The sequence below is a fragment of the Paenibacillus sp. BK033 genome (assembly GCF_004345425.1).
Lineage (GTDB): Bacteria > Bacillota > Bacilli > Paenibacillales > Paenibacillaceae > Pristimantibacillus.
Window position 1 is genome coordinate 1 of the sequence record NZ_SLVP01000018.1, and the last position, 40,874, is coordinate 40,874.

General features: G+C 51.5%; 38 protein-coding genes, 7 tRNA genes, 1 rRNA gene and 1 other RNA gene. 4 read left to right on the plus strand and 43 right to left on the minus strand.

Features of this window, described 5'->3' with window-relative positions:
- Window positions 1-81, minus strand: a 16S ribosomal RNA gene (locus EV294_RS29155); the annotation flags it as partial.
- A 526-nt stretch (window positions 82-607) separates the two neighbouring features.
- On the opposite strand from EV294_RS29155, the gene EV294_RS30835 reads away from it, so the two are divergent.
- Window positions 608-964: a hypothetical protein gene (locus EV294_RS30835; RefSeq protein WP_243711834.1), complete on the plus strand. Its 357-nt coding sequence runs from the start codon at window positions 608-610 to the stop codon at window positions 962-964.
- A gap of 93 nt (window positions 965-1,057) precedes the next feature.
- Here the strand turns inward: EV294_RS30835 and ssrA are convergent.
- The 11 genes from ssrA to EV294_RS29210 all read right to left on the minus strand — a co-directional run bounded on the left by ssrA (window position 1,058) and on the right by EV294_RS29210 (window position 13,457).
- Window positions 1,058-1,422: a transfer-messenger RNA gene (gene ssrA, locus EV294_RS29160) on the minus strand.
- A gap of 241 nt (window positions 1,423-1,663) precedes the next feature.
- Window positions 1,664-2,146: an SsrA-binding protein SmpB gene (gene smpB, locus EV294_RS29165; protein WP_132313370.1), complete on the minus strand. Its 483-nt coding sequence runs from the start codon at window positions 2,144-2,146 to the stop codon at window positions 1,664-1,666.
- A 173-nt stretch (window positions 2,147-2,319) separates the two neighbouring features.
- On the minus strand, window positions 2,320-2,520 hold the full coding sequence (locus EV294_RS29170) for a cold-shock protein (RefSeq protein WP_012772186.1): 201 nt from the start codon (window positions 2,518-2,520) through the stop codon (window positions 2,320-2,322).
- A gap of 294 nt (window positions 2,521-2,814) precedes the next feature.
- Window positions 2,815-5,622: a ribonuclease R gene (gene rnr, locus EV294_RS29175; RefSeq protein ID WP_132313372.1), complete on the minus strand. Its 2,808-nt coding sequence runs from the start codon at window positions 5,620-5,622 to the stop codon at window positions 2,815-2,817.
- A gap of 173 nt (window positions 5,623-5,795) precedes the next feature.
- Window positions 5,796-6,032 carry a preprotein translocase subunit SecG gene (gene secG / locus EV294_RS29180; RefSeq protein WP_041613242.1) on the minus strand — a complete coding sequence of 79 codons (237 nt, stop codon included), beginning with the start codon at window positions 6,030-6,032 and terminating at the stop codon, window positions 5,796-5,798.
- 208 nt (window positions 6,033-6,240) lie between these two features.
- Window positions 6,241-7,533 (minus strand): phosphopyruvate hydratase, encoded by a 1,293-nt coding sequence (eno, locus tag EV294_RS29185; RefSeq protein WP_132313374.1) that lies wholly within the window; start codon window positions 7,531-7,533, stop codon window positions 6,241-6,243.
- A 78-nt stretch (window positions 7,534-7,611) separates the two neighbouring features.
- The gene (gpmI, locus tag EV294_RS29190; RefSeq protein ID WP_132313376.1) at window positions 7,612-9,147 is read right to left on the minus strand and encodes a 2,3-bisphosphoglycerate-independent phosphoglycerate mutase; all 1,536 of its coding nucleotides are present in this window, start codon (window positions 9,145-9,147) and stop codon (window positions 7,612-7,614) included.
- 1 nt (window position 9,148) lies between these two features.
- Window positions 9,149-9,904, minus strand: a complete 756-nt coding sequence (gene tpiA / locus EV294_RS29195) for a triose-phosphate isomerase (protein ID WP_132313378.1) — start codon at window positions 9,902-9,904, stop codon at window positions 9,149-9,151.
- 43 nt (window positions 9,905-9,947) lie between these two features.
- On the minus strand, window positions 9,948-11,129 hold the full coding sequence (locus tag EV294_RS29200) for a phosphoglycerate kinase (protein WP_127498588.1): 1,182 nt from the start codon (window positions 11,127-11,129) through the stop codon (window positions 9,948-9,950).
- Window positions 11,130-11,328: 199 nt separating this feature from the next.
- Window positions 11,329-12,333: a type I glyceraldehyde-3-phosphate dehydrogenase gene (gene gap, locus EV294_RS29205; RefSeq protein WP_132313380.1), complete on the minus strand. Its 1,005-nt coding sequence runs from the start codon at window positions 12,331-12,333 to the stop codon at window positions 11,329-11,331.
- A 77-nt stretch (window positions 12,334-12,410) separates the two neighbouring features.
- Entirely contained in the window at window positions 12,411-13,457 is a 1,047-nt protein-coding gene (locus EV294_RS29210; RefSeq protein ID WP_132313382.1) for a sugar-binding transcriptional regulator, read from the minus strand.
- 247 nt (window positions 13,458-13,704) lie between these two features.
- On the opposite strand from EV294_RS29210, the gene EV294_RS29215 reads away from it, so the two are divergent.
- Window positions 13,705-13,779, plus strand: a tRNA-Arg gene (locus EV294_RS29215).
- A gap of 177 nt (window positions 13,780-13,956) precedes the next feature.
- Window positions 13,957-14,538 carry an ATP-dependent Clp endopeptidase proteolytic subunit ClpP gene (clpP, locus tag EV294_RS29220; RefSeq protein WP_207918210.1) on the plus strand — a complete coding sequence of 194 codons (582 nt, stop codon included), beginning with the start codon at window positions 13,957-13,959 and terminating at the stop codon, window positions 14,536-14,538.
- A gap of 137 nt (window positions 14,539-14,675) precedes the next feature.
- On the opposite strand, the gene EV294_RS29225 is transcribed toward clpP, so the two are convergent.
- The 25 genes from EV294_RS29225 to EV294_RS29345 form a co-directional block, all read right to left on the minus strand.
- Window positions 14,676-14,945 carry an HPr family phosphocarrier protein gene (locus tag EV294_RS29225; protein ID WP_012772176.1) on the minus strand — a complete coding sequence of 90 codons (270 nt, stop codon included), beginning with the start codon at window positions 14,943-14,945 and terminating at the stop codon, window positions 14,676-14,678.
- A 155-nt stretch (window positions 14,946-15,100) separates the two neighbouring features.
- Window positions 15,101-16,030 carry a DNA-binding protein WhiA gene (gene whiA, locus EV294_RS29230; RefSeq protein ID WP_116394254.1) on the minus strand — a complete coding sequence of 310 codons (930 nt, stop codon included), beginning with the start codon at window positions 16,028-16,030 and terminating at the stop codon, window positions 15,101-15,103.
- A gap of 7 nt (window positions 16,031-16,037) precedes the next feature.
- Window positions 16,038-17,024 (minus strand): gluconeogenesis factor YvcK family protein, encoded by a 987-nt coding sequence (locus EV294_RS29235; RefSeq protein ID WP_132313386.1) that lies wholly within the window; start codon window positions 17,022-17,024, stop codon window positions 16,038-16,040.
- Between the two features lie 12 nt (window positions 17,025-17,036).
- Window positions 17,037-17,921, minus strand: a complete 885-nt coding sequence (rapZ, locus tag EV294_RS29240) for an RNase adapter RapZ (RefSeq protein WP_207918209.1) — start codon at window positions 17,919-17,921, stop codon at window positions 17,037-17,039.
- A 41-nt stretch (window positions 17,922-17,962) separates the two neighbouring features.
- A complete protein-coding gene (locus EV294_RS29245) occupies window positions 17,963-18,913 on the minus strand; it encodes an ROK family glucokinase (RefSeq protein ID WP_132313388.1) in 951 nt (316 codons plus the stop codon).
- A 165-nt stretch (window positions 18,914-19,078) separates the two neighbouring features.
- On the minus strand, window positions 19,079-20,008 hold the full coding sequence (gene trxB / locus EV294_RS29250; protein WP_132313390.1) for a thioredoxin-disulfide reductase: 930 nt from the start codon (window positions 20,006-20,008) through the stop codon (window positions 19,079-19,081).
- Window positions 20,009-20,393: 385 nt separating this feature from the next.
- Window positions 20,394-22,139 carry a tetratricopeptide repeat protein gene (locus EV294_RS29255; RefSeq protein WP_132313392.1) on the minus strand — a complete coding sequence of 582 codons (1,746 nt, stop codon included), beginning with the start codon at window positions 22,137-22,139 and terminating at the stop codon, window positions 20,394-20,396.
- Window positions 22,140-22,275: 136 nt separating this feature from the next.
- Entirely contained in the window at window positions 22,276-23,229 is a 954-nt protein-coding gene (locus EV294_RS29260; RefSeq protein ID WP_132313394.1) for a ribose-phosphate diphosphokinase, read from the minus strand.
- A gap of 144 nt (window positions 23,230-23,373) precedes the next feature.
- On the minus strand, window positions 23,374-24,180 hold the full coding sequence (gene hisJ / locus EV294_RS29265; RefSeq protein ID WP_132313396.1) for a histidinol-phosphatase HisJ: 807 nt from the start codon (window positions 24,178-24,180) through the stop codon (window positions 23,374-23,376).
- 27 nt (window positions 24,181-24,207) lie between these two features.
- The gene (gene hisIE, locus EV294_RS29270; protein ID WP_132313398.1) at window positions 24,208-24,909 is read right to left on the minus strand and encodes a bifunctional phosphoribosyl-AMP cyclohydrolase/phosphoribosyl-ATP diphosphatase HisIE; all 702 of its coding nucleotides are present in this window, start codon (window positions 24,907-24,909) and stop codon (window positions 24,208-24,210) included.
- Window positions 24,906-25,664 (minus strand): imidazole glycerol phosphate synthase subunit HisF, encoded by a 759-nt coding sequence (hisF, locus tag EV294_RS29275; RefSeq protein ID WP_132313400.1) that lies wholly within the window; start codon window positions 25,662-25,664, stop codon window positions 24,906-24,908. Before hisF ends, hisIE begins: the two co-directional genes overlap by 4 nt.
- A gap of 49 nt (window positions 25,665-25,713) precedes the next feature.
- Complete coding sequence (gene hisH / locus EV294_RS29280; RefSeq protein WP_132313402.1) at window positions 25,714-26,337, minus strand: imidazole glycerol phosphate synthase subunit HisH; 624 nt, start codon at window positions 26,335-26,337, stop codon at window positions 25,714-25,716.
- A gap of 1 nt (window position 26,338) precedes the next feature.
- On the minus strand, window positions 26,339-26,935 hold the full coding sequence (gene hisB, locus EV294_RS29285; protein ID WP_132313404.1) for an imidazoleglycerol-phosphate dehydratase HisB: 597 nt from the start codon (window positions 26,933-26,935) through the stop codon (window positions 26,339-26,341).
- A gap of 45 nt (window positions 26,936-26,980) precedes the next feature.
- Window positions 26,981-28,267 (minus strand): histidinol dehydrogenase, encoded by a 1,287-nt coding sequence (gene hisD / locus EV294_RS29290; protein WP_132313406.1) that lies wholly within the window; start codon window positions 28,265-28,267, stop codon window positions 26,981-26,983.
- A 45-nt stretch (window positions 28,268-28,312) separates the two neighbouring features.
- Window positions 28,313-28,957, minus strand: coding sequence for an ATP phosphoribosyltransferase (hisG, locus tag EV294_RS29295; protein ID WP_012772162.1), 645 nt, complete (start codon window positions 28,955-28,957; stop codon window positions 28,313-28,315).
- The gene (locus EV294_RS29300) at window positions 28,954-30,177 is read right to left on the minus strand and encodes an ATP phosphoribosyltransferase regulatory subunit (protein ID WP_132313408.1); all 1,224 of its coding nucleotides are present in this window, start codon (window positions 30,175-30,177) and stop codon (window positions 28,954-28,956) included. The genes hisG and EV294_RS29300 overlap by 4 nt, the downstream gene beginning before the upstream one ends.
- Before the next feature lie 227 nt (window positions 30,178-30,404).
- Entirely contained in the window at window positions 30,405-30,935 is a 531-nt protein-coding gene (locus tag EV294_RS29305; RefSeq protein WP_132313410.1) for an acyltransferase, read from the minus strand.
- A gap of 4 nt (window positions 30,936-30,939) precedes the next feature.
- Window positions 30,940-31,593 carry a pyrophosphatase PpaX gene (ppaX, locus tag EV294_RS29310; RefSeq protein ID WP_132313412.1) on the minus strand — a complete coding sequence of 218 codons (654 nt, stop codon included), beginning with the start codon at window positions 31,591-31,593 and terminating at the stop codon, window positions 30,940-30,942.
- Window positions 31,594-31,623: 30 nt separating this feature from the next.
- Complete coding sequence (gene lgt, locus EV294_RS29315) at window positions 31,624-32,586, minus strand: prolipoprotein diacylglyceryl transferase (protein WP_132313414.1); 963 nt, start codon at window positions 32,584-32,586, stop codon at window positions 31,624-31,626.
- A 55-nt stretch (window positions 32,587-32,641) separates the two neighbouring features.
- Window positions 32,642-33,580 carry an HPr(Ser) kinase/phosphatase gene (hprK, locus tag EV294_RS29320; protein ID WP_132313416.1) on the minus strand — a complete coding sequence of 313 codons (939 nt, stop codon included), beginning with the start codon at window positions 33,578-33,580 and terminating at the stop codon, window positions 32,642-32,644.
- Window positions 33,581-33,705: 125 nt separating this feature from the next.
- Window positions 33,706-35,097 (minus strand): DUF4179 domain-containing protein, encoded by a 1,392-nt coding sequence (locus EV294_RS29325; RefSeq protein ID WP_132313418.1) that lies wholly within the window; start codon window positions 35,095-35,097, stop codon window positions 33,706-33,708.
- Window positions 35,084-35,626 carry a sigma-70 family RNA polymerase sigma factor gene (locus tag EV294_RS29330; RefSeq protein ID WP_132313420.1) on the minus strand — a complete coding sequence of 181 codons (543 nt, stop codon included), beginning with the start codon at window positions 35,624-35,626 and terminating at the stop codon, window positions 35,084-35,086. Before EV294_RS29330 ends, EV294_RS29325 begins: the two co-directional genes overlap by 14 nt.
- A 175-nt stretch (window positions 35,627-35,801) precedes the next feature.
- Entirely contained in the window at window positions 35,802-36,923 is a 1,122-nt protein-coding gene (locus EV294_RS29335; protein WP_132313422.1) for an ABC transporter ATP-binding protein, read from the minus strand.
- Between the two features lie 87 nt (window positions 36,924-37,010).
- On the minus strand, window positions 37,011-38,150 hold the full coding sequence (locus EV294_RS29340) for a PucR family transcriptional regulator (protein WP_132313424.1): 1,140 nt from the start codon (window positions 38,148-38,150) through the stop codon (window positions 37,011-37,013).
- Between the two features lie 76 nt (window positions 38,151-38,226).
- Entirely contained in the window at window positions 38,227-39,174 is a 948-nt protein-coding gene (locus EV294_RS29345) for an MraY family glycosyltransferase (RefSeq protein ID WP_132313426.1), read from the minus strand.
- 186 nt (window positions 39,175-39,360) lie between these two features.
- Between EV294_RS29345 and ssuE the strand changes: the two genes are divergently transcribed.
- Window positions 39,361-39,915, plus strand: a complete 555-nt coding sequence (gene ssuE, locus EV294_RS29350) for an NADPH-dependent FMN reductase (protein WP_165930845.1) — start codon at window positions 39,361-39,363, stop codon at window positions 39,913-39,915.
- Between the two features lie 111 nt (window positions 39,916-40,026).
- Here ssuE and EV294_RS29355 read toward each other — a convergent pair.
- From EV294_RS29355 to EV294_RS29380, 6 genes are all read right to left on the minus strand, one after another.
- Window positions 40,027-40,102: transfer RNA gene (locus EV294_RS29355), tRNA-Lys, on the minus strand.
- Window positions 40,103-40,116: 14 nt separating this feature from the next.
- A tRNA-Tyr gene (locus EV294_RS29360) sits at window positions 40,117-40,200 on the minus strand.
- A gap of 9 nt (window positions 40,201-40,209) precedes the next feature.
- Window positions 40,210-40,285: transfer RNA gene (locus EV294_RS29365), tRNA-Phe, on the minus strand.
- A gap of 20 nt (window positions 40,286-40,305) precedes the next feature.
- Window positions 40,306-40,382 (minus strand) — tRNA-Asp (locus tag EV294_RS29370).
- Between the two features lie 23 nt (window positions 40,383-40,405).
- Window positions 40,406-40,481 (minus strand) — tRNA-Val (locus EV294_RS29375).
- Between the two features lie 7 nt (window positions 40,482-40,488).
- Window positions 40,489-40,565, minus strand: a tRNA-Met gene (locus EV294_RS29380).
- Window positions 40,566-40,874: the final 309 nt, after the last annotated feature.

Genomic DNA, 40,874 nt, shown 5'->3' on the forward strand with positions numbered 1-40,874 from the left:
CGAAGGCAAAGTCCGCTCGACTTGCATGTATTAGGCACGCCGCCAGCGTTCGTCCTGAGCCAGGATCAAACTCTCCATGAATGGTGTTTGACTTGTTCATTACTTGTTTTATCGCTTTTCCGTTATTTCTAACGGGGCAGTTTCGCTCGTTGTTCAGTTTTCAAAGAACAATTTTTTTCAACAACGCGGTATATCATATCACGTTATCGTTTTTTGTGTCAAGCTTATTTTTCATCCATTTGCTCGATGATATTCAGCTTTTCGGTCCGAACATCTTGTCTCTCTCGGCCGGAATTAGAATATACCATAGATAAAAAGCATTTGGCAAGCATTATTTTAAAAAAACTTTTCACGCCGCGAAATCAGTCCCAAGGAAGGACTGTCCTTAAGGCGTATTGTTGCCCTATTTCCCACATCCTCTGCGAATATCGGCCGACCTAATTAACAGAGATAAAACCGGTTGAACCGCAAAAGGGAATCAGCGGTCGTTTAAAACCTACATCGCCACAGCAGCTGCTTTTTAAAAGAATATCGGTTACGCCCATTCCCTTATCTCCGCTCCTACATACAATGTTTTAGCCCATCATATAAAGGAGTGACAAACCTCATGTCATTTTTTCCGCCTTTTGGTCCCCCAGGATTCCCTGGTCAACCGGGGCCGCCAGGGCCTCCGGGACCGCCGGGAGGACCGCCGGGGCAACCAGGCCAGCCGATGGCACCTAGCTCACCTCCGCCAGGATTCATTCCTCAACAGCCTGCGGTTCAGCCGTTTGCCGTTGACCCTGGCGCGATTTCGCGTTGCATGTTCCGAAATACGTACATCTGGCTAAGGAATGGAAACCAATTCTGGTTCTTCCCCGTATTCTTAGGACGCACATCGGTTGCGGGGTTTCAGTGGAACGGAAGGTTCTGGATGTATACCGGCCTCAGCCTTCAATCCATTCAATCCTTTACATGCGTCTAACCAAAAGCGAAAAAGCTCCTTCCAACAGGAAAGGAGCTTCTTCGTGCCCGTTATAAAGCAAAAACCACATCCTCATGCGGATGCGGTTCATGATGGTGGAGGCGAGGGGATTTGAACCCCTGTCCGAAGACAACGCCACACAGGCTTCTACGGGTGTAGTTACAGTATTGATGTCACCCGAGCGTCGTCCCGTAACCGACTACGCGTTGGGTCAGCCTGATTATCTTCTTCCGTCGACCCCAGGCGGAGACCGAACGGCGTATCCCACTACTTGTTAGCCCCTAGTCTAGTCACATGGGCGATGCTAGGTAGGAGCACGCTCACAGGTTATTAAGCTGCGAAAGCGTAAGTTTGTTGTTGTTTGCCATTTAATTGGCTTTAGCGTTGATGAAGCAGACGACTCCCTGCTACCCGCAACCCATGCTCGTACTATCCCCGTCGAATCCATAAACGCCCCCGATATCGCATAAACGGTCTTTTCAACCGATTAGCTTTAAGAAAGAACGCCCGGAATGAGGTATAGCGCTTCTGCGCTAATTCATTACAAGCAAGTAATACTTCGACTCTTTATTGCAGCAGCGCTTCGTATTCCTTAGCGCTACTTTAGTATAACACGAACTTCATCGCTAGTGCTGGGATTCTTACTGCCAATGATGGCGGAAAACTGGAACACGGACCAGCAGCTGAAGCAAATGCCAATTATCTTGCGACCTTCTGCTTCTCGCGCAGCGCACGCTGGATATCCCTTTGTGCATCCCGCTTCGCGGCCGTATCGCGCTTATCGTATTGCTTCTTGCCTTTACCAAGACCAATCAGCAGCTTCGCGTAGCCGTTGCGGACATAAATCTTCAGCGGCACAATCGAATAGCCTTCCTGCTTGGACTGGCCGAGCAGCTTATGAATTTGCTGCTTGTGAAGCAGCAGCTTCCGAGCGCGCGTCGGATCTGTCGGGTTATGGCGGTTGCCCTGTTCAAAAGGACTGATGTGCATGTTATGAATAAACATCTCGCCATTCCGGATCGTCGCAAACGCATCGCTAATATTCGCCTTCCCCATGCGAAGAGCCTTGATCTCCGTGCCCATCAGCACGATTCCCGCTTCATACGTATCTTCAATGAAGTAATCATGGGAAGCCTTTTTATTTTGAGCGAGCTGTTTGCCGTCATTTTTCTTAGCACCCACAGCGGTTCACCTCATTTTCGTTTACGCATTCCAGCATGGAAAAGCGTTATTAGGAATTCATTGTAACAAACATTAAGCGCGTTTCGCAAGGGATCCCGTTCGCGAAAATACATCGCTTTCAAAATAAAGAAACCGCCCCGTTAAGGGCGGTTTCCGTTCGTTAAATTAAGCTATTACAGCTTAACAACGTTCTCAGCTTGTGGTCCGCGGTTGCCTTGAACAACGTTGAACTCAACGCGTTGGCCTTCTTCAAGAGTTTTGAAGCCTTCGCCAACGATAGCGGAGAAGTGTACGAATACGTCATTGCCGCCTTCAACTTCGATGAAGCCGAAACCTTTCTCAGCGTTGAACCATTTAACTGTACCTTGTTGCATGTGTCTTACCTCCAAAAAAATAAATTAATATGCGCCTATTTCGTATCGAAACAAAAAATTCACACATTGAATAAGGTGTCATGACGTCTACAATGATACCCTTTTCAATATGTGAATTCAGGTTCATATCATCAATTGTTTTGAGTGTACTATACCCAAAATCAAAATGCAAGCGACAAGCTTAAATATATTTTCCCAGCTTATCCACAGAAAACGGCGCTGCTTCCCTGCAGCTTGCGCTACATCTGGCAGCGCCGTTATTTCAAGTAATAGTACATCTGTCATGTTAAATATTTATTTACGTTTTTTGCGAACGAAAGCCGCGGTGGAGTTGCCTCCGCTATTTCGTTTCTTCTTCTTGTTTTTCCCTTCTTCGCCGGAATTATTCACTCCGCGCGAAGAATTTGTGCCTTGCGAGGATTTTGCATCGCCGCGTTGGCCTGCGCCGCCTCCGCTTCGGTTGCCCCGGCCGCCGCGCCTGCCGCGGCCGCCTTCAAAGACTGAGCCTTGATCCGGATCTTCGCCCGTATCGGCGTCTCTGCCGCGGCTGCCGCTAATCGGCAGCCCCCACATATCCGTGCGCGGCCTTGCTCCGCGCACCTGCCGCCCTTGCTCGAGCGGCTTCGCCGGCTCTTGCCACGGCGAGCGCTCCGCCGCGCCTTCGGCCGCGCGGCTCGCGCCCTCGGCCGCTCCGCGGTCAGCGCCTCCGCGCTTCCGCTTCGCGTTCCCTTGCGCGCCGCTATTCTCGGCGCGCTTAGCGCCGTCGCGGCCGCCCTTACCCGGGCCGCGTTCATTCCGATCGCCGCGGCCTTCTTTCCCGCCGCGACCTTCTTTCCCGCCGCGTCCAACTACGGCGCCCGCGTCCCCGCCGCGGCTGAAGCCGCCGCGCTTGCGCCCGCCGCCGCGGCCAGCCCCAAAGCCGGCGTCCGCGACGCCCCGGAAATCGCTGCGCGGCTTCATGTCCACCATCTCGAAGTCGATGGTGTAATCGTCCATGTTCACCTGCGCCACGCGGATTTTCACTTCATCGCCAATGCGGTATACCTTCGAGGTGCGCTCGCCGATCAGCACCATATGAAGCTCATGGAAGTGGTAATAATCATCCGTCAGACCGCTCAGCCGGATAAGGCCTTCCACCGTATTGTCCAATTCGACAAACATGCCGAAGCTTGTCACGCTGCTGATGATGCCATCGAATTCCTCGCCGACCTTATCCAGCATGAATTCGCATTTTTTGAGCTTATCCGTATCCCGTTCCGCATCCACCGCCACGCGTTCGCGTTCGGATGAATGCTGGGCAATGTCAGGCATGCGCGCGGCCAGCGCTTCGTTGCGCATGTCCGGCAAGGCTCCGCCGTTCTCGAGCACCTCGCGAATAATCCGGTGAATCACAAGGTCCGGATAACGCCGGATCGGCGACGTGAAGTGCGAATAGAACTCCGCCGCAAGCCCAAAGTGGCCTAGGCTCTCCGCATCGTACTTCGCCTGTTTCATGGAGCGCAGCATTACGGTGGAAATAACCGTTTCTTCCTTCGTGCCGTGGATCTCTTCAAGCAGCGTCTGCAAGGCGCGCGGATGAACCGAATTGCCTTTGCCTTTCACGACGTAACCAAAGTTCGAGGCGAACTGCATGAAGTGGAGCAGCTTCTCCTGATCCGGATCCTCATGGATCCGGTACAAGAACGGCACGCGGAGCCAGTGGAAATGCTCGGCAACCGTTTCGTTCGCCGCCAGCATGAATTCCTCGATGATCTGCTCGGCGACGGAGCGTTCGCGCTTCACGATATCAACCGCCTTGCCTTCCTCGTCCACGATAACCTTCGATTCCTGGAAATCAAAGTCGATCGCGCCGCGCTTCATCCGTTTCTTCCGCAGCTTCATCGCAAGCTCTTCCATCAGCGTGAACATGTCCAGCAGGTCCGCATAGCGTTCCTTCAGCTCGGTCTCCGGCTCCTCTTCGGTGGCCGTTAAGATCTTGCGCACATTCGTATACGTCATGCGTTCCTTCGTCTTAATCACGCTTGTAAAAATATCGTGGCGTACGCGCTTCAGCTTGGAGTCAAACTCCATTTCGCAGGAAAGCGTCAGGCGGTCCACCTGAGGATTCAGCGAGCAGATCCCGTTCGACAAACGGTGCGGCAGCATCGGAATAACCCGGTCTACCAGATAGACGCTGCAGCCGCGGCGGAAAGCTTCCTGGTCAAGCGCCGAACGTTCCTTCACGTAATAGCCGACATCGGCAATATGAACGCCAAGCAGATAATTGCCGTTCTCAAGCCGCTTTACATGGACGGCGTCATCAAGATCCTTTGCGTCTTCGCCGTCAATCGTCACAATCACTTCTCCGCGGAGATCGCGGCGGCCTTGTTCAACGATCTCTTCTTCGGTAATGGAGTCCGGAGCCGCTTCGGCTTCGGCCATCACTTCATCCGAGAAGCCCTCGGGAAGCTGATGCTTGCGGATAATGGACAAAATGTCGATGCCCGGATCGTTCTTATGTCCGAGAATTTCGATAATTTCGCCTTGCGCCGCAGACCGTCCTTCCGGATAGGAAGTAATCTTTACGACCACCTTCTGACCGGTTACCGCTCCCTGGAATTCACCCTTCGGAATAAAAATATCCCGGTTAATCCGTTTGTCATCCGGAACAACAAAGCCAAATGCCTCATGGCTTTCGAACGTGCCCACCACCTGCGTAACGGCACGCTGCACAATGCGGACGACTTCGCCTTCCATCCGGCCCCCGCCTTCGCTTTGCGAAGTAATGCGCACCAGCGCGATATCGCCGTTCATCGCGCTCTTCTGATCGTTTGCATGTATGTAAACGTCAGGATGATCCTTCTCGTCAGGCAGCAAAAATGCGAAACCCTTCGCATGCGCCTGAATTTTTCCTCTCAGCAGGTTCATTCGCTCCGGAACGCCGTAGCGTTCATTGCGCGTCCGAATGACTTTGCCCTCTTCCTCGAGCTGGTTAAGCAGCTTCAGGAATTCTTTGAATTCCGCCGCGTCGTTGATGCCGAAATGTTGTTCCAGCTCCTGATAAGTCATCGGCTTATAAGCCGTTTCCCGCATAAAATCAAGCAGTTCCTGCTCTTGCATCATAATTTTCCTTGTCACCTCATACACCGGAGGCTTTCCCTACCGCCATCCAGCTACCGGTTGATAGATTACCATATATCGTTTAGTATACACGAAATCATCCTTAAGCATCCGCTAATGCCCTGAAAAAACAAAAAAACGGAGGTCCCCCTCCGTTTCTGAGTACATTTCATCAATTAAACTTTTACAACGTATGCTACAACAAGGGCCAGGATAAAGAATCCGCTTGCCAGCCCTACCGTCAAACGCTGAAGGAACAAGTCCAGACCGCGAGCTTTCTGCTTGCCGAACAAATGCTCAGCACCGCCAGTGATCGCACCGGACAAACCAGCGCTTTTCCCTTTTTGAAGCAATACGACTGCGATCAATCCAACTGCGAAAATAACGAGCAAAATCTTCCAAAAGATTTCCATTTGATCCACCTCCAGCATAGGAGCTCCGTAAAACACATAAATTGATTTTATCATAGGCGGACAAGTAATTCAATAGTTTCAAATTCCGGCGCGTTTTCCTATATATGAGAAAAAGATCAGGACTATTCGAAGGATGCGTAAACCATTCATTCGGACGTAAAAAAGGGCATCCCCTCACCGGGATGCCCTTCTTATATCACCGAAAAACCTATTTGAAGTTTTTCAGGTTGTAGAATGCCGATTTGCCTGCGTATTGAGCAACCGAACCCAGCTCATCTTCAATACGGAGCAATTGATTGTATTTCGCTACGCGGTCCGTACGGGACGGAGCGCCGGTTTTGATTTGGCCAGCGTTTGTAGCAACCGCGATGTCAGCGATTGTGCTGTCTTCGCTTTCGCCGGAACGGTGGGAGATAACCGCTGTGTAACCAGCGCGTTTTGCCATTTCGATCGCGTCGAAGGTTTCGGTAAGCGAGCCGATTTGGTTAACTTTAACGAGAATGGAGTTGCCCACGCCTTTTTCGATACCGTCGGACAGACGCTCCGTATTTGTAACGAACAGGTCGTCGCCAACCAGCTGTACTTTGCCGCCCAGTTTGTCAGTGAGCAATTTCCAGCCTTCCCAGTCGTCTTCGGAGCAGCCGTCTTCGATTGTGATGATTGGGTACTTCTCAACCCACGAAGCAAGCAGGTCAACGAATTCAGCGGAAGTGAAGGATTTGCCTTCGCCTTCGAGGTGGTATTTGCCGTCTTTGTAGAACTCAGTGGAAGCTACGTCCATGCCGAGGAATACGTCAACGCCTGGTTTGTAGCCAGCACGCTCGATCGCGGAGATGATGGTCGTGATTGCTTCTTCGTTGGAACCAAGGTTAGGAGCGAAGCCGCCTTCGTCGCCAACCGCAGTGTTAAGGCCTTTGTCTTTCAGAACCGATTTCAGGTTGTGGAAGATTTCAGCGCCGATGCGAAGAGCTTCTTTGAAGGTTGGAGCGCCAACCGGCAGAACCATGAATTCTTGAACGTCAACGTTGTTGTCGGCATGCTCGCCGCCGTTGATGATGTTCATCATTGGAACCGGCAGCGTTTTTGCGTTGAAGCCGCCCAGGTAAGTGTACAGAGGCACGTTAAGAGCGTCTGCCGCAGCGCGTGCAACCGCCATCGAAACAGCCAGGATTGCGTTAGCGCCGAGTTTAGCCTTGTTAGGCGTACCGTCGAGCTCGATCATTTTGCGGTCGATAGCGACTTGATCAAGTGCGTCCAGACCGATGATTTCAGGCGCGATAATCGCGTTTACGTTCTCAACCGCTTTTTCAACGCCTTTGCCCAGGTAGCGGCCTTTGTCGCCGTCGCGAAGCTCAACGGCTTCGTAAGCGCCAGTGGATGCGCCGGATGGTACGATTGCGCGGCCTTTGCCGCCGGATTCCAGGGATACTTCTACTTCTACAGTCGGATTCCCGCGGGAATCCAGCACTTCGCGTGCGTAAACGTCAACGATGATAGACATTTGAGTAACACTCCTTCATTTAAGTTATTTATAGGGTTGAAGCATGGAAAACAAGCTGTATTGATTCTACCTCGAAACTTACTTCTGAATCAATGTTGTACCTGTCATTTCGGCTGGCTTAGCCAGTTCGAGCAGGTCAAGAACCGTTGGAGCCAGGTCAGCCAAGATGCCGCCTTCGCGAAGCTCTCCGCCAGCGACTGTAACGATGCAAGGAACCGGATTCGTCGTATGCGCCGTGAACGGACGGCCGTTCTCGTCGAATACCATATCCGCGTTGCCGTGGTCAGCCGTGATAATGGCTACGCCGCCTTTTGCAAGGACAGCTTCAACCACTTGGCCAAGACACTCATCTGTTGCTTCTACCGCTTTGATAGTTGGTTCCAGCATGCCGGAGTGACCAACCATGTCAGGGTTAGCAAAGTTCAAGATGATGGCATCATGCTTGTCAGCTTCTATCTCTCTTACTGCGGCTGCAGCAACTTCATAAGCGCTCATCTCAGGCTGCAAGTCATAAGTTGCAACTTTAGGCGAATTGATCAGTACGCGAGTCTCACCCGGAAGTTCGACGTCGCGGCCGCCGCTGAAGAAGAAGGTAACATGCGGATATTTCTCGGTTTCCGCAATACGAAGCTGCTTCTTGTTGTTTTGAACAAGCACTTCGCCAAGGGTATTATCCAAATTCTTAGGAGAGTAGGCCACATAACCGTCAATGGATTCACTGAACAGCGTCAGGCAAACAAAGTACAGGTTTTTAGGGCATTTCTCGCCACGGTCGAAACCGCGGAAATCCGCATTGGTAAACACTTGGCCAAGCTGGATGGCACGGTCAGGACGGAAGTTGAAGAAGACGATGGAATCTTCCGATTCAACCAGGCCTACCGGCTCATCATTCTCGCCTACGATAACCGTTGGCATAACGAATTCATCATAAACGGATTTTTCGTAGGACTCAACGACAGCCTTGATTGGATCCGTGTACTTAGGACCTTCGCCGTAAACCATTGCGCGGTAAGACTTCTCCGTACGCTCCCAACGCTTGTCGCGGTCCATTGCGTAATAGCGGCCTTGAACGGTAGCGATCCGGCCTACGCCCACTTCTTCAATCTTCGCTTGCAGCTGTTCCAGGTAACCTTTCGCGCTGTCTGGAGCGACGTCGCGGCCGTCGAGGAAGGCATGCACGAATACTTCGTTCAGCTCCTCTTTCTTAGCCAGTTCCAGCAGAGCGAACAGGTGAGCAATATGGCTGTGTACGCCGCCATCGGACAACAAGCCGTACAAATGAAGCTTCTTGCCGTTTGCTTTCGCGTGGCGAACGGCCCCGAGAAGCGTCTCGTTATCGAAAAATTCGCCGTCGCGGATCGACTTCGAGATGCGGGTCAGATCCTGATACACGATGCGCCCTGCGCCGATGTTCAGGTGACCAACCTCGGAGTTGCCCATTTGGCCGTCCGGCAGACCTACTGCTTCGCCGGAAGCAGTAAGGGTTGTATGCGGATAAGTCGACCAGTAGCGGTCATAGTTTGGTTTTTTCGCCTGCGCAACCGCATTGCCGGTAACGTCGTCGCGAAGTCCAAAGCCGTCAAGAATAATCAGTGCAACTGGTTTCGGAGCCATCTTACTTGGCCCCCTCGACGAGTGCGATGTAGGAAGCCGGTTCAAGCGATGCGCCGCCGACAAGAGCGCCGTCGATGTCCGCTTGTCCCATGTATTCCGCAACGTTGTTCGGTTTTACGCTGCCGCCGTATTGGATACGAACCGCATCAGCTGTCGCCGCATCGTACAGATCGGCAACAACGCTGCGGATGTAGCCGATAACGTCTTGCGCGTCTTCGGATGTCGAGGATTTGCCGGTGCCGATCGCCCAGATTGGCTCGTAAGCAATAACCACTTCAGCCGCTTGAGCCGCCGACAGGCCTTTGAAAGCCGCTTCGGTCTGCACTTTGCAGACATCCTTCGTTTGGTCAGCTTCGCGCTCTTCGAGCTTCTCGCCTACGCAAACGATTGGCGTGATGCCGTGTTTGAATGCCGCGTGCATTTTTTTGTTAACGATCTCGTCTGTTTCAGCGAAGTAAGCACGACGCTCGGAGTGACCGATAATTACGTATTTAACGCCCAGATCCTTCAGCATTACGCCGCTAATTTCGCCAGTGAAGGCACCGTTGTCTTCGAAGTGCAGGTTCTGCGCGCCGATTGCGATCGACGTACCTTTCGCTGCTTCAACAAGCGCCGGAAGAGTCGTGTAAGGAGCGCAAATGACGCTTTCTACGCCGGCAACTTCGGCTTTGCCTTTCACTTCGGAAAAGAACGATACGGCTTCGGAAACGGTCTTGAACATTTTCCAGTTACCCGCAATGATAGGTGTTCTGCTCATCGTATATTCCCTCGTTTCTTAAGTATATAGTTGAATCTATTTACTATTTATCGTTAAGAGCTACAACGCCCGGGAGTGCTTTGCCTTCCATGAACTCCAGGGAAGCGCCGCCGCCAGTCGAGATATGATCCATTTTGTCCGCCACGCCGAATTTCTCAGCTGCCGCAGCGGAGTCGCCGCCGCCGATTACCGTGTAACCCGCTGTTTCCGCGCAAGCGTTAGCAACCGCACGCGTACCGTGGGAGAATGGTTCGATTTCGAATACGCCCATCGGCCCGTTCCAAACAACCAGCTTGGAGTTTTTGATGACGTCAGCGTAAATTTCGCGAGTTTTAGGACCGATGTCGATGCCTTCCCAGTCAGCAGGGATGCCGTCTACGTCAACGATCTTCGTGTTAGCGTCTTTGCTGAATTCGTCGGTGATTACGATATCAACAGGAATCAGGAAGTTTTTGCCGAGCGATTTCGCTTTCTCGATGAACTCAAGAGCCAGATCCAGCTTGGAGTTGTCCACGAGCGATTGACCGATTTCATGTCCCTGTGCTTTGAAGAAGGTGTAAGACAGGCCGCCACCGATGATGATGTTGTCAGCGATCTCGATCATTTTGTTAATCACGTCGATTTTGTCTTTTACTTTCGAACCGCCAACGATTGCCGTGAAAGGACGCTCAGGGTTGTTCAGCGCTTTGCCGAGAACATCAAGCTCGCGCTCCATCAAGAGGCCCGATACAGCAGGCAGGTAGTGCGCAATGCCTTCTGTCGAAGCATGGGCACGGTGAGCGGCGCCAAACGCATCGTTTACGAACAGATCAGCCAGCTCGGCGAATTGCTTAGCCAGTTCCGGATCGTTCTTTTCTTCGCCCGCATGGAAACGAACGTTCTCAAGCAAGAGTACGTCGCCGTTATTCAGCGCGTTAACTTGTGCTTTCACTTCTTCACCAACGGAGTCGTTAGCTTTGACAACCGGTTTGCCCAGAAGCTCGGACAGACGTACAGCGGAAGCGGTGTGACGCAGCTCTTCAACCACTTCACCGTTTGGACGGCCAAGGTGGCTCGCGAGGATAACTTTAGCGCCTTTTTCGATCAAATAGTTAATCGTAGGAAGCGTTTCGCGGATACGCTTGTCGTCAGTAATTTTGCCATCTTCGAGTGGTACGTTGAAATCGACGCGTACAAATACGCGTTTGCCTGCTACTTCTACGTCACGAACACTTTTCTTATTCAATGGTGTTGCCTCCCTGATAATGAAGTTGAAAGCCTATATAAGATAAAGCCTATAACAGCAGTAAAAAAGGCGTTCCTTCTCGCAAGAAGGAACGCCCTCGCCTAATATCCACTTAAGTGGAGCCGCAGACTAAGCGTATCCCGGAGCATCAACTCCGGGACGAAAGCGTTCCATGCAATTGTGGAATAGCGTGTGTATCTTACAGACCTTTGCTTGCCACGAATGCAGCGAGGTCAACTACACGGTTCGAGTAGCCCCACTCGTTGTCGTACCAGGAGATAACTTTAACCATGTTGCCTTCAACTACCATAGTCGACAGAGCGTCGATTGTCGAGGAAGCTGGGTCGCTGTTGTAATCGCTGGATACCAGTGGCAGTTCGTTGTAGTTCAGAATGCCTTTAAGAGCGCCTTCGGAAGCTTCTTTCAGAGCTGCGTTAACTTCTTCAACAGTAACGTTAACTTTCAGTTCGGCAACCAGGTCCGTTACGGAAACGTTAGGCGTAGGAACGCGCATAGCCATACCGTTCAGTTTGCCTTTCAGTTCCGGCAGAACCAGGGATACCGCTTTTGCAGCACCAGTGGACGAAGGAATGATGTTCTCAGCAGCTGCGCGAGCACGACGCAGGTCTTTGTGAGGAACGTCCAGTACGGATTGGTCGTTTGTGTACGAGTGAATAGTAGTCATCATACCTTTAACGATACCGAATTTGTCGTTCAGCACTTTTGCGAATGGCGCAAGACAGTTCGTTGTGCAAGAAGCGTTGGAGATAACAGTGTGCGATGCAGCATCGTACTTGTCTTCGTTAACGCCCATAACGATTGTGATGTCTTCGTTAGTTGCAGGAGCGGAGATGATAACTTTTTTAGCGCCGCCTTTAAGGTGAAGCTCGGCTTTTTCTTTCGCTGTGAAGATACCAGTGGATTCAACAACGATTTCAGCGCCTACGGAGCCCCATGCCAGGTTCTCAGGGTTACGTTCTGCAAATACTTTGATTTCTTTGCCGTTTACGATAATTGCGCCTTCTTTAGCTTCAACCGTAGCATCCAAAGTGCCATGAGTTGTGTCATATTTCAGCAGGTGTGCAAGTGTTTTAGTGTCAGTCAGGTCGTTAACCGCTACTACCTCGACATTAGGGTTGTTCAGCGATGCGCGGAACACGTTACGACCGATACGACCAAATCCGTTAATACCAATTTTAACCATTTTAAATTCCTCCTAAGCTTTTAAATGACTATGGTATATATTTCAAAACGTTCTGCAGCAGAGCCTGCCGCAAATCGTTAAGATAACGACTGCTGCTGTTCATCGATAATCGCGGAAATCTCAAGAGCTGCCGCTTCATCGGTAACAAGTACGTCATTGTGCCCAAATTTCATGATGGCTGCTATAGCTTCGCCTTTGCTATGGCCGCCTGCCACTCCTATAACAACTTCAGTCTTCACAATATCCTCGAGTCGTAATCCTACGGTCTGCATTTTGTGAACAACCTCGCCGTTACGGTCGAAATAAAAACCGAAAGCTTCAGCCAATGCGCCATCCGCGGCCATCGCCTTCACCAGTTCAGGATTCAGCTTTCTGCGCCGGGCCATCACCATAGCGTCCCCGATCCCGTGTACGACGATTCGGGCGCTTCGGACAACCTCGACAATATCGCGGATATTCGGCTCCTGCATCATGGAGGCGTAGGCTTCGTCACCAAGATGATCCGGCACATGGAGCATCCGGTAATTGGCGCCTGTACGCTTTGCCATTGTCGATGCAATGGTATTGGCTTGGTAATCGAGACTTTCGCCAAGTCCGCCTCTCGCCGGCACAAACCAGTTGTTCTTCAGCGGCGCTGTCGAAGTTAATTGGTTAGCGACCTGAGCGATCGTCGTTCCGCCGGTTACGGCCACGACATCGTGTGGCTCCATCACTTTGCGAAGCACTTGGCAAGCCGCTCTTCCGAGCTCCCGCTTCGATTGCTCCGAATCCTCGGAATCGCCTGCTACAACAATGACCTGCGATAATCCGAAGTGACTCCTGATCTTCTCTTCCAGATCGGACAGCCCGAATAACGTTTTGTAGAAGGGCTCCAATTGCTCAAGCAATTGCTTGCCCGCTTCACTGATCCGCATTCCCGCCGTATGAATCTCCAGCAGCCCTTGCGATTTCAGCAAATCCGTTTCCGCCCTCAGCACCCGTTCCGTCATCCCTAAGGAATTGGCGAGCATCCTCCGGCCGATCAGATCGGACAACATGACTTGGCGCAATATCGAGTAACGCTTCTTCATTACGTCAAGCAAATCTGGGAGAAGCTGCTGCTGCAGCTCAATAATGTGACGCATCCTCTACTTTTCACTCCACCCGTCAATAGGCGTAATGGGCTTTCAGGGGATGGACGTTAAACGTCCCGCATACTCACTTTAAGTCCCACCTCTATTTTAGCTAAAAACATTTCACATGGCAAGTCAGCAATCGCTGATGAAAGCGTTTGTATTCACGATTTGCTCAAATTTATTTTTCTCATCTGCCTTGCTTTCTACAATAGAATCGCGTATACTAAGTTTTGCTGTTGCTTTCTTATGCAAATATGCGCCCGTGGTCCAATGGATATGACGTAGGCCTCCGGAGCCTGAGATCTAGGTTCGATTCCTAGCGGGCGCGCCATTCAACCTTATTTTAACGCCATACATAACATGAACATAAACCGTCCTCGATGAGGACGGTTTTTTTAATTTTTATAAAAAATTGAGTTTGACTATCTTTGACTTTTGTTTGATCATCCGCTAGAATGGGAATCAGTAATATCATCTTTGCTATTTTGAGGAGGGGACTTGGTTGGATATGAATTTCGTTCCTATGGTTATTGAACAGAGCAATCGCGGAGAACGCGCTTACGACATTTACTCCCGCCTTCTGAAGGATCGCATCATCTTCCTCGGGTCAGGCGTAAACGACGTAGTAGCCAACTCCATTATCGCTCAGATGCTGTTCCTTGCAGCAGAAGATCCCGAGAAAGACATTTCTCTCTACATTAACAGCCCTGGCGGATCCATTACGGCAGGCATGGCTATCTATGATACGATGCAATACATTAAACCCGATGTTTCGACAATTTGCGTCGGCATGGCGGCATCGATGGGCGCTTTCCTGCTCACGGCCGGAGCCAAAGGCAAGCGTTATGCGCTCCCGAACAGCGAAGTGATGATCCATCAACCGCTTGGCGGCGCCGAAGGTCAAGCAAGCGATATCGAGATCCGCGCCCGCCGCATTATCAAAATGCGCGACAAGCTGAACGGCATCCTGGCTGAGCGTTCCGGACAACCTCTCGAGCGCATCGAGAAGGATACCGACCGCGATTACTTCATGAGCGCGGAAGAAGCGCGGCAATACGGTCTGGTTGACAAAGTCATCGAGCGTATCTAACACGCAACTACAAAAAGCGGCTGTACATGGATCTCCATGACAGCCGCTTTTTTTGTCGTTTTTTAAATGCCAAAGAAAAAAGGACTATCCCATTGTCATTCAGAATGATGACTCGGGACACCCCTCTTTGTCGGTTCTTATTGGTTCTCCAGCTCTTCTTTGCTGACGAGCGCGACTAAAGCGTTTACAGCCTGTTCTGCATCCGAACCCTCTGCGCTGATATGAATCTCTGTGCCCGAGCTGATCGCAAGGCTCATGATACCCATAATGGATTTTGCGTTTACTTTCTTGTCGTCTTTCTCAACAAATACTTCGGAGGAAAATTTGTTCGCTTCTTGAACGAATAATGCGGCAGGTCTAGCGTGCAAACCTGTTTTTAGACGAACGACAACCGGTAGCCTTGTCATGGTAACCATACCCCCTATATTATAATAAGCCTGGCAATTTCGCTTCAATGCTCAGCCTGACATGACTAATAACTTTAAAATGCAGCATGACGCCTTGTATAAGACTTTTTGTTCATATTATATCATTATACCATCTGATGCACTAGGTTAAAAGTTTAGCCATTGCGGATTTTTTCCGCAAGTTCATCAATTTTCCGCAGCCGATGGTTAACGCCGGATTTGCTTACGGTCCCCTTCAGCATCTCCCCAACTTCCTTCAGGTTCATATCCGGATGCTGGAGCCTGATTTCGGCAACCTCTCTAAGCTTATCGGGAAGATTGTTTAATCCGATTTCCTTCTGCAGCAGCTTGATATTGTCGATTTGTCTGACCGCCGCGCCAATCGTTTTGTTCAGGTTTGCCGTTTCGCAGTTCACGATCCGGTTAACCGAGTTCCGCATGTCGCGCATGATGCGGACATCCTCGAATTTGAACAAGGCCTGATGGGCGCCGATAATGTTCAGCAGCTCGATAATTTTCTCGCCCTCTTTGATGTAGAACACAAAGCCCTTCTTCCGCTCGATACATCTCGCGTTCAGCCCAAACTTGTTGGCCAGCTCAACCAGCGCCTCGCAGTGCTCCTCGTACATCGATGAAATTTCAAGATGGTAAGAAGAGCCTTCCGGGTTGTTGACGGAGCCGCCGGCAAGGAATGCCCCGCGCAGATAAGATCGTTTGCAGCATGGCTTTTTGATGATTTCTTTATCAATACCCAAATTAAACACAAAACCCTCGGATACGATTCTCAGCTCACTTAGTATCTCCTGTACCTTCGTCGGAATTCTGACGATATATACATTATTTTTTTTGAGGCGCATTTTTTTACGGACGAGCAATTCCGTATGCACTTCAAAATGTTTTTTCACCAAGGAGTAGATCCGGCGGGCAATCGCCGCGTTTTCGGTTGAGATGTCGAGGACGACTTTGCGGCTGGAGACGCTGACCGAGCCATTCATTCGAATGAGTGCGGACAATTCAGCACGTTCACAGCAGGTATCCGCCTCAACCATCGTCAGCTCTTTCTTCGTTTGGGCCGCAAATGACATCGCTTGTTCACCTCTTTCTTAACATCCAGTTTTCCACTAATTTATAAATATGATGACTAAGCCGCTCTGCATCATGCCGCAAAAACGTCCGATACAGCACGAGACGGTCGGAGATGATTTCGTATCCCAACCGGTTCACTTCGTCTATATTCAGCTCTACCTGGGTAGAGCCCATTTCCGCATACTTTTCCGCCACTTCCGGCGATATTTCCCCATCGTTGACCAGTACGTAATCGAAAAGTTTATGCCCGATATGGTCTTGCACAGCCTTCAGATGATCGCTGACCGAGTAACCATCGGTTTCCCCCGGCTGCGTCATCACATTGCACACGAACAGCTTAACAGCCGTTGACTCCACAATAGCCCTCGCTAACTTAGGCACGAGCAAGTTCGGAATAATACTCGTATACAAGCTGCCTGGACCGATCAGAATCGCATCGGCTTGCTCAATGGCTTCAATAGCCTCCGGAAGAGGCTCCACATTGTCAGGCTCTACGAATACCCGCTTAATCTTCTTTCCCGCTTTCGGAATCATGGATTCCCCGACAACAACGGTACCGTCATCCATCTCGGCCTTCAGCACGATAGCCCGGCCCGCGGCCGGAAGCACGCGGCCTCGCACGGCCAATACCTTGCTAAGCTCGCGGACGCCCGTAACGAAATCGCCGGCAATATCCGTCATCGCCGCCAGCATCAGATTACCCAGGCTATGCCCGGCTAATCCTGTGCCGCTGGAGAAACGGTATTGAAGCACTTCCGTTAATAGGGGCTCCGCATCCGCAAGCGCCATAATAACGTTGCGGATGTCGCCCGGGGGCGGGATCTGCAGTTCATTGCGCAGCACTCCCGAGCTTCCCCCGTCATCGGCGACCGTCACGATTGCTGTAATATCGAGTGGCTTCTCCTTAAGCCCCCGAAGCATAACCGACAAGCCGGTTCCGCCGCCAACCACAACAATTTTGGGCCGCCTCAATATTTTATGCCTATTCTGCATCCAATCACCCCGTCAATGCTTATCACGGTCAGCATCGCGGTGGCTGACGCGTACCCGTTCCGTATCGCTGCTGCCGAGCATGCGACCCAAATATTCTGCAATCGCAACCGAGCGGTGTTTGCCGCCCGTACACCCGATACCGATAACGACCTGGCTTTTGCCCTCTTTATGGTAAAGAGGAAGCAGAAACTGGAGCATATCGAGCAGCTTGGTCAGAAAGGCTTGCGTCTCCGGCCATTTCATCACATAATCGTACACTTCCGGGTTTTGCCCGGTATTCGGGCGCAGATGTTCCACATAATGCGGATTAGGCAAAAAGCGCACATCATAAATCAAATCGGCATCAATCGGAATGCCGTATTTGAACCCGAAGGAGGTCACATTCACCGAAAGGCTGTTGTTTTCCAGATTCGTAAACCGGGAAATAATGCGTTCCTTGAGTTGTGCCGGCTTGATATTGCTCGTATCAATAACCTGCGAAGCCGAGCCTTTTAAATCCTCCAGCATTCTTCTCTCGTTGCGGATGCCTTCAAGCGGCATGCCTTCCGGAGCAAGCGGATGACGGCGGCGGCTTTCCTTATAACGCTGGACGAGCACCTCATCCGTCGCATCCAGGAACAAAATTTCGCAGCTGATCGTGAAATGCTCTTTGATAAAGCTTAAAGATTCCGATAAGGCGGTAAAAAATTCGCGGCCCCTTAGATCAATTACAAGGGCTACTTTGCCGATTTTGCCGTTCGACTGCTCAATCAGCTCCGCGAATTTAGGGATAAGCACCGGCGGTAAATTGTCAACGCAGAAAAAGCCCAAATCCTCAAGGCTCTGTACGGCAATCGTTTTGCCTGCGCCAGACATCCCTGTAATGATAACAAGCTTTGACATCGCTCCCGTTTCCATAGCTGTCCCCTCTTTCCCCATCGTAACGCTATTCATGCCCATTAGGAACGCAGGATAAGACCCGCTGCGCCTACAACGCCCGCGTTATTGCCAAGCGTAGCCGCAACGATCTTCACGCCCTCTTGCGCTTCCTTCTGGGTATACTTCTCGAATACCTCGCGAATTTGGTCAAACAGGAAGTCGCCTGCTTTCGACACGCCGCCGCCGATAATGAAGCATTCCGGATTCAGCACGACAGCCATTAGAGCCATCGATTTGCCTAAGTAATAAGCTGCGCGGCTAACGATACGCGAAGCAACCTCGTCGCCCGCTTTCGCGGCATCGATAACGTCCTTCGCCATAATATCTTCTACTGTCGACAGGACGGTGCGGTCTCCGCGCTCAACGGCATCCTTGGCCATGCGGATAATACCCGTCGCAGAGGATACCGACTCGAGGCAGCCCATTTTGCCGCAACCGCATTGAATCGCTTCCAGATCGGGAACAATGGCGATGTGGCCCAGCTCGCCGGCCATACCCGCAAAGCCCTCTACGATTTTGCCGCCGATAATAATACCGCCGCCTACGCCGGTACCCAGTGTATAGCAGACGCAGTTATCGATGCCTTTGCCGGCACCGGCCCAAGCTTCGCCAAGCGCGGCAACGTTTGCGTCATTATTAACGAGAACTTTAACTTGAAGCTCCTTTTCGAGATATTCCTTCAAATGAACATTCTCAATCTTCAAGTTGCCCGAGAACTTCACGATACCGTTCGGGATATCAAGGAAGCCGGCGATCCCTACGCCAACGCCTTCAACTTGCTCCCATGCAAACGGCGATTCGCTCACGATGTTCCGCGCGTACTGCGCAATATTATGAAGGATGGTGTCCGTACCTTTACTCGTTTCCGTCGGCCCTTCGTAAGTGTGGAGCAATTCTCCCTCCACGTTACAAATCCCAACTTTAATAGCGGTGCCGCCGACATCGACTCCAACGTAAATCTTCTCAGACATTACTAGTCCACCTCATTAATATGTTATCTACTCTTTAACCAACTATAAGCCAATGCCCTACTCCGGTCAAGATAATCGCCGCCCCAGTGTTTCCCTCCGACGATACGAAGCTGGCAGGAAAAAGCCCTCTCCGGGAGAGGAAAGGGCCAACTGTTATCTCGCGTATTAATGTGAACCGATGTTCTCGAGGAACCGTTCGCAATCAAGCGCCGCCATGCAGCCGCTGCCCGCCGCCGTAATCGCTTGGCGGTATTTGTTGTCCTGTACGTCTCCGCAGGCGAATACGCCCGGCACGTTCGTCTCCGAGCTGCCCGGCTTCACTTTAATGTAGCCATGCTCGTCGGTGTCGATCTGCCCGTTCAGAAACTTCGTGTTTGGCGTATGTCCAATGGCGATAAAGACGCCATCCGCCGGAATCGTCTCGTCTTCGCCCGTTGCATTGTTGCGGACTTTAAGGCCGGTAACACCCATGCCGTTCGCTTCCACCTCAAGCGGCGTACGGTTCAGGCTCCAGCCGATTTTCTCGTTCTCCCGCGCGCGGTCCTGCATGATTTTCGATGCGCGGAGCTCATCACGGCGGTTGACCAGCTCAACATTCGTTGCAAAGCGGGTAAGGAAATTCGCTTCTTCCATGGCCGAATCGCCGCCGCCGACAACCACGATCTTTTTATTGCGGAAAAAGAAGCCGTCACAGGTTGCGCAGGTGCTCACGCCGCGTCCGATATTGTCCTTCTCGCCAGGTATACCCAGCCATCTGGCCGAAGCGCCCGTGGAGATGATAATCGTCTCGCCTACAAATTCGCCTTTGCCCTCTACCTGAAGCTTGAACGGACGTTCGGACATGTCAACGTTGGTTACCCAACCGGTCGTAAACTCGGCGCCGAAACGTTCCGCCTGCTTGCGCATATTCGCCATCAGGTCGGGACCCATAATCCCTTCGGGGAAGCCCGGGAAATTCTCGACCTCCGTCGTTGTCGTCAGCTGTCCGCCCGGCTCCGGTCCTTCGATAACAAGAGGCTTCATGTTTGCGCGTGCCAGATAAATCGCTGCCGTAAGACCGGCTGGACCGGTACCTATAATAATGGATTTGTACATGGTTGTCCTCCTAAAAGTGGCGATGGTTGATGGATTACTTCGGTACCGGCCGCTGATGTCGCTGCGCGAAAATAACGTCCTTCCGATCGCTGTTGTCCCTTAGTTTCTTGATTTGATCAACCCTCTAAAGGTTGAAACTAATGGCCAAAGGCGAACACTCCGTTTCTCCAGTACGTTATTTTCGCTCCGCTTACGCTTGCTCGGACAACCAAACTAATACCAGCAACATCGCAGGGAATTTTAAGTCGTCCAACCACTGGGTGGTTGGAGAAGGAAAAGATTAGGGCAAACTTATTTATTCTTATTATATATAAGTTTGCCCGGGAAAGACAAAACGCACTTAGGGAACCATATCCTTAAGTGCGTTGCGATGTCGGGTAATACCTTATTCGAGATGGTCCAAGGAGAAAACCGAGCTGATCGATTTCATCTTTTCCTTGATCCCGCATACTTCGTCGATTTTTTTGGCGTTCTTGCTAACGGTTGCGATGGAGACGCCGTAACGCTCCGAAATTTCGGGATACGACGTTGTCCGGCGGTGCATCTTGGACGTCAAATATTCGAGCGCCGCCGCCCAGCCCTCCGGCTTGGTCAGCTTCGGCACTTCCGGATAAAGCCTCGAAAGGAACTCCACCCACAGCGTCATCAGATCGTACTGCTGCACAAGGTCAAAGCGTTTGTTCACGCGAGACATTGCCGCTTCCACAACCTCCTGCCACTTGTCTTCCCAGACCGGAAGACGGGAGGGAACCCGGTTTGGTTCGATGACCGTAGGTTTGCCCTCCAATACGGCATGAAGCGGCTCCTGTACGCCGATTGTACGAAGCACAAACACGGCAATCCGCTTCAAATAATCATCTTCGTCCGCCTCCAGCAGGAAAGCGCGAAGGACGTCTTTGACTTCATTATCGGCAATCATGCCAAGCGCCTGAATAACCTGCAGCTTCGTATTCTGGTCTCCGTGACGGAGTGCCCAGAAGAACGAGGAGCGCACGAGCGGGTCCCGCTTCAAATGCTCGGGAAGTCCATCCGAGGAATTTTCCCACAGCTTGAACTGCTCCTCGAACGGCAAATGATAATGATAGCTTACCGACGCATTCTGATCGCCGGATTTGATGAGAGCCAGCTGCTCCATGTAGTAACGGGGAATATCCGATTCGGGATCCAGCTTCGCGGCCTGCTTCCATAGGCGTTCCGCTTCCACATAACGGCCGATATGGCATGCGGCCACGGCGGCGTAGTGATAAAGGCAAGGGTCAAGGTTAAGCTCCGTGTCCTTTAGGAGACGGGTGAAGTGCCGGTAAGCTGCTTCATGCTCGCCCAGGATGCCCATCGTGGTAGCCAGCTTGAAGACATGCTCCTGATGGAATGGCGCTGTTTTGCGCAGCAAATCAAGCAGAGGAGTAAGACTAGCTTTGTCTCCCGCATGCTGATAGAAAATCCCCAGGTTGCAAAGGGCATGCAAATTCCCCGGCTCGAGCTCCAGCGCTTCCCGGATCGTAGCCATGGCTTTGTCGAACATACCCATATAATAATAGGCCAGCGCCAAATTATTGCGGGCTGCCAGAAACTCGGGCTGCTCCTCGATAATTTTCTCCAGGATACGGACCGCTTCCGTAAACTTGCCTTCTTCCAGAAGCCTGCGGGCCTGGTCATGCTCAACCATGCCTTCGCGTGCTTTTATATTCGTCAGCGGAGCAGGGCGCTCCAGCTCATACTGGAGAAGCTCCATCATCTCCTCGGCTTCGTCGAGGTATTGTCCGTCCGCGTCTTCCTCCAAATAATGAACGAGCGCGCCTTCCGCTGCTTCGTACATCTCCATGTTGGCATAGTTGTTGGCCATGTAGAAATGGCATTCCGTCATGGTCGGATCCAAATCGTCGACAATCCATTTCAGAATCCGATTCGATTCTTCATAATTGCCCATCTCCGACATGATGCCCGCCATGTTGCAATGGTTAACCGGATTTTCCGGTTCATACTCCACGGCACGCCGGAAATATTTGAGTGCCTTGTCATAGTGGTAACGATCCAACGAGCGCACGGCCCGCTCGAAAAAGAACGTGGCGTCCCATTGTATCGGTATGATCTTGGCTGTCTGTTCTATGGCTTCACGTTTCTTCTCTTTCACCTGGCAAGGCACCTCCCGGAACTTGATTTTCTACGATTATACCATAGCAATGCCTATCCTAACACGAAAGAATATGTGGGAAAATCGCGAACGTAAGGAAAAACGCCCGCGATTTTCTTGTCATTACCATATTCGATTAAACGCCGCCGTTTGTTTTGAAGAGGGTGCTGATCGATCCGCCTTCAATGATAATGCGGGTTGCTTCCGCCAGCAGCGGAGCGACCGACAACACCGTGAATTTATCCGGACGATTCTCTGGCAGAGAGATCGAATCCGTTACGATAATTTCTTTGATATGAGGATGATTCAAACGCTCAATGGCATTGCCCGAGAACAGCGGGTGAGTTGCGCATACATAGACGTCTGCCGCTCCGCGCTCCTTCAAGCTTTCCACAACGTTGACAATCGTGCTGCCGGTATCGATCAAGTCCTCGATAATGATAGCGGTTTGACCCTCTACGTCGCCGATTACGTGAGTAATCGAGGACTCATTATGCGCAGGGCGCTTCTTGATCATAATGGCAAACGATGTGTCCAGGTTATTCGCAAGCTTTTCAGCCGTGGAAGCACGGCCAGCGTCCGGAGACACGACTACCGGGTTTTCGATCTTCTTCGACTTCAGGTAATCGCTGAGCAGATCAAGAGCTGTCATGTGGTCTACCGGAATGTTGAAGAAGCCTTGGATAGCCGGCGCATGCAAGTCAATCGTGATGACACGGTTTGCACCAACCGTAGTAAGAACGTCTGCCACCATTTTCGCGGAGATCGGCTCCCGCGGTGCTGCTTTGCGCTCTTGGCGCGCATAGCCGTAGTACGGCATGATGATGTTGATCGTTTTCGCGGATGCCCGCTTCGCTGCGTCAATCATGACGAGCAATTCGACAAAATGCTCGTTGATCGGATGCGAGAACGATTGAACGAGGAATACGTCGCAGTTACGAATCGTCTCTTCGTAGTGGACGTAGATTTCCCCGCTCTTGAAACGGGACATTTTGATGGCGCCGAGTGTCAATCCCAGATCACCGGCGATCTTTTGAGCCAATGCGGGATTGGACGAACCCGAAAAAATACGCAACTTGTCGCTAAACATGATACCCTCCTGAGCGTTTTAAACCAAATAATTTGACATGAAGTGCTAAGCTTCGCCATACGGCAATGCCTTCGTCAATTGCAGGGCGCTTTCATACCGCGTCATGCTTGTTCAATAATCATTATACATCTAATTTACCATAATTCAAAAATCGACTAATACCAATTTTCGCCGTTCAAAGGTCGCCAGCTGAGAAAAACCGACATCTTTCAACACCGCACGCGCTTGATCTAAATATTGTCCCAATCGTTCCGGCTGATGCGCATCCGATCCAATCGTGATCGGAATGCTCAATTTTTTGGCGTATTCGAGCATTCTGCGGCTCGGAAACATCTCTTCCACCGGCATCCGAAGGCCCGATGCGTTAAGCTCGATCGCCATGCCGTGACGCTTCACCGCTTCAAGCGCGGCATTCTCCAGATGGGTAACGTCTCCCTCCGGCTTAAAACCGAAGCGTTTGATGACGTCGATATGGCCGATATAGTCGTAAAAGCCCGTTGCCGCCGCTTTCGCCACCGCATCGTAATACTGCTCATATACCTTCATCCGGTTTTTGCCTTCCCAGCCATGGGTCTGACGGAAATCGGTGATATCCCATTCTCCCAGGAAGTGCACCGACCCAATCACATAATCAAACGGATAGGCGCTAATGATCGTTTCAATTTTTTCTTCCTGGCCCTCAATGTAGTCTCCTTCAAGGCCGACGCGTATGTCAATCCGGCCTTTATACTTTTCTTTCAGGGCTAGACACTCTTCTACGTACCGCGGCAGCTCCTCCATCGGCATCGCCATTTCCGGGTAATACGTCGCCGGGTCCACATGGAGCAGCGGCATATGGTCAGAAAGACCGATCTGCGCAAGACCGATCTCTATGCCCTTCTGTACGTATTCCTCCAGCGAGCCGACAGCATGGCCGCAGCGGGCGTGATGGGTATGATAATCGATAAACATGGCATACCGGCCTTTCTCTTTGAAAAATTATTTACCCGTTTGTTCTCTTCTCATCGCATTGTTTGTCGCAGGCTTGCCGTGGCGGCTTTGCAGCTCCGCCATGACGTCGTCAAGAGGCAGGCCGCGTTCCCGCAGCAGCACGAGCAGATGGAACAGCAGGTCGCTAGCTTCGGAGCGAAGCTCGTCGTTATCGCCGTTTTTGGCCGCGATAATCGCTTCGGTTGCTTCTTCCCCGACTTTTTTCAAAATTTTATCGAGGCCTTTCTCGAACAAATAAGTCGTGTAAGCCCCTTCCGGACGCTCCGCGTAACGCTCCGCGATGACACCTTCGAGCTCGCCAAGAATGCCAAAGCGGTCATTGGCAGATGCCTTCGCAGAGTCGGCAGCCTTCTCGGCGCCAGACACTTCAATCTCGTTGAAGAAGCAGGAGTAGGAGCCGGTATGGCAGGCAGGACCCTTCTGATCGACGCGCACAAGCAGCGTGTCCGCATCGCAGTCATACGACATCGAACGGATCTGCTGGGTATGGCCGCTGGTTGCGCCCTTGTTCCACAGCTCGTTTCGGGAACGGCTCCAGAACCAGGTTACTCCCGACTCCGCCGACAGCTTCAGGGACTCCTTGTTCATATAAGCCAGCATCAGCACTTCCTTGCTCTGCGCGTCCTGCACAATAGCCGGAACAAGTCCGTCCTCGCTCCACTTGATAAGCTCTGCCAGTTGCTGTGTCATCGTACTTCCACGCCTTTCTGTCTGAGATCATCCTTCACTTCGCGGATCGTCATTTCTTTGTAGTGGAAAATCGTCGCGGCAAGCCCCGCATCCGCATGGCCTTCCTCGAACACATCGGAGAAGTGCTCAATCCGTCCCGCTCCGCCGGATGCAATGACCGGAATGCCAACCGAATCCGATACCGCGCGGGTTAGCTTCAGATCAAATCCGTCCTTGGTGCCGTCCGCATCCATGCTTGTTAGCAGAATCTCGCCTGCCCCAAGGCGTTCGATTTCGCGCGCCCACTCCAGCACCTTAATGCCCGTTTCCTTGCGGCCGCCATGCGTGAATACTTCCCACTCGCCCCAAGCTTCGTTGTACTTCGCGTCGATGGCTACAACAATGCATTGCGAGCCGAATTTGCGGGCGCCGTCGCTGACAAGGGAAGGATTCAGAACCGCCGCCGTGTTGATCGCGATTTTGTCCGCGCCTGCGCGCAGGATCCGCTTCATATCGTCAACATGGGAGATCCCGCCGCCAACCGTAAACGGAATCGTAATTTCTCCGGCCGTCCGCTTCACAACCTCAATCATTGTCGCACGGCCTTCGACCGAAGCCGAAATATCGAGGAAAACCAACTCGTCGGCGCCCTCCTGATCGTAAGTGGACGCAAGCTCAACCGGATCCCCCGCATCGCGCAGGTTCACGAAGTTGACTCCTTTGACAACCCGTCCGTCCTTCACGTCCAGACATGGAATAATACGTTTCGCCAGCATCTCGTGAATGCTCCCCTCTCGTTCTTGCTTTTAGAAAAACCGATCTATATTATCGTTGCGTTACCGGGCTTCCCGTTAACGCAAGGAAATTGCCAAGCAGCTTTATGCCAAGGTCACTGCTTTTCTCCGGATGGAACTGCATGCCGTACACGTTGTCCCGTCCGACAATAGCCGTTACCTGCTGATAGTAATCCGTTGTTGCCAGAAGGTCGCTTGCGACCTCGGGTTTCGCGTGGAAGGAGTGTACGAAGTAGACATGGCCTTCCTCGAGACCTTTGAACAGCGGGCTTTCGGACTGCAGGAAGCTCAGCTTGTTCCAGCCCATATGCGGCACTTTGTAATCGCCTTGGAAGCGGATAACCTTGCCCGGGAGCAGGTTTAAGCCCTCATTTACGCCATGCTCCTCGCTTTGGCTGAACAAGAGCTGCATGCCAAGGCAAATGCCAAGCAGCGGCTTGCCGGATGCTGCGTAGCCTATAGTCACTTCATCCAGCTTCGTCTCGCGAAGATTTTCCATCGCGTCCCCAAACGCGCCTACGCCCGGGAGGATCGCTCCGTCAGCGGCTGCGATAACGGACGGATCAGCCGTTACAACCGCTTCGTACCCCAGACGCTCCACAGCTTTGCTTACGCTGTGCAAATTGCCCATGCCGTAATCGATGATCGCGATCATGCTACAGCACTCCTTTCGTTGAAGGCACTCCTTGTACACGAGGATCGATGGTAGTTGCTTCGTCAATCGCGCGTCCCAGGGCTTTGAACACCGCTTCGATCATATGATGCGTGTTCTTGCCGTAGTGAACGATGACGTGCAGCGTGATGCGCGCTTCCAGCGCAAGCTTCCACAGAAACTCGTGAACCAGCTCCGTCTCGAAGCTGCCGACTTGCGCCGAAGGATATTCCGCTCGGTATTCAAAGTGCGGACGGTTGCTGACGTCGACGATGACTTGCGCCAGCGCCTCATCCATCGGTACGAATACGCTCGCATAACGCTTAATTCCGCGTTTGTCCCCAAGCGCCTCACGCAAAGCTTGACCAAGGCAGATACCGATATCCTCTACCGTGTGGTGGTCATCGATTTCAATGTCACCGCGTGCTTCTACCGCCAGGTCGAATTGGCCATGCTTCGTGAACAGGTCAAGCATATGATTCAAAAATGGCACATCCGTCTCGAGTTTCGTTTCGCCGCTGCCGTCAACCGCAAAGCTCAGCTTAATGTCCGTTTCGTTCGTTTTGCGCGCGATTTCCGCTTTCCTTTGTGTATCCGCCACTTGCAATTCCTTCTTTCTATTATGAATGGTTATGATCGCTGCCTATTACTTGCCTTCCTGCTCCAGACGAATCTGAATGGCGCGGGCATGCGCCTCCAGCCCTTCATGACGCGCAAGCGTCATAATGCTGTTACCGTTCTTCAGCAGCGCTTCCTTGCTGTAGTAGATAAGGCTCGATTTCTTCAGGAAATCGTCCACGTTCACCGGCGAGGAGAAGCGCGCGGTTCCGTTCGTCGGGATAATATGGTTAGGTCCGGCAAAATAATCGCCAACCGGCTCCGAGCTGTATGGTCCCAGGAAAATCGCGCCGGCGTTCTCGATCAGGCCAAGGAGGCTCATCGGATCGGCCGTCAGCACTTCCAAGTGCTCCGGTGCCAGCTTGTTTACAACATCGATGCCCGCTTCGACCGATTCCACGAGCAGCACAGCCCCATAGCTGTCGATGGATGCGCGCGCGATCGCCTCGCGCGGCAGAGCGACAAGCTGACGCTCCACCTCGGCGGCTACCGCTTCCGCGAGCGTCTCCGAAGGCGTTACGAGGATTGCCGATGCCATCTCGTCATGCTCGGCCTGCGACAGCAGGTCGGCCGCGATATACGAGGCGTTGGCGCCTTCGTCGGCCAGCACAACGATCTCGCTTGGGCCGGCGATACTGTCGATGTCAACGGCGCCGAATACCGCCCGCTTCGCCAGCGCGACATAGATGTTGCCCGGTCCGCAAATCTTGTCGACCGGAGCGATCGTTGCCGTGCCGTAAGCGAGCGCGGCAATCGCCTGCGCGCCGCCGACCCGGTACATTTCCTTCACGCCCGCTTCCGCGGCGGCTACGAGAATATACGGGTCGATGCCCTCCTTGCCTCCGGTTGCAGGCGGCGTCACCATTACAATTTCCGGCACGCCGGCTACTTGCGCCGGAATGACGTTCATCAGCACGGACGACGGGTACGCCGCCTTGCCTCCGGGCACGTATACGCCGACCCGCTTCAGCGGCCGGAGTATCTGCCCGAGCATCGTACCGTCCGGCTGCAGATCCATCCACGAGTTGCGCTTTTGCTTCTCGTGGAATACGCGAATGTTCACGGCGGCCTCGCGGATCGCCGTGAGAAACGCGGCGTCCACCTTCCCGTACGCCGCCTGAATCTCCTCCTGCGTCACGCGAAGCGACGACGCATCGATCCGGACGCGGTCCAGCTGCTCCGTGTAGCGCAGCAGAGCCGCATCCCCTTCCGTCTTGATCGCTTCGACGATCTGACGGACCGTTTCATTTTGCTCCGGCGTTCCGTACTCCACCTCGCGCTGCAGCCCAAACTGCTCCGCCTTCATAATCCGCATAAGCTATCGTCCCCTTCCTCACCTTTATCCTTTATGTCCAGCGTGTTAGACCTTAGCCGCAATCGTATCCTGCAGGCGGTCGCACAAGCTTTGAATCGCTTCGTTCTTCATCCGGTAGCTGACGCGGTTAGCGATCAGACGACTTGTAATCGGGAAGATGGGCTCCATCTCGACAAGTCCGTTCTCGCGCAGCGTCTGGCCCGTTTCCACCATATCGACGATACGGTCGGCCAGACCGATAAGCGGTGCCAGCTCAATCGAGCCGTTCAGCTTAATGACCTCCACCTGTTGACCGAGCTCGCGGAAATATTGCGAAGCTACGTTGGGATACTTCGTAGCTACCCGCGGGTTAATAACCGGCTTCCAGTCCGCTAATCCGATAACGGACATGCGGCATTTCGCGATGCCAAGATCCAGCAGCTCGTAGACGTCCTTATTTTCCTCCATGAGCACGTCCTTGCCCACAATCCCGATATCGGCAACGCCGTACTCCACGTAAGTCGGAACGTCAACCGGCTTCGCCATAATAAATTCCATGCCCACTTCGGGGAGCTCGATAATCAGCTTGCGCGTATCGTCGAAGTCGCTCGGGATCGGCAGACCCGCTTCGCGGAACAGCTTTGATGCCTGCTTGTAGATGCGGCCTTTCGGCATCGCAACCTTTAAAATGTCTTTTTTCGCTTCGCTCATTGCCTGTTGCCTCCTGTCGCCTTATCCACGCCGCCGATGAACGGCAGTCCCTTCGTATATGTCACGCCTTTATAAGTAAACGAGCCTTCGCTAAGCTCTTTCCAATCCTCTGCTGTCATACGCTCCGTGATAACGGCTGTTCCCTTCTCGCGAAGCTGCTGCGCTTCTGCCAAAGCCTCTGCACGGCCTTCGCCGTCATAACCGATCAGGACGCGCGTAGCGCCAGCCGTGTCCTCTTCCGCTCCAATCAGCTCCAGGATACGCGTGGTTTTCAGCGCAAAGCCCGTAGCCGGCGCCGGACGCCCGAACTGGCTGAGCAGATTGTCGTAACGCCCGCCGCTTGCCACCGGGAAGCCAAGATCCGCCGCGTAGCCCTCAAACGTCATGCCGGTATAGTAAGAGAAATCGCCAATCATGGTCAGATCGATCAAAACATGCTCGCATACGCCGTATGCTTTCAGCACGTCCCATATTTCGCACAGGTGGCGGATCGACTGCTGGGCCGTCGCATCAGCGCTAAGCTGCAGCGCCTGCTCGCAGATCTCCTGGCCGCCGCGCAGACGAAGGATTCCTTCCAGCTCGCGTTGAACCGGCTCTTCCAGCTCAAGCCCTCGCAAGCTTTCCCGGTAACCGACATAATCGCGGTTCAACAGGCAGGCTTTCAGCTGCTCCTGTGCTTCGTCGCGTCCTGCCAGCGTCTCTTCGAACAAGCCGTTCAGGAAGCCGACATGGCCGATTGCGATTTTGAACCGGTCAACGCCTGCCGCCTTAAGCGAGGCGATAGCCAGTGCCACCACTTCCGCATCGGCCTCCGCGGACGCATCGCCAACAAGCTCCACCCCTGTCTGGAAGAATTCCGCCTCGCGTCCCGACTCTTCTTCAATCGAGCGGAATACGTTGCCGTGATAGGACAAACGAAGGGGGAACTGCGATTCCTTCAGCAGCGAAGATACCACGCGCGCAATCGGAGCTGTCATATCCGAACGCAGCACTAGTGTTGTACCCCGGTTATTGAGCAGCTTGAACAGCTTCTGGTCCGATGTCGAGCTCGCGACGCCTACCGTGTCATAGTATTCCATTGTTGGAGTAATAATTTGTTCGTAGCCCCAGCCTTTCATGCAGGCCAGCACATCGCGTTCAATATGGCGCAGCTTCGCTACCGCGCCGGGAAGATAATCTTTTACGCCAATCGGCTTCTCAAAAACTTTAGGTTTGGACATCTCTATTCACCTTCAAATACTTTAGTATATTAAAGTGCTACCATGTTACCATACTACCAAAATAAAATGTTAGTCGTAATATTAGCATGAACATCCGCTTCCGTCAAGGTGAAACGGCTCCACCGTCCCAGGGCGGAGACTTAATATCCAGCAAGAAAGCCCCGCTATCCGCTCCCTCAAGAGATTCGAATAGTGAGGCTTTTCCCCTTTGGGCCCGCTGCCGGCCGCTATGATCTCAGCAAGACCCGCTTGTCTTCATCCTTGTGCTCTTTAGCGTCCGGCCGCCTGATCTCCCGAATCGGATTGCCGCCCACAAACGTATTCGCGGGCACATCCTTATGAACGACCGAACCCGCTGCAACAACGGCATTATCCCCAATCGATACGCCGGGCAAGATGGTGGAGTTAGCGCCAATCATCACATTAGAGCCAATCTTTACGGCGCCGAGCCGGTATTCCTTGATTAAATATTCGTGGGTCAAAATCGTTGTATTATAGCCGATGATCGTATTGTCCCCGACTTCAATCCGTTCCGGAAAGAAAACATCCACCATCACCATCAGGGCAAAAGCGGTTTGCTTCCCAACCTTCATGCCAAGGATGTTGCGGTAGATCCAATTCTTCACCCTCAGCTCGGGACAGTACCGTGCTGCCTGGATAGCGACAAAATTACGTACCGCCTTAAACCGGCTAACCGTTCGGTACATCTGCCATAGGGCATTAGGCCCTTCTACCGGATAACGCTCCACGTTCCGCACAGGGCTATCGCTCCATTCCCGCGAATGCGTACAACTCGCGCATATCGTCAATGATATACCGCGCTCCGTTCTCCTTCAGCAGCTCCCCGCCTTTAAGCGACCAGGCTACGCCAACGGGAATAACGCCCGCTTCCTTGGCGGAGATCATGTCAACCGCGCTATCGCCGATCATAATCGTTGTGGCCGGGTCCGCGTTAAGCAGCTCCAGAGCCATTAGAACCGGTTCCGGATGCGGCTTAGGATTAACGACATCGTCCACCGTCACAAACGCGTCAACATAATCATACAGACCGCAAAACTTCATTCCCCGCTCCGTCGACATCCGAATCTTGGTTGTAACCACGCCAATTCGAATGCCCTGCTCATGCAAAGTCTTCATAACCTCGTTCGTATAAGGAAACGGCCGCAGCAGCTCGTCATGAAGCTTTGTATTTACCGTGCGGTAGGCCTTGATCAGATGCTCCACATCCGTAAGACCCGTAAAATTCCGAAATTGCGCTTCAAGCGTAAGACCCATGCTCGGAATAATATGCTCTCTCCCGAACCCCTCGGGTACCAGGCCTTGCAACGACTCCATGAAAGAGCGGATAATCAGCTCATTCGTATCCATAATCGTGCCATCCAGATCGAATAGCATCGTTTTAATATTGCTCGTCATTCTTACGTTCACTCCTACTGCTGTTAAGACTTACAGGTTGTCCGTTTTAGCGTCGGCTACGGGCGCCGACACCTCCTTTGTGGATACAATCGGATCATTGTAACGGACAGATGCCGATCCGTTCACGCGGCGGACAACGATAAAAATCACGGCCGCAATAACGAGCAATACCGCAAGCAGCTGCGAGATCCGTACATCGCCATACGCCGGATCAAGGAAGCCTTGCTCGAACCCGAACCAAGTCATTGGCGTCCACAGAGCATCCATCAGGGAACCCAGTGCTCCCGGGCCTTGGAAGGCCAAGCTGTCCGTGCGGATGCCTTCGATGAAGAAGCGTCCGATGGAGTACCAGATGAAGTAGATCGCTACAAGCTCACCGGCGCGGAGGAATTTCTGACGGCGGATGACAAGCAGAATAATAAGGCCTACCAAGCTCCAGAGCGATTCGTACAAGAATGCCGGGTGGTGATAGACGCCTTCGCTTGCGACATACATTTGATTGACAATAAAATCAGGCAGATGCAGCGTATTCCGCAGGAAGCTCTCATCCACCGGACCACCATACGCCTCCTGGTTCATGAAGTTGCCCCAGCGTCCAATCATTTGACCGGCAATAAGCGCCGGCGCGCAAATATCTACCAGCCGCCAGAACGGATACCCTTTATAACGGAAGTAGAAAAATCCGCACAGAAAAGCCCCGATCAAGGCGCCGTAGATCGCAATCCCGCCGTTCCAGATTTTGAAAACGTCCACGAAATTGTTCTTGTACTCATCCCAGGTGAACGCCACATAATAAATTCTCGCGCAGATGACGGCCGACGGCACGCCAAGCAGCAGCAGATCCATGAAAAACTCCGGCTTGATGCCGAATCTTTTTCCTTCCTGTACGGCGAGCAGCAAGCCAACCAAAGCCGCCGTACCGAGAATGATCCCGTACCAACGCACATGAATGTCCCCGATGGAAAATGCCGTTGGATCAATTAACAAATTCATTGTTCCGTGCTCCTTCTATAATAGGTCTATTCCTGAATTCCATTCCCTGAAACGATCAATCGAAATCATCCGTGTCTTCGGCAATCGTCTCGGTCAGCTTATTCGTGAACTGCAGAGCGGCGTTATACCCCATCCGCTTCAGACGGAAGTTCATGGCGGCGACCTCTATGATGACGGCCAGATTTCGGCCGGGGCGCACCGGTACGGTGACCAAAGGCACATCCGTATCAATGATCCTTGTCTTTTCTTCATCCAGTCCAAGACGGTCATACTGTTTATCCTGCTGCCAGTTCTCAAGCTTGATAACAAGCGTAATCCGCTTACTTGTCCGCACGGCACCGGCGCCAAACAACGTCATCACGTTGATGATGCCTAAGCCCCGAATCTCAAGCAGATGGCGAATCAACTCCGGCGCGCTGCCGAACAGCTGTCCATCGGAGGTTTGGCGGATCTCAACCGCATCATCGGCTACAAGGCGATGGCCGCGTTTGACCAGCTCAAGCGCCGTTTCGCTTTTACCGATGCCGCTTCCGCCCGTAATAAGCATGCCAACGCCGTATACGTCCACGAGGACGCCGTGGATCGTTGCGGTTGGAGCAAGCTTTTTCTCCAGGAAGTCCGTAATCCGGCTCTGCAGAATGGTCGTCGCCACATTGCTTCGAAGCACTGCGATTTGCGTTATGTTGGAGTACTCGACCAACTCTTCCGGCGCTTCAAGCCCGCGGGTCAGAATAATGCATGGCGTATTCTCGTGGCACAGCTGTTCAAACCGGCATCTGCGCTCTTCGCTTGTCAGCGTGCTAAGGAAGGTAAGCTCCGTCTTGCCGAGCAGCTGCACCCGCTCATGCGGATGGTAATCGAAATAACCTGCCATCTCCAGACCCGGGCGATACAGGTCATCCACCAGAATAGAACGCTTCAAGCCGTCTTCGCCGGATACGATCTCCATCGAGAAATGTTGTACTAGCTCCGATACTTTTACTTTCTTAGCCATCGAACGGCCTCCTCACTTGCGTTCTCGAATTAAGTTATATAAAAGGTGTAATCCATTGCCAATAGCTTCATCGTAAAGGAAAAAAGCGCCGAACGCAACGTTTCTCCGTCGCTCTGCGCTTTTCGTCATTTTATAACCACGTTCACCGGTTGTTCGACATATCCAGGGTATTGATAAAGCTCAAAAGTTAACGGCTGCTTATACCGTTTGTCAGGAATGGTGTAATAAGCTTCATAGGATCCTCCTGAACCATCCGTATTCCCTCTTGAGCTGCTTTGTACGCCATCACCTTCTTTTAAATTAAATTCCGCTCCCGTTGCGTCATGAAACAAAGCCTTGTAATTAAGCAGCCAATATCCGTACCCTTGTTCCGGTTCACTCAAACGTTTTGCTTCAATTGATAATTTGACCCCCGAAGCGGTCACCTGTACGTTCGTTAACTGAATTCGGTCATCCGGTGTCTCCAATGTTTCTCCGGTTTCTGTATTAATAACAAACTTCTGTCCTTTCGGCGAAAGAAGCAGTCCATCCGCTACCAGCCGAAGATGCTCCGGCTTCTCGAAATAATTGCTCTGAAATGTGAGCGTTGTCGTACCGTCGTCCAGCATGCCAAAACCGCCTTTTGTCTCCCATCGCCGCCCCTTTTCATCAACGAGTGCTAAGCGAATAAAATGATTGGCGCGAACCCGTGAATCCGATACTCTCCGAATTGTTACAGAGGCTTGTAATGGCGTAACAAGCGCTTTCTCAACAACGAAATGTTGCCCGCCTATATCAATGGTCTTATTTAAAGTGATTTCTTCCCTTAATCGATCGAACCGGCTATGATCCACTGCAATATTTACCTTACGCCATTCACCCCCGAGCTTAAGGCTAAACTGGATTTCGCTCGGCACAAGAACACCGTCAGCCATTGTAATATCAATCATGTCATGGATGCTATTCTCTGAATCCCGTTCCGTCTCCGTCTTTCCCAGACTGTAATAGTTACTTCCAATAAGGGCTTGTAATGTTTCCCCATTACCATCCGCGACTTGGTATTCCGTAATAAAAGCATCTTTACTAACATCCGGCCCTTCAGCTGTATAAAAAATAACAACCCGCTGCTGATCGGCCATAATGCCATCCACCTTCAGCGTATAGCCATCCTTGCTTTGTGATTGGTTAACCGGCTGAATAAACTCATGATTCATCGCGCTTGTCAGAGTGGAATCGCCTTGGATCAACTCGACAACCCCATTTAGACCCGGTATCTCGCGCATCAGCTCTGCAAAAGCCGGGGATACCCGGATACAAGCGGATAGAAGAACTAGTACACAGGCTGCCGCAACTGCCATCTGCAGAGTCAGTCTGCGTCTTTTCCTTCTCTTTAATTGTTGTCTTCCTTTTTCAACGCCTATTTTTACTGCTGCAGAAAACGATTCTTCCGAGGTATGCTCCAACATTCTTTGTACCTCCGCCTTATCCTGTAAAAGCTGATCTAAGATCTGATCAAACTCCGGCTTATTCCCACTCAATCTTCATCCCCTCCTTTCCGTATGCGTTATCCGTCCTTAGGCGCTTCAGTGCTTGATGCAGCCATGTCCGAATCGTTCCGTCCGGCTTCTCCAGCAACTCGGCAATTTCCGTAATCGTCATATCCCGGTAATACTTCAGAACAATAACCATTCGGTATTTAGAAGGCAGCTTTTGCAGTTGAACAGCCATATCCAATCGATCAATGCCATTCCCATCGGCAGCTTGAGCATCTCTCTTCAAAAGCTCGTCGAGTAGTGGAAGCTCGCGAAGCCTTTTTTTACGTTCATCGAGACACACCCTGATTAGAATCCTCGTAACCCAGGTCGTGAAAACCTTAGGGTCGCGTAAAGAACGGCGTTTACTCCATACCCGAAAGGTCGTTTCCTGGATGACCTCAAGCGCATCGGTCTCATTACGCATATAAGAATAAGCAATGCCATAGAGGCGGCTCTGATCCATTTGAATGCGTGCAATAAGCGCATCGTCATCCCCCTTTATTGCTGCGGCTGCATATTCATCTCTGTCCATAGTCCCTCCCGTTCCAATCTTCGCGTTTCTTATGTATTAGACGCCCGAACGACTATTTCGGTTTTTTATTTTTAAACAACAGATAAAACTATATTGGGGGCTCTATGTGAACGGCCCGTAAACGTAAAAAAAGGCCGCCCCCCATAAGGAGACGACCTTGTTGTAAATGTAAGAATTAGTTCTCGAAAATGTTCAGCTCGGACTCTTTATCGAACATGTGAACTTTGTTCATGTCCAGAGCAAGCTTAACAGTGGAACCGTCACGCAGAGTCGAACGACCGTCAACGCGAGCGATTACTGTGTCGGAACCGATACCGTTCAGGTACAGGTACATTTCGTGACCAAGGTTTTCGGCAACTTCAACGTTAGCATTAACGATAGTGTTCGGGGAAGCTTCCAGGAACACTGGCTCTTCGTGAAGATCTTCCGGACGAATGCCCAGGATTACTTCTTTGCCTAAATAACCTTTGGAGCGAAGAGTAGCTGCTTTGCCTTCAGGTACTGCAACGTCAACGCCAGTTGTTTTGAATTTCAATGTGCCGCCTTGATCAGTAAGCGTACCCGTGATGAAGTTCATCGAAGGCGCGCCGATAAAGCCAGCTACGAAGATGTTTACAGGGTGGTTGTACAGCTCTTCAGGAGAAGCTGTTTGTTGGATGAAACCGTCTTTCATAACAACGATACGGTCACCCATTGTCATTGCTTCGATCTGGTCATGCGTTACGTAGATTGTAGTTGTTTCAAGACGTTTAGTCAGCTTGCTGATCTCAGCACGCATTTGACCGCGAAGTTTAGCGTCCAAGTTGGAGAGTGGTTCGTCCATCAAGAATACTTGTGGTTCACGAACGATAGCGCGTCCCAAAGCTACACGTTGACGTTGACCGCCGGAGAGAGCTTTTGGTTTACGATCCAGCAAATGCTCGATATCAAGAATTTTAGCAGCTTCACGAACGCGTTTGTCGATGTCTGCTTTTTTGAATTTACGAAGTTTAAGACCGAACGCCATGTTTTGATAAACGTTCATATGCGGGTACAGCGCGTAGGATTGGAATACCATCGCGATGTCGCGATCTTTCGGTGCTACGTCGTTTACGACGCGGTCGCCGATGTACAGTTTACCTTCGGAGATTTCTTCAAGACCTGCGATCATACGAAGAGTCGTCGATTTACCACAGCCGGAAGGTCCTACCAATACCAGAAACTCTTTGTCCTTAATGTCAAGGTTAACATCAGTTACCGAAGCTTTGTCGGAACCCGGGTATTTTTTGTAAATGCCTTCTAAACGTACGCCTGCCATTTGAATGTCCCCCTAAAAGAAAATTTCTTATGGGTATATCTTATCTCACGGGCCCGTTCGTGACTATGCACAAACTTTACAAAAAAACTAATTCCTTTTCGTAACTTTGTACAATAGTAAAATTATTTTGACTAAAACAGCATCTCGGAACTGCCGGACATCCAATCCGGTTTCCTGCTTCAACTTATCTAAACGATATAATAACGTATTCCGATGAATATAAAGTTTCTTTGCGGTTTCGCTGACATTGCAGTCAAGCGAGAAAAAAGTCTCCAGGGTTGCGAGCATCTCCGCCTCCACAAAAAGCTCCGTGCGTTTAAGCGCGTGCTCCAGGTATCTTGAGCGCTGAACCTCCGGAATAGCGTTAAGCAGCCGCTCCAGCTGCAGCATCCATGGCAGATGAATGCTTGTCCCTACATGGAATTTGCGGCCAAGGTTGATCGTCTCCCGAAGCAGTACGGTTGTCTCCACGATTCCTTTAGCCGGGCTAACCGGATGCGCAACGGCCAGATGGCATTCGCCGATCCATTCGCTGGCCAGCATCTCGTGCAAGCCATGACAGATGGAGGACAAGCTGTCCTCTACCGTTTCTTCGTCTTCGTCATCCATAAATTCGCTGTCGGCTTCTTTTAACAGGGAAACAGGTCCCCAAATCAGCCATTCTTGATTCTTTAACGGGATAAGCAGAATATCCTCGGCAAGGAATGAGCGGAGCAGCTTCTCAAGCTCCGGATAGGAAGCCTGCTTGCCGTTCGTGTATTCCGTTACCAATAAGAAGGGAATCATCTCTGCGAACAGCTTGCCGCCCGCCGTCAGATGATCGGGAATGGAATACGAAGGCTCCTCCGATTCAAGCTGCTGCTGAATCCACTCGCTGAGCTTTAATGCGAAGGATTCGCTCTCGGAGAGGGTACTTGGCTTTGGAGCCTGCTGCTGAGCCTGATTCCATTGCAGGGTCCAAGTAATTAACTCGGCCTCTGCCTGCTTAAGCTCCCCTTCGATCTCGAGCGCTTCCACCGTATTACCCGATACTTTTACAATGATCCATGTCCTTCCGTTATTCGCTGCGCGATTGCCTTCCGATATCTTATCGCGGTTATCGTCGTAAGCCCAGCTTGTATCCGCTTGCTGCAAAAGGCCCTTCCAGTCCGATAATGAGAGCGTAATGAACCGAACCTGACAGTTCAAAATGTGCTGCAGCGGGGTTAACCAATCTGTCGTGCTCATTTTACATTACTCCAATCTCCAGCTCCAAGAATGACGCTTTATTTTTCGTCATTGTAACACAAAACTACTGCTCCGTTCAGCCTTTCATTACGAGCAGCAGAATCGACAGCAAGGAGAAGAGCGCCGCAATTAGATACATAAAGGAGACGGTTTGCACCTGGTTCAGTCCCCAGCGCATCAGCGCATGATGGGTATGAAGCTTATCCGCCTGATGCAGCCCCTTCCCGGTAGCCAGCCTGCGAAGCATAACAATAACCGTATCCAGAATAGGCAGACCTAAGGCTAGCAGCGGCACGAGAATCGTAATAAAGGTTGCTTTCTTGAAGGCGCCATCGATGGCAATGACCGCAAGCGTATAGCCAAGGAACGTGGCACCGGCATCCCCCATAAAAATCCGCGCAGGATGGAAGTTATAGATCAGGAAGCCGATGCAGGCGCCACCGATAATAATCGCCGTTACTCCAATGTCTCCTTGTCCTTTAATGAGGGCGGTAACGAACAAAGTCATGGAGGAAAGCGTGCATACACCGGAGGCAAGTCCGTCTACGCCGTCTATGAAGTTGATCATATTTATTAGGGCAAATATCCAAATGATTGTGCCAAGCGCATCGAACCAGACCGGGAAGCCGACAAAATGGCCATTAGCCGGATTCATAATGCCGTCCATATGTATGCCGAAAAACAGCGGAATCATGGATACGCCTAAATAAATAATAACTCTAGGCCAGATAGGAAAATCTTTTCCCTTTGATTTGGAGGCATCGTCCATCAACCCAATACAAACGAGCAGTGCCCCTCCGACTGTAATACTTAAACTCAAAGGCGTTATGCCTTGGAAAGCAATAATCGTCACGACGCATGCCACATACAATGCCGCTCCCCCCATTAGAGGAATAGGGCGATTGTGAATTTTGCGCCAGTTTGGCCGATCTACGATTCCGTATTTAAGTGCTATCTTTTGCATAACAGGTACAAAAGCAATCGTGAGAACAGCGCTCATCCCCACAGCCAGCCAGTATGTCATTCGAATGTTCCCCTTCGTCAGTTACATCAATTGTTGTAGCTTTCAACATTGTTCCCTACCATGAGGAAAAAAATGATTAAAAACTTTACCGGCAGCGTTATAATGAGTTTGACGACTGGAAATTATCGTGTTAGGATTAATTCATAGTTTACATATCGGAATTTATATAATTAAGGAGTGGATATGATGTCTCAAGTGGTTATTTTGTCCGGAAGCCCTAATCCCGGATCCCGTTTAGCAGGAATTACGCAATATGTCGAATCGCATCTATCGGAAAAAGGCATCTCCTTCAACCATATTACGGTGGCCTCTTTACCAGCTGAGGACCTTATCCATGCGCGGTTTGACAGCCCTGCCATTGTTGAAGCAGCTGCCATTGTTGAGGCCGCAGACGTCGTTATCATTGCAAGCCCGGTGTACAAAGCATCCTTCACCGGCGTACTCAAGACCTTCCTGGACCTGCTTCCGCAAAAAGGACTTACCGATAAATTCGTTACTCCTCTATTCATCGGCGGAACCATTGCCCACTTGCTCTCCATCGACTATGCGCTTAAGCCTGTTCTCTCGTCGCTTAATGCCAAGCATTTCGGCAGCGGCGTCTATGCCATCGACTCTCAGATCGCCCGTATTGATGCCGGTGTCGGCGAGTCGCAGTTCGAACTGAATGACGAGCTTAAGCAGCGCCTGGATGCTTCTGTAGCCGAGATTGTTGAAGAACTTCGCATCCGTAAAATCAAATAAGCAATGAAAATAAGCCTGAGGTTCATTCTCCTTCAGGCTTTCTTATTTGTTGTAATATGAAACATCAAAAAACCCGCAGACCGGAATCTGCGGGTTGTACGTTTAGATAAATGGTGAGCCATGAAGGACTCGAACCTTCGACACCCTGATTAAAAGTCAGGTGCTCTACCAACTGAGCTAATGGCTCTCAATAATGAGAAATGGTGGAGGGTGATGGATTCGAACCACCGAACCGTTAGGAAGAGATTTACAGTCTCCCGCGTTTGGCCACTTCGCTAACCCTCCAAAAGCAAATGGTGGCTCGGGACGGAATCGAACCGCCGACACGAGGATTTTCAGTCCTCTGCTCTACCAACTGAGCTACCGAGCCTTACTTATGGACAAAAAAAATGGCGGAGCTGACGGGATTCGAACCCGCGGTCTCCTGCGTGACAGGCAGGCATGTTAGGCCTCTACACCACAGCTCCATGGATTATTGCAAAAACATATATGGTGGAGGCTGAGGGGATCGAACCCCCGACCCTCTGCTTGTAAGGCAGATGCTCTCCCAGCTGAGCTAAGCCTCCTAATATATGGTAGCGGCGAAGGGGATCGAACCCCCGACCTCACGGGTATGAACCGTACGCTCTAGCCAGCTGAGCTACACCGCCACGCTTGTCCTACTAGTGTCACTTACAGTCCGTAGGAATACTGTAAGATCAGGTGTCGACATCGCCAAATGTCGTTGCATTCGTCCATGAATCATTGTACTAGACAATCATTCACTTGTTGATTGCGCCCTGAAAACTGGATGCGAAGGTTTGAATTCCTTAAGTTCATTTATGGGGCCCCTGCAAAGTACTCCGAAGCATTTGCTTCACTTTGTGGGGTATCCAAGTTTATGCTTCCGAAGTACGTTTCCTTCGGAAACGTTGTAGGATAAGCCCTCGACCGATTAGTATTCGTCAGCTCCACACATT

Excerpts from the sequence above, each read along its gene's own strand:
- lgt (WP_132313414.1), bottom strand. The coding sequence starts at position 32,586 with ATGAATTTGTTAATTGATCCAACGGCATTTTCCATCGGGGACATTCAT.
- trxB (WP_132313390.1), bottom strand. The coding sequence starts at position 20,008 with ATGTACAAATCCATTATTATAGGTACCGGTCCAGCCGGTCTTACGGCA.
- EV294_RS29340 (WP_132313424.1), bottom strand. The coding sequence starts at position 38,150 with ATGAGCACGACAGATTGGTTAACCCCGCTGCAGCACATTTTGAACTGT.
- rnr (WP_132313372.1), bottom strand. The coding sequence starts at position 5,622 with ATGATGCAAGAGCAGGAACTGCTTGATTTTATGCGGGAAACGGCTTAT.
- hisF (WP_132313400.1), bottom strand. The coding sequence starts at position 25,664 with ATGCTGGCGAAACGTATTATTCCATGTCTGGACGTGAAGGACGGACGG.
- hisD (WP_132313406.1), bottom strand. The coding sequence starts at position 28,267 with ATGCGGATTATGAAGGCGGAGCAGTTTGGGCTGCAGCGCGAGGTGGAG.
- EV294_RS29335 (WP_132313422.1), bottom strand. The coding sequence starts at position 36,923 with ATGGCAGGCGTACGTTTAGAAGGCATTTACAAAAAATACCCGGGTTCC.
- rapZ (WP_207918209.1), bottom strand. The coding sequence starts at position 17,921 with ATGGAAACGGGAGCGATGTCAAAGCTTGTTATCATTACAGGGATGTCT.
- EV294_RS29345 (WP_132313426.1), bottom strand. The coding sequence starts at position 39,174 with ATGACATACTGGCTGGCTGTGGGGATGAGCGCTGTTCTCACGATTGCT.
- EV294_RS29170 (WP_012772186.1), bottom strand. The coding sequence starts at position 2,520 with ATGCAACAAGGTACAGTTAAATGGTTCAACGCTGAGAAAGGTTTCGGC.
- ssuE (WP_165930845.1), top strand. The coding sequence starts at position 39,361 with ATGTCTCAAGTGGTTATTTTGTCCGGAAGCCCTAATCCCGGATCCCGT.
- hisJ (WP_132313396.1), bottom strand. The coding sequence starts at position 24,180 with ATGTTTATCGATTATCATACCCATCACGCCCGCTGCGGCCATGCTGTC.
- clpP (WP_207918210.1), top strand. The coding sequence starts at position 13,957 with ATGAATTTCGTTCCTATGGTTATTGAACAGAGCAATCGCGGAGAACGC.
- gap (WP_132313380.1), bottom strand. The coding sequence starts at position 12,333 with ATGGTTAAAATTGGTATTAACGGATTTGGTCGTATCGGTCGTAACGTG.
- gpmI (WP_132313376.1), bottom strand. The coding sequence starts at position 9,147 with ATGGCTCCGAAACCAGTTGCACTGATTATTCTTGACGGCTTTGGACTT.
- EV294_RS29225 (WP_012772176.1), bottom strand. The coding sequence starts at position 14,945 with ATGACAAGGCTACCGGTTGTCGTTCGTCTAAAAACAGGTTTGCACGCT.
- EV294_RS29260 (WP_132313394.1), bottom strand. The coding sequence starts at position 23,229 with ATGTTTAGCGACAAGTTGCGTATTTTTTCGGGTTCGTCCAATCCCGCA.
- whiA (WP_116394254.1), bottom strand. The coding sequence starts at position 16,030 with ATGTCATTTGCGGCCCAAACGAAGAAAGAGCTGACGATGGTTGAGGCG.
- hisG (WP_012772162.1), bottom strand. The coding sequence starts at position 28,957 with ATGAGCGAAGCGAAAAAAGACATTTTAAAGGTTGCGATGCCGAAAGGC.
- hisH (WP_132313402.1), bottom strand. The coding sequence starts at position 26,337 with ATGATCGCGATCATCGATTACGGCATGGGCAATTTGCACAGCGTAAGC.
- EV294_RS29300 (WP_132313408.1), bottom strand. The coding sequence starts at position 30,177 with ATGTCCAAACCTAAAGTTTTTGAGAAGCCGATTGGCGTAAAAGATTAT.
- EV294_RS30835 (WP_243711834.1), top strand. The coding sequence starts at position 608 with ATGTCATTTTTTCCGCCTTTTGGTCCCCCAGGATTCCCTGGTCAACCG.
- EV294_RS29245 (WP_132313388.1), bottom strand. The coding sequence starts at position 18,913 with ATGTCTGAGAAGATTTACGTTGGAGTCGATGTCGGCGGCACCGCTATT.
- EV294_RS29330 (WP_132313420.1), bottom strand. The coding sequence starts at position 35,626 with ATGGACAGAGATGAATATGCAGCCGCAGCAATAAAGGGGGATGACGAT.
- hprK (WP_132313416.1), bottom strand. The coding sequence starts at position 33,580 with ATGGCTAAGAAAGTAAAAGTATCGGAGCTAGTACAACATTTCTCGATG.
- eno (WP_132313374.1), bottom strand. The coding sequence starts at position 7,533 with ATGTCTATCATCGTTGACGTTTACGCACGCGAAGTGCTGGATTCCCGC.
- ppaX (WP_132313412.1), bottom strand. The coding sequence starts at position 31,593 with ATGACGAGCAATATTAAAACGATGCTATTCGATCTGGATGGCACGATT.
- EV294_RS29235 (WP_132313386.1), bottom strand. The coding sequence starts at position 17,024 with ATGCAGAATAGGCATAAAATATTGAGGCGGCCCAAAATTGTTGTGGTT.
- EV294_RS29210 (WP_132313382.1), bottom strand. The coding sequence starts at position 13,457 with ATGCGTCACATTATTGAGCTGCAGCAGCAGCTTCTCCCAGATTTGCTT.
- hisIE (WP_132313398.1), bottom strand. The coding sequence starts at position 24,909 with ATGACACAGCAACTGGCAGAGCTTATCAAGTGGAGCGAGGACGGACTT.
- secG (WP_041613242.1), bottom strand. The coding sequence starts at position 6,032 with ATGGAAATCTTTTGGAAGATTTTGCTCGTTATTTTCGCAGTTGGATTG.
- tpiA (WP_132313378.1), bottom strand. The coding sequence starts at position 9,904 with ATGAGCAGAACACCTATCATTGCGGGTAACTGGAAAATGTTCAAGACC.